Annotated in this window: 46 protein-coding genes and 1 pseudogene; 21 read left to right on the forward strand and 26 right to left on the reverse strand. The window is 58.3% G+C overall.

Going from position 1 to position 48,336, the window contains the following annotated elements:
- The 3 genes and pseudogenes from HMPREF2935_RS06825 to HMPREF2935_RS06835 all read left to right on the forward strand — a co-directional run.
- A pseudogene (locus HMPREF2935_RS06825) lies at positions 1-305 on the forward strand (hypothetical protein); the annotation flags it as partial.
- Positions 306-338: 33 nt separating this feature from the next.
- Positions 339-776, forward strand: a complete 438-nt coding sequence (locus HMPREF2935_RS06830; RefSeq protein ID WP_070518405.1) for a DUF6918 family protein — start codon at positions 339-341, stop codon at positions 774-776.
- 32 nt (positions 777-808) lie between these two features.
- Entirely contained in the window at positions 809-1,495 is a 687-nt protein-coding gene (locus HMPREF2935_RS06835) for a nitroreductase (RefSeq protein WP_083313195.1), read from the forward strand.
- An 85-nt stretch (positions 1,496-1,580) separates the two neighbouring features.
- Here the strand turns inward: HMPREF2935_RS06835 and gyrB are convergent, their stop codons facing one another.
- From gyrB to dnaA, 5 genes are all read right to left on the reverse strand, one after another.
- Entirely contained in the window at positions 1,581-3,635 is a 2,055-nt protein-coding gene (gene gyrB, locus HMPREF2935_RS06840) for a DNA topoisomerase (ATP-hydrolyzing) subunit B (protein WP_070432485.1), read from the reverse strand.
- A 143-nt stretch (positions 3,636-3,778) separates the two neighbouring features.
- Positions 3,779-4,300, reverse strand: a complete 522-nt coding sequence (locus HMPREF2935_RS06845) for a DciA family protein (protein WP_061925529.1) — start codon at positions 4,298-4,300, stop codon at positions 3,779-3,781.
- On the reverse strand, positions 4,293-5,459 hold the full coding sequence (gene recF, locus HMPREF2935_RS06850) for a DNA replication/repair protein RecF (RefSeq protein WP_070518408.1): 1,167 nt from the start codon (positions 5,457-5,459) through the stop codon (positions 4,293-4,295). The genes HMPREF2935_RS06845 and recF overlap by 8 nt, the downstream gene beginning before the upstream one ends.
- A complete protein-coding gene (gene dnaN, locus HMPREF2935_RS06855; protein ID WP_082778674.1) occupies positions 5,459-6,640 on the reverse strand; it encodes a DNA polymerase III subunit beta in 1,182 nt (393 codons plus the stop codon). The genes recF and dnaN overlap by 1 nt, the downstream gene beginning before the upstream one ends.
- 545 nt (positions 6,641-7,185) lie before the next feature.
- On the reverse strand, positions 7,186-8,730 hold the full coding sequence (gene dnaA / locus HMPREF2935_RS06860; RefSeq protein WP_070518409.1) for a chromosomal replication initiator protein DnaA: 1,545 nt from the start codon (positions 8,728-8,730) through the stop codon (positions 7,186-7,188).
- Positions 8,731-9,348: 618 nt separating this feature from the next.
- Between dnaA and rpmH the strand changes: the two genes are divergently transcribed.
- From rpmH to HMPREF2935_RS06895, 8 genes are read left to right on the forward strand one after another with little or no spacing between them, the layout of a single operon-like run.
- Positions 9,349-9,492 carry a 50S ribosomal protein L34 gene (gene rpmH, locus HMPREF2935_RS06865; RefSeq protein WP_005530694.1) on the forward strand — a complete coding sequence of 48 codons (144 nt, stop codon included), beginning with the start codon at positions 9,349-9,351 and terminating at the stop codon, positions 9,490-9,492.
- A gap of 2 nt (positions 9,493-9,494) precedes the next feature.
- Positions 9,495-9,854 (forward strand): ribonuclease P protein component, encoded by a 360-nt coding sequence (gene rnpA, locus HMPREF2935_RS06870; RefSeq protein WP_062042802.1) that lies wholly within the window; start codon positions 9,495-9,497, stop codon positions 9,852-9,854.
- Positions 9,842-10,117 (forward strand): membrane protein insertion efficiency factor YidD, encoded by a 276-nt coding sequence (gene yidD / locus HMPREF2935_RS12715; protein WP_235591096.1) that lies wholly within the window; start codon positions 9,842-9,844, stop codon positions 10,115-10,117. Before rnpA ends, yidD begins: the two co-directional genes overlap by 13 nt.
- 9 nt (positions 10,118-10,126) lie before the next feature.
- Entirely contained in the window at positions 10,127-11,113 is a 987-nt protein-coding gene (gene yidC / locus HMPREF2935_RS06875) for a membrane protein insertase YidC (RefSeq protein ID WP_083313196.1), read from the forward strand.
- A gap of 15 nt (positions 11,114-11,128) precedes the next feature.
- The gene (gene rsmG / locus HMPREF2935_RS06880; protein WP_061925517.1) at positions 11,129-11,737 is read left to right on the forward strand and encodes a 16S rRNA (guanine(527)-N(7))-methyltransferase RsmG; all 609 of its coding nucleotides are present in this window, start codon (positions 11,129-11,131) and stop codon (positions 11,735-11,737) included.
- 10 nt (positions 11,738-11,747) lie between these two features.
- The gene (locus HMPREF2935_RS06885; RefSeq protein ID WP_070732516.1) at positions 11,748-12,596 is read left to right on the forward strand and encodes a ParA family protein; all 849 of its coding nucleotides are present in this window, start codon (positions 11,748-11,750) and stop codon (positions 12,594-12,596) included.
- An 8-nt stretch (positions 12,597-12,604) separates the two neighbouring features.
- Positions 12,605-13,615 carry a ParB/RepB/Spo0J family partition protein gene (locus HMPREF2935_RS06890; RefSeq protein ID WP_061925510.1) on the forward strand — a complete coding sequence of 337 codons (1,011 nt, stop codon included), beginning with the start codon at positions 12,605-12,607 and terminating at the stop codon, positions 13,613-13,615.
- Positions 13,615-14,190 (forward strand): hypothetical protein, encoded by a 576-nt coding sequence (locus tag HMPREF2935_RS06895; protein ID WP_070732518.1) that lies wholly within the window; start codon positions 13,615-13,617, stop codon positions 14,188-14,190. Before HMPREF2935_RS06890 ends, HMPREF2935_RS06895 begins: the two co-directional genes overlap by 1 nt.
- On the opposite strand, the gene HMPREF2935_RS06900 is transcribed toward HMPREF2935_RS06895, so the two are convergent.
- From HMPREF2935_RS06900 to HMPREF2935_RS06940, 9 genes are all read right to left on the reverse strand, one after another.
- Complete coding sequence (locus HMPREF2935_RS06900; protein WP_061925505.1) at positions 14,187-15,368, reverse strand: N-acetylmuramoyl-L-alanine amidase; 1,182 nt, start codon at positions 15,366-15,368, stop codon at positions 14,187-14,189. The two genes, HMPREF2935_RS06895 and HMPREF2935_RS06900, sit on opposite strands and share 4 nt — an antisense overlap.
- A gap of 62 nt (positions 15,369-15,430) precedes the next feature.
- Positions 15,431-15,760, reverse strand: coding sequence for a thioredoxin (gene trxA, locus HMPREF2935_RS06905; protein WP_062036519.1), 330 nt, complete (start codon positions 15,758-15,760; stop codon positions 15,431-15,433).
- A gap of 5 nt (positions 15,761-15,765) precedes the next feature.
- Positions 15,766-16,692 carry a thioredoxin-disulfide reductase gene (trxB, locus tag HMPREF2935_RS06910; protein ID WP_061925499.1) on the reverse strand — a complete coding sequence of 309 codons (927 nt, stop codon included), beginning with the start codon at positions 16,690-16,692 and terminating at the stop codon, positions 15,766-15,768.
- A 142-nt stretch (positions 16,693-16,834) separates the two neighbouring features.
- A complete protein-coding gene (locus tag HMPREF2935_RS06915) occupies positions 16,835-17,374 on the reverse strand; it encodes a sigma-70 family RNA polymerase sigma factor (RefSeq protein WP_062036523.1) in 540 nt (179 codons plus the stop codon).
- 81 nt (positions 17,375-17,455) lie between these two features.
- On the reverse strand, positions 17,456-19,939 hold the full coding sequence (pepN, locus tag HMPREF2935_RS06920; RefSeq protein ID WP_061925492.1) for an aminopeptidase N: 2,484 nt from the start codon (positions 19,937-19,939) through the stop codon (positions 17,456-17,458).
- Between the two features lie 227 nt (positions 19,940-20,166).
- Positions 20,167-20,694, reverse strand: a complete 528-nt coding sequence (locus HMPREF2935_RS06925; protein ID WP_070732520.1) for a YceI family protein — start codon at positions 20,692-20,694, stop codon at positions 20,167-20,169.
- 157 nt (positions 20,695-20,851) lie between these two features.
- Positions 20,852-24,028 carry a murein biosynthesis integral membrane protein MurJ gene (murJ, locus tag HMPREF2935_RS06930; RefSeq protein ID WP_070732522.1) on the reverse strand — a complete coding sequence of 1,059 codons (3,177 nt, stop codon included), beginning with the start codon at positions 24,026-24,028 and terminating at the stop codon, positions 20,852-20,854.
- 8 nt (positions 24,029-24,036) lie between these two features.
- Positions 24,037-26,046: a DUF6049 family protein gene (locus HMPREF2935_RS06935; protein ID WP_070732524.1), complete on the reverse strand. Its 2,010-nt coding sequence runs from the start codon at positions 26,044-26,046 to the stop codon at positions 24,037-24,039.
- The gene (locus HMPREF2935_RS06940) at positions 26,043-26,627 is read right to left on the reverse strand and encodes an NUDIX hydrolase (protein WP_061925480.1); all 585 of its coding nucleotides are present in this window, start codon (positions 26,625-26,627) and stop codon (positions 26,043-26,045) included. The genes HMPREF2935_RS06935 and HMPREF2935_RS06940 overlap by 4 nt, the downstream gene beginning before the upstream one ends.
- Positions 26,628-26,655: 28 nt before the next feature.
- Between HMPREF2935_RS06940 and HMPREF2935_RS06945 the strand changes: the two genes are divergently transcribed.
- The 4 genes from HMPREF2935_RS06945 to HMPREF2935_RS06960 are packed head-to-tail and all read left to right on the forward strand — an operon-like array spanning position 26,656 to position 29,713.
- Entirely contained in the window at positions 26,656-28,059 is a 1,404-nt protein-coding gene (locus HMPREF2935_RS06945; RefSeq protein WP_070732526.1) for a CCA tRNA nucleotidyltransferase, read from the forward strand.
- 3 nt (positions 28,060-28,062) lie between these two features.
- Positions 28,063-28,659, forward strand: a complete 597-nt coding sequence (locus HMPREF2935_RS06950; protein WP_070732529.1) for a YqgE/AlgH family protein — start codon at positions 28,063-28,065, stop codon at positions 28,657-28,659.
- A gap of 17 nt (positions 28,660-28,676) precedes the next feature.
- Positions 28,677-29,381 carry an AzlC family ABC transporter permease gene (locus tag HMPREF2935_RS06955; RefSeq protein ID WP_061925471.1) on the forward strand — a complete coding sequence of 235 codons (705 nt, stop codon included), beginning with the start codon at positions 28,677-28,679 and terminating at the stop codon, positions 29,379-29,381.
- On the forward strand, positions 29,381-29,713 hold the full coding sequence (locus tag HMPREF2935_RS06960; RefSeq protein WP_061925468.1) for a branched-chain amino acid transporter permease: 333 nt from the start codon (positions 29,381-29,383) through the stop codon (positions 29,711-29,713). Before HMPREF2935_RS06955 ends, HMPREF2935_RS06960 begins: the two co-directional genes overlap by 1 nt.
- Positions 29,714-29,733: 20 nt before the next feature.
- Here the strand turns inward: HMPREF2935_RS06960 and HMPREF2935_RS06965 are convergent, their stop codons facing one another.
- On the reverse strand, positions 29,734-30,045 hold the full coding sequence (locus tag HMPREF2935_RS06965; RefSeq protein ID WP_061925465.1) for a hypothetical protein: 312 nt from the start codon (positions 30,043-30,045) through the stop codon (positions 29,734-29,736).
- Positions 30,042-31,001: a bile acid:sodium symporter family protein gene (locus HMPREF2935_RS06970; RefSeq protein ID WP_070732532.1), complete on the reverse strand. Its 960-nt coding sequence runs from the start codon at positions 30,999-31,001 to the stop codon at positions 30,042-30,044. The genes HMPREF2935_RS06965 and HMPREF2935_RS06970 overlap by 4 nt, the downstream gene beginning before the upstream one ends.
- Before the next feature lie 28 nt (positions 31,002-31,029).
- Here HMPREF2935_RS06970 and HMPREF2935_RS06975 point away from each other — a divergent pair, with 28 nt between their 5' ends.
- Positions 31,030-32,094, forward strand: coding sequence for an NADH:flavin oxidoreductase/NADH oxidase (locus HMPREF2935_RS06975; protein ID WP_070732534.1), 1,065 nt, complete (start codon positions 31,030-31,032; stop codon positions 32,092-32,094).
- A gap of 73 nt (positions 32,095-32,167) precedes the next feature.
- Here HMPREF2935_RS06975 and HMPREF2935_RS06980 read toward each other — a convergent pair whose 3' ends face one another.
- Positions 32,168-32,539 (reverse strand): Rieske (2Fe-2S) protein, encoded by a 372-nt coding sequence (locus HMPREF2935_RS06980; RefSeq protein ID WP_070732536.1) that lies wholly within the window; start codon positions 32,537-32,539, stop codon positions 32,168-32,170.
- A 236-nt stretch (positions 32,540-32,775) separates the two neighbouring features.
- Positions 32,776-33,231: an SdpI family protein gene (locus tag HMPREF2935_RS06985; RefSeq protein WP_070732538.1), complete on the reverse strand. Its 456-nt coding sequence runs from the start codon at positions 33,229-33,231 to the stop codon at positions 32,776-32,778.
- A 167-nt stretch (positions 33,232-33,398) separates the two neighbouring features.
- Here HMPREF2935_RS06985 and HMPREF2935_RS06990 point away from each other — a divergent pair, with 167 nt between their 5' ends.
- Complete coding sequence (locus tag HMPREF2935_RS06990) at positions 33,399-34,616, forward strand: dicarboxylate/amino acid:cation symporter (RefSeq protein WP_061925454.1); 1,218 nt, start codon at positions 33,399-33,401, stop codon at positions 34,614-34,616.
- Positions 34,617-34,727: 111 nt separating this feature from the next.
- Here the strand turns inward: HMPREF2935_RS06990 and trpA are convergent, their stop codons facing one another.
- From trpA to HMPREF2935_RS07020, 6 genes are read right to left on the reverse strand one after another with little or no spacing between them, the layout of a single operon-like run.
- Entirely contained in the window at positions 34,728-35,546 is an 819-nt protein-coding gene (gene trpA / locus HMPREF2935_RS06995; RefSeq protein ID WP_070732540.1) for a tryptophan synthase subunit alpha, read from the reverse strand.
- Positions 35,546-36,760: a tryptophan synthase subunit beta gene (trpB, locus tag HMPREF2935_RS07000; RefSeq protein ID WP_070732542.1), complete on the reverse strand. Its 1,215-nt coding sequence runs from the start codon at positions 36,758-36,760 to the stop codon at positions 35,546-35,548. Before trpB ends, trpA begins: the two co-directional genes overlap by 1 nt.
- A 37-nt stretch (positions 36,761-36,797) precedes the next feature.
- Complete coding sequence (gene trpCF / locus HMPREF2935_RS07005) at positions 36,798-38,174, reverse strand: bifunctional indole-3-glycerol-phosphate synthase TrpC/phosphoribosylanthranilate isomerase TrpF (protein ID WP_070732544.1); 1,377 nt, start codon at positions 38,172-38,174, stop codon at positions 36,798-36,800.
- Positions 38,167-39,189, reverse strand: coding sequence for an anthranilate phosphoribosyltransferase (gene trpD, locus HMPREF2935_RS07010; protein ID WP_070732546.1), 1,023 nt, complete (start codon positions 39,187-39,189; stop codon positions 38,167-38,169). Before trpD ends, trpCF begins: the two co-directional genes overlap by 8 nt.
- On the reverse strand, positions 39,190-39,855 hold the full coding sequence (locus HMPREF2935_RS07015; protein ID WP_070732548.1) for an anthranilate synthase component II: 666 nt from the start codon (positions 39,853-39,855) through the stop codon (positions 39,190-39,192).
- Complete coding sequence (locus HMPREF2935_RS07020) at positions 39,852-41,387, reverse strand: anthranilate synthase component 1 (protein WP_070732550.1); 1,536 nt, start codon at positions 41,385-41,387, stop codon at positions 39,852-39,854. Before HMPREF2935_RS07020 ends, HMPREF2935_RS07015 begins: the two co-directional genes overlap by 4 nt.
- A 296-nt stretch (positions 41,388-41,683) precedes the next feature.
- Here HMPREF2935_RS07020 and HMPREF2935_RS07025 point away from each other — a divergent pair, with 296 nt between their 5' ends.
- Positions 41,684-42,325 (forward strand): hypothetical protein, encoded by a 642-nt coding sequence (locus tag HMPREF2935_RS07025; RefSeq protein WP_070732552.1) that lies wholly within the window; start codon positions 41,684-41,686, stop codon positions 42,323-42,325.
- An 86-nt stretch (positions 42,326-42,411) separates the two neighbouring features.
- Here the strand turns inward: HMPREF2935_RS07025 and HMPREF2935_RS07030 are convergent, their stop codons facing one another.
- Positions 42,412-44,262 carry an FAD-dependent monooxygenase gene (locus tag HMPREF2935_RS07030; protein WP_070732554.1) on the reverse strand — a complete coding sequence of 617 codons (1,851 nt, stop codon included), beginning with the start codon at positions 44,260-44,262 and terminating at the stop codon, positions 42,412-42,414.
- 156 nt (positions 44,263-44,418) lie between these two features.
- Positions 44,419-45,780 carry an MFS transporter gene (locus tag HMPREF2935_RS07035; protein WP_070518284.1) on the reverse strand — a complete coding sequence of 454 codons (1,362 nt, stop codon included), beginning with the start codon at positions 45,778-45,780 and terminating at the stop codon, positions 44,419-44,421.
- A gap of 124 nt (positions 45,781-45,904) precedes the next feature.
- On the opposite strand from HMPREF2935_RS07035, the gene HMPREF2935_RS07040 reads away from it, so the two are divergent.
- From HMPREF2935_RS07040 to HMPREF2935_RS07050, 3 genes are all read left to right on the forward strand, one after another.
- Positions 45,905-47,383, forward strand: a complete 1,479-nt coding sequence (locus tag HMPREF2935_RS07040; RefSeq protein WP_062042838.1) for a fumarylacetoacetate hydrolase family protein — start codon at positions 45,905-45,907, stop codon at positions 47,381-47,383.
- Positions 47,380-48,051, forward strand: coding sequence for a GntR family transcriptional regulator (locus HMPREF2935_RS07045; protein ID WP_070732556.1), 672 nt, complete (start codon positions 47,380-47,382; stop codon positions 48,049-48,051). Before HMPREF2935_RS07040 ends, HMPREF2935_RS07045 begins: the two co-directional genes overlap by 4 nt.
- Before the next feature lie 31 nt (positions 48,052-48,082).
- A partial coding sequence (locus HMPREF2935_RS07050) for an aldehyde dehydrogenase family protein (protein WP_141756031.1) occupies positions 48,083-48,336 on the forward strand: 254 nt, incomplete at its 3' end.

The raw sequence follows: 48,336 nt of genomic DNA on the forward strand, positions 1-48,336 counted from the left end.
CCGCTGTCACCCCAGCCGCAACCGCCGCCTCCAGCACCCCTGAGACCACCAACACCTGGGAAAACCAGGTCAATCCTAATTTCAAGCAAGGCGAGGAAACTTCCTCTCTCACCGGCTCTTCCCCACTCGATTTGGGCATCATCATCGGCGGTTCCGTCGCTGGCGCCGCGCTTATTTTCAAGCTGGTGACCGATTTCGCTCCGGCACTTCTCACCCAGGGCGTCCCGAACCTCGACCTCGAGCGTCTTGCTCGCGACAATGGCTTAACCCAACTTGCAGATCAGATTGCTGCTCTGAAGGGCTAATTGCCGCATTCGGGTTTCAGTAAGATTACTGCCATGTCTAATCTTTCCCAGCTCCTGGAAGAGCCAACCCGCACCAGCGTTGTCACCGCGCTTGTTTCCTTGGTCGATAACACTGTCTCCGAACAATCCGGCATCACCGGCATGGCCATCAAGGGCGCGGTGGCCGCGGCGAAGAAGGTCGACGCCGACATCGTCTCAAAAGGTATCAACCGCGCCCTGCCGGATCTCCTCGGCGAGATGGAATCCTACTGGCAGGAGTTCGAGACCTCCCCGCAGGAGAATTTCGGCACCTACCTGGCCGGAAACGACAAAGAGGTGGCAGATTCCATCTTGGGTGTGGCTGATCGTAATGCAGACCAGGTAAATAATCCGGCGCTGGTAAAGACCTATAACTCCCTACGCAGCAAGATCGCTAAAATTATTGAGCCCCAGATTCCGGAGCTCGCGCGCATTTTGCAAAAGCATATGTAACCCCATATGTAAGAAGGTGTAGTCTGGCGCGCATGACTTCAAGCAATAACTATTCTGAATTCATCCGCAGCCGCCACTCCGCCCGCGCCTACCTACCAGAACCAGTTCCGGCAGAGGTTATTAAGCAGGTGCTTATCGACGCCCAGTCTGCACCGTCTAATTCCAATACGCAGCCATGGGACGTGCACGTGGTTAGCGGTGAGAAGCTCCGCGAGCTTTCTGATGCGCTCATCTCCGAGTTCAATGAAAACGGCATCAACCCGGATTTCACCTTGGACTACGGCGAGGGCGTGCACCCTTCCCGTTCCATTGAGCTGGCAAAGAAAATGTACGGCATCCTAGGAATCGCCCGTGAGGATAAGGAGGGCCGCACCGAGTTCGTGCGCGAAAACCTCCGCTTCTTTGGCGCCCCGCACGCAGCACTTCTTTATATCCCACCAATGGGCGATCGCATTCGTGCTGCCTTCGATCAGGGCACTTATGCAGAAAACTTCTTGCTTTCCCTGCGTGCCCACGGTTATTACGGAACCCCTTTGGGCATGATTTCGCTCATGGCACCGACCACCCGCGAGTTCCTCGGCATTGATGAGGAGCAGAAGATGGTCGTCGCCATCGCCTTCGGTAAGGCGGACGAAGACAGCCCCGTGTTCAACGTAGAGCCGGGCCGCGCCGATGTTTCTGAGACGGTCACCCTGCACGGCATCGATTTGGACATCTAAGGCCAAATTACAGAAAGCGCCCTGCTCTCCCATTCGAGGAAGTGCAGGGCGCAAGTTTTTTCTGGCTCGTGTAAAGCCTTTGGCTTTACACGTCCAGGAAGCGAACGTCCTTCGCGCGGCGGGTAATGAAGGAGCGGCGAGCCGAGACATCGTCACCCATCAGGATGGAGAAGAGCTCGTCGGCGCGCTGTGCGTCTTCCAGATCTACGCGGCGCAAGATACGGGTGGTTGGGTCGAGTGTGGTCTCCCACAGCTCGGATGCGTTCATCTCGCCCAGGCCCTTGTAGCGCTGGATGCCGTCGTCCTTGTTGATCTTGCGATTAGCTTCGAGGCCTTCTGCCAGCAGCTTGTCACGCTCAGCATCGGAGAAGGCATAGCCCGGCTGGCCCTTTGCCCACTTGAGCTTGTACAGCGGCGGATTAGCCAGGTAGACGTGACCATCCTCAACCAGCTGCGGCATGAAGCGGAAGAGCAGGGTCAACAGCAAGGTCGCGATGTGCTGGCCGTCAACGTCAGCGTCGGCCATCAGCACGATCTTGTTGTAGCGCAGCTTGGAGATGTCGAATTCTTCGTGGATACCGGTGCCCAAAGCGGTGATGATCGCCTGGACCTCGGCGTTTTTTAGAACCTTATCCATGCGTGCCTTCTCCACGTTCAGGATCTTGCCGCGCAGCGGCAGGATTGCCTGGAACATGGAGTCACGGCCGGCCTTTGCGGAGCCGCCTGCGGAGTCACCCTCCACGATGTAAAGCTCGGAGATCTTCGGATCCTTAGAACGGCAATCGGCAAGCTTGCCGGGCAGGCCGCCCAAGTCGGTGGCGGACTTACGGCGCACCATCTCGCGGGCCTTACGCGCTGCGACGCGTGCGTGCGCGGAGGAAACGGCCTTGTTGATAATCGCTTTTGCCTCTGCCGGGTTGGCATCGAACCAGTCGTTGACGTGCTCGTTGACGGCGCGCTGGACGAAGCCCTTAATCTCAGAGTTGCCGAGCTTGGTCTTGGTCTGGCCCTCGAACTGTGGGTCACTGACCTTGACGGAAATGACGGCAGAAAGACCCTCACGGCAGTCATCGCCGGAGAGGTTGCCGTCCTTCTCCTTGACCAGCTTGTGCTCCTTGGCGTAGCGGTTCATCAAGGAGGTCAGCGCTGCACGGAAGCCCTCTTCGTGGGTACCACCCTCATGGGTGTTGATGGTGTTGGCGAAGGTGTGGACGGACTCCTTATAGCCCTGGTTCCACTGCAGAGCGACCTCGACCTCGTGATCCTCGCCCTTGACGTCGAAAGCAACGATGGTGGGGTGGATGGCGGTCTTGGTCTTGTTGAGGTGCTTGACGTAGTCAATCAGGCCGTCTGGGTAGTGGTAGACAACCTTCTTCTGCAGTTTCTTTGCCGGCTTATCCTCACTCGGACCGTCTGCTTCGGAATCGACGTCGACGTCGTCAAAGGACTCAGCGTCCAGGGCGGTCTCGCCGGATTCGGCGTCGGCAATTGCCTCGAGCTCGAGCTGCTCCTCGGTAACGCGCTCGTCGATAAGCTCGATGGTCAGGCCCTTGTTCAGGAAGGCCATCTCCTGCAAGCGGCGTGCGATGGTCTGGTAGTCATAATCCGTGGTCTCGAAGATCTCTGGATCGGCCCAGAAACGGATCGTAGTACCGGTACCGCGCGCATTGCCGCCTTCCACCAACTCATCTGGGATGGCGTTAGAGAAGTTCTGATACCAGTGCTTGCCGTTGCGCTTGATCTCTGCCTCAACGCGAGTAGACAAAGCATTCACAACGGAGATGCCGACGCCGTGCAGACCACCGGAGACTGCGTAGGAATCGGAATCGAACTTACCACCGGCGTGCAGCTGGGTCATGACGACTTGGACGGTCGGCGCACCGGAGGCGTGCATCTCCACAGGGATGCCGCGGCCATCATCGATGACCTCAACGCCGCCGTCGGCGAGTAGCTTGACGACGACCTTGGAGGCATAACCAGCCATGGCCTCATCGACCGAGTTATCCACGACCTCCCAAATCAGGTGGTGGAGACCGCGTACGCCGGTGGAACCGATGTACATACCCGGACGCTTGCGGACGGCCTCAAGGCCCTCCAGGATGGTAATGGAACTAGCACCATATGCGTGTTCTTCAGCCACGGAAACGTGTACTCCTTTTGGCTATAGCAAAATCTAAGACTTTAGCTATTCTACACGGTGTCCCCCTACTAGAGAGCACTCCACACCAGTGAGAGGGCGGAATTTAGCCCGATTTTTCGATCCAGATTTTTGTCCCGAAGCGGCTATCCGTAGGTATCTTGCGAGCCTTGCGGCTTCACCCACTGCCGGCCCTGATAATTGCGATGTTGCTTGGGGCCTTGAATACGCAGTTCAACGATGACGTCGGGCCCGAGGCGGTCCGCGATCTTGCGCAAGATCTGGCGTTGCAGATAACGCAGCTCGGTGGCCCACACGGAGGCGTCGCAAGAAATATAGACGACCTTGTCCTTAATTCGCTCGGGCTTCGTGTGCGCGGCGATGCGCTCGCCCACCAGGTTGGTCCAATTGCCCATGACCCAACCATCAGCAAGCTCGTTTTCCCAACCGCGGCGGACAATCTCCTTGTTCAGCGTGGCACCGAGACTGGGGATATCCAGGCTGCGACGCTGCCTCCTGCCATCGGGGCCGGTGGGTCTGCCTACGCGGTATTTCTTCGCCGGTGCATCGTGACTAATTTTCATCTTCGGCGCTGGCTTATCCAGTTTGGGAGCGTTCTTGGAATTTGAACGCACACGATCAAAGAAATCCTGAATAGGATCAGTCATCGTCGCTCACCTTTGCAATTTCAGAAATTCGCCCCTGTTGAGTATCCCGGACGGAGACTTCATAGCGAACGATGGGCTCTAAGTTGCCGGGCAGGTCCTTGTCCACGGCGGCGGTGATCAGCACTTGCTCGGCTTCGGTAGCCAGGTGCACGAGCTTCTCCCGGCGCTTGGCGTCGAGTTCGGCGAAAACATCGTCGAGAATCAAAATCGGATCAGTGCCTTCCTCGCGCAAGAGGTTGAACTCGGCAAGGCGCAAAGAAATGGCATATGACCAGGTCTCACCGTGACTAGCAAAGCCTTTTGCCGGCTGCGTTCCGAGGTTGAGCACGAGATCATCGCGGTGCGGGCCCACCAGGGAGATGCCGCGCTCGATCTCGCGCTGCCGCTTAGCGGCAAGCTCGGTGAGCATCACGGCTTCCAGTACGTCGCGGTCAGAGACGTCGATCGTAGATTTGTACTCGATGTGGGCTGGCCGCGATTCCGGGGCCAGGCCTGAATAGGCGGATGGGATCAACTCGCTTAAGGCGTCGACAAGCGCGAGGCGTGCCTGAATCACCTGCGCGCCTAGATGTGCCAGCTGAGCGTCCCATACATCCAACGTGGCCAAAGCCGAGGCACCATCGGCGTCATCGTAGCCGCGGCGCAGGCTTGACGACGCCGACTTTAAAAGCGCATTGCGTTGCTTTAAGACCTTGTCATAATCCGCCTTTACCCCAGCTAAGCGCGGGGTACGTGAGGCGATGATGGCATCCATGTAGGTGCGCCGCTCAGCCGGCTCACCACGCACGAGCGCGAGATCCTCAGGCGAGAACAACACGCTTTTGACCACGCCCAATAACTCACGCGGGCTTTTCAGCCGCGTGCGATTTATCTGGGCCTGGTTAGCCGCGTGCGGTTTGATGAGCAGATGCGCGGTAAGCTCGCGGCCCTGGTTGACGGCAGTGGTGGAGATTCTGGCATTAGCGGCGCTTTGACGTACCAAAGGGGCGTCGTGGCTAACACGGTGCGAGGACAGGTGGGCTACGTACCCGATCGCCTCGACGATGTTGGTCTTGCCAAAACCGTTGCGTCCGACGAACAAAGTGATCCCCGGGCCGAGCTCAATATGCAGCTCAGGCCACGAGCGAAAATCCCGGACGTCGAGTTCGCGAATGAACATTAACCTGGCAGACGGACCGGCATCAGAAGGTAGGTGAAATTGGTCTCGGGGGTTGGGAAGACTCCATCCTCATCTGCCATCGGCATCTCCTCTGGCTCCGGAATCATAATTGCTGGGCGGGAAGGCTCAGTGAATCCGAAGACCACGCGGTCAGTGTGGACCACTGCCAGGCCATCCTTGAGGTAGCCCGGGTTAAAGGCGATGGTGAATTCATCGCGGCCGGTAAATGCACAAGGCAAAGTCTCGTCTGCCTTACCGGAATCCGCGCCAGCGGCCAGGGTGACCTGACCTTCAGAAAAGTCCATGCGGATCTGGGCGTTGCGATCAGTCAGCAGGGAAACGCGGCGGATGGCTTCCTGCAGCGGAGCAACTTCGATGCTGGCCATCGCGGTATGCGTCTTAGGCAGCAGCGGAGAGACGTTTGGGAAGTCTGCATCCAGCATGCGGGTGGTGGTCTCACGGTTATCCGCGTGCAGACCAAACAGGCCCTCTGCGCCAATGTTTTCGCCGGTGCCTACCGCGATCTCCACTGGGATGTTGAGGTGAGTATCAAGGGAGCGGCCGGTGTCTTGCAAGGTCTTCGCAGGAACTAGCAGCTTTGCCTTTACGTCAGGGGATACCGGATCCCACTCGAAGGTGCGCATAGCCAAGCGGAAACGGTCGGTAGCAGTCATTTCAACGTGGGAACCGTTGATTTCCATATGCACGCCGGTCAGCATCGGCAGAGTGTCATCCTTGCCGGCAGCGGATGCGACCTGGCTGATGGCCTCAACGAAAAGCTGTGGGTTGATGGTGCCGGTGACCTCCGGCAGAACCGGCAGCTGCGGGTAATCATCGAGTGGAATGATGGGCAGCTCGAAGCGGGAGGAACCGCAGGTGAGCAGGACCTTGGAATCCTGCTGGGTCATCTCAACTTCCTTGTTCGGAAGGGTAGCAACGATGTCTGCGAGCAGCTTACCGGCGACGGCGATGCGGCCTGGTTCGTCGATCATTGCCGCGATGCGTACGCGAGTAGAAACTTCGTAGTCGAAGCCGGTGAATTCCAAACCATTGTCATCGGCGGTGATAAGCATCGCGCGAAGAACAGGCTGCGTCACCTTGGAAGGCAAACTACGGGCTACCCAAGCAACTGCGTTGGCCAGATCATCTTTGGCAACACGAAATGACACAGATTGGTCCATGGTCTCGATGAGCTCCTTGCTGGGTTCTAGCTGGGTTGATTTTTGTAAGTAACAAAAGCTGTTTCCAACTTACCGCATAGGCGCCGTGCGACAGACTTTTGTAATTCACTCGCGGCCTGGCGCCTCGGGCCGAGGCGAGGGCGAGAATTACACACATCCCCTTTTTACTTAAGGGATCAGGAAAATTAGTTAGTAGTAGTAATAACCGTTGTGGGATCTGTGGATAACGTCCTAAACGACAAGGTGGTGGGCCCGATCCGCGCTGTGATCGTGGCTGTGGGATCAGTGTGATCAAATTACATAAATTGTGAGTAACTAGAGGGGTGCCGGTTTTATCCACAATCTATCCCCAGGATTGTGGAATTTGATCACAGCGTTGATCACAAGCTCCTGATCAGGGCGAATGCTTTGTGGAAAACAAAAATGTGTCGAAGATCTATGAATTACAACAATGAAATTACACAGATGTGAATAACGCTGTGGATAAATATAACCCGCCACCTAAGTGCAGGTGGCGGGTTACATTTCTAGCTGCAGAAAGCGTTTTAAGAACGGCTGTGGTTTTTGATCCTTTGGGTCAGCGCCTGGATCTCATCGTAGGTATTGCGGTTTTCTGTCATTTCCTTACGGATCTTGCGGTCGGCATAAATGACAGTCGTATGATCCTTGCCTCCGAACTGATCACCAATCTTCGGCAAAGAAAGCTCAGTCAGCTCGCGGCAGAGATACATAGCCAACTGGCGGGCATGAGCGACGGCGCGCTTCTTGCCCGCACCGCGCAGGGTCTCAACGTCGATGTCGAAGAACTCTGCTGTTACTTCTATGATCGCGGTTGCCGTAATTTCACGTCCCGCTGCATCGGGCGCGAGATCGTGCAATGCGATCTCCGCCATCTCCAAGCTGATCGGCTCGTTAACCAAAGAGGAATAAGCGGAAACGCGAATCAGCGCGCCTTCAAGCTCGCGAATAGAAGACTCGAAGCGCGAAGCGATGAGCTCGAGAACAGATCGATCTACTTCGGTGCCGTCCGCAGCTGCCTTCTTCATCAAGATGGCTATGCGGGTCTCAAGGTCTGGCGGCTGAATATCCGTGATCAAACCACCTTCGAAGCGAGTGCGCAGGCGATCCTCCAGGGTGGTCAGCTGCTTCGGCGGACGGTCAGAAGATAAGATGATCTGCTTATTGGCTTGATGCAGCGCATTAAAGGTATGGAAGAACTCCTCCTGAGTCGATTCCTTACCCTCCAAGAACTGAATGTCATCAACCATCAAGATGTCCAGATTGCGATAACGCCGCTTGAAGGACTCCTGCCGGTCATCGCGCAAAGAATTGATGTAGTCGTTAGTAAATTCCTCGGATGAAACGTACTTCACGCGCAGCCCCGGATGCAGAACCTGCGCGTAATTGCCTGCGGCGTGCAACAGGTGGGTTTTGCCCAGACCGGAGCCGCCCCAAATAAACAGTGGGTTATAAGCACGCGCTGGATTTTCCGCTACGGCCACCGCCGCGCCGTTGGCAAAGCGGTTGGAGGAACCGATAACGAAGTTTTCAAACGTGTGCTTTGGGTTCAGCGACTCTTCCCTATTGGGATCGTGCGCCGGCTGCTCACGCGGAATGCGGGCATCTGCATTGTGCTGCGGCTGGTACTGCTGCTGTTGCTGGTTGTAGTGATCGGCCAGTTCATCCAAGCTCGCCGGGGCATGGCTGGTCTGCCAAGCCTGCTGTGGCGGCTGGTACTGCTGCGGTGAAGGCGCCTGCGGTGCTTGAGCCGGGGCGTCGTTAAGCGGCGCTTCTTCCTCCACCGGATTGGCCAGAGTTACAGCAAGCGTGCACGGCCTGCCCAGGTGCCGGGTAAGGGCACGCGAGATGTGTGGGCCGAGATCGGTTTCGATGACTGCCTTGGCCTTTTCATTGTGTGCTGCCAGCAGTGCGTAGCCATCCATCATCATGATGGGTCGCGCGAGCTGCAGATACAGTCGCTGCGTGTGGTTGAAGTTGGGTACCTCTGAGTTGGGTTTCTCAGATTGGGCGAGCAGATCTTCTACTACTGCTCGCCAGTTGGCGTTAAGTACCGCTTGTTGATCAGTCAACGCGCCTACCTTGTGCGGCCTTCCCAGAAGAAGGCCATAGTTCGGACGGAGAAAAATTTACAGTGAATTTCACGGACGTATCCACATCGAAAATTGCGGCACGACCTTGATCTCCACAGAGTTATCCACAGATGTGGAACAAATGTTTATCCACAGCCTAGTCGATGGCTGTGGATAACTATCAATCGGGTACTTTAGGCCATTTACCTGCTGGAATACAAAAAGTCTAAAGCTGAGATTTAGAGTTATTCACACCTTGTGGACGGCTGTGGAATTCGATTCTTTAGTTTTACCGTCGAGTTAGCGGGGCTGTCTAACGCTTTTCGGCACATGCATGGCGTGAACTTAAAATGCAAGCCGCCACATGTGCTCTGACCCCGCAAAGTAGCCTTTTAGCTGCAGATAAAAACATCTTTGTAATTTTGGGTACACCCGGGTGTCGATTTGTTCAAGGCTGCATTCGTCACGTAATCTGTCATGGTCTATCGCAACAGAAGACGTTGCGCGTGAGTGCGAACCCACTCCCAAGGGTTGCTAACTACTCACATATCCATTCATCAGTGGAGCTGGGGGGAATGACTTTCCCTGGGCTCCGCGCACAACTTCAAGGAGATAATCGTGGCAAAGGGTAAGCGTACCTTCCAGCCCAACAACCGTCGTCGCGCTCGTAAGCACGGCTTCCGCACCCGCATGAGCACCCGTGCAGGTCGCGCTATCGTCGCAGCTCGTCGTAAGAAGGGCCGCGCAAAGCTGTCGGCATAATCGTGCTTCCAGCCCAGCATAAGCTCACCTCGCCAGCGGAATTCCGCAGGACGATCAAGGGTGGCAAGCGGGCCGGTACACGTACGGTTGTTGTGCACTTTCGTAACAACACCAGCCAAGACACCAAATTCGATATTGCGGCCGCCGGCCCAAGGTTCGGATTGGTTGTTTCAAAAGCCGTCGGGAATGCAGTGGTTCGCCACCGCACCTCCCGGCGGCTTCGGCATGTGTGCAGGTCCCTCTTTCCGGATCTTCCACCGACCGCAGATCTGGTTATACGCGCGCTTCCCGCGAGCGCCACAGCGAGCAGTGAGCAATTAGAAAAAGACATCCGCAAGGCTCTGCGTAAATGCGGTATGTAAATTCTTCCGGTGCCGAAATCCCGGAAGCTAAGGGTGTGGCAAAACCGATGGTAAAAGCGGTGCGCTTCTACCAAAAGTATTTCTCACCCCTTAAGATGGTTTCTACCTGTCGTTTTGAACCGACTTGCAGTGCCTACGCCCTCGAAGCACTCTCCGTTCATGGAGCTTTCAAAGGCGCCGGCATGGCCATCGCTAGGGTTTGCAAATGCGGCCCTTGGCATCCGGGCGGGTTTGATCCCGTACCCGGCACGAACAACAACTGAGGACTATCCTTGCTTAATATCATTTATTGGCCGATCTCGGCCGTCTTGTGGTTCTGGCACTGGCTTTTGAGCTTCGTGATGGATCCTTCTTTGGGCATCACGTGGATTCTCTCGATTGTCCTGCTGACGTGGACGCTCAAGGCCATCATGGTCAAGCCGACCATCACCCAGCTGCGCTCATCCCGCAAGATGCAGGAGATCCAGCCGCAAATCCAGGAGCTGCGTACCAAGTACGCGAATGACCAAACCAAGGCTGCGCAAGAGATGCAACGCATCTACAAGGAATCTGGCGTTCGCCCGATGGCAGGCTGCCTGCCGATTTTCGCTCAGATTCCAATGTTTATTGGTCTGTTCCATGTTCTGCGCGCCTTCGACCGCACCATTCACACTGCGGGTGGCTTCGGTCACCCAGCTGATGAGCCAATGTCGGTGGAGGCTAACGCGAACACTGCGAACTACATCTTCAAGCCGGAATTGGTGCAGCAGTTCCTGGACGCCAAGATCTTTGGCGTTCCGCTGATTACCAACTTGCGCGTGAACTCGCCGATTCTGGATCAGCAGGGCATCACGACGTCGCAGGCAGCGGTCATCATCGTTCCGTTGATTGCCATCATTGCGGTTTTGACCCACTTCAATGCCCGTATGTCGCTCAACCGCCAGGAGGCACGCCGTGCTTCCGGTAAGACTCCGACCCCGCAAGGCCAGAACGCTGAGATGATGCAGCAGCAGATGGCAATCATGAACAAGATGATGCTGTGGGTCATGCCAGGCATGCTGGTCTTCTCCGGTGCTATTTGGCCTATTGGCTTGCTGTTCTACATGTTGGCCAACACCGTCTGGACCTTCTTCCAGACTCGCATCGTGTACAAGAAGATGGACGAGGAAGAGGAGCGAGAGGCAGCCGCCAAGGCAGAACTCAAGCGCACTTCCGCACCGAAACCAGGTGTGCGCAAGAAGGACAACCGCACCAAGAAACAGCGCAAAAACAACAAATAAAAACAGGAGTTTCTAGTGTCCGATTTGGACCCGTCTGAAGTATTTGGCTCCCGCCTGCCACTCGCGCAGGCTTACCACGATTCGCTCGCTACAGACGGGTCCATTCGTGGTTTTATAGGCCCGCGCGAAGTCCCGCGCCTGTGGGAGCGCCATCTTCTCAACTGTGCCGTGATCGGCGATGTCATGCCGGAAGGCGCCCGTGTAATCGACGTCGGCAGTGGCGCAGGCCTCCCAGGCATCCCGCTGGCCATTGCGCGCCCAGATCTTGATATCACCCTGATCGAGCCGCTCCTAAAGCGCTCTAATTACCTGTCTGAGGTCAAGGAGCTGCTGGGCCTAGATAACGTCACCGTCATCCGCGGCCGCGCCGAAGAAGGCCCCGTGAAAAAGGCCGTGAAGGGTGCAGACATCGTGACCTCTCGCGCCGTCGCGCCTTTGGGCAAGCTTGCCAAGTGGTCGCTGCCATTGGTCAAGGTCGGCGGCGAGATGATCGCTTTGAAGGGCGAGTCCGTGCATGAGGAGCTGGAGCGCGACGCAGCTGAGCTAAAGCGTGCTGGCGCAGGTAAAGCCGAGGTCACCACCATCAAGGGCACGACTATCATCCGTGTCCCCCGCGTGAACTAAAGTAGACGGCATGACTAATCCACGTCTTATCACCATCGCGAACCAGAAAGGCGGCGTCGGCAAGACCACGTCGGCTGTTAATCTAGCCGCGGCGCTCGCTGAGGCCGGCAAAAAAGTGTTGGTGATCGACCTGGACCCGCAGGGCAATGCCTCAACTGCGGTGGGCGCTGCCCATACCTCGGGCACTGATTCGAGCTACGAGGTCTTGCTGGGAGACCGCACTGCGGAGCAAGCAATGCAGCCGTCTCCTTCTAGCGCCAATCTCTTCTGTATTCCCGCCACCATTGATCTGGCTGGCGCGGAGATCGAAATGGTCTCGCTGGTACGCCGTGAGTTTCGCCTTTATGACGCACTCCATAACGGCTTCCTTGAAGAGCACGGCTTCGAGTACGTCTTCATTGATTGCCCGCCTTCGCTGGGCCTTTTGACCATTAATGCCATGACCTGTGCCGAAGAGGTCATCATTCCTATCCAGTGCGAGTACTACGCACTGGAGGGCGTGGGCCAGCTGCTTGGCAACATCTCCATGATTCGTGAGCACCTCAACGAGGAACTACATATTTCCGCCGTTTTGCTCACCATGTATGACGCCCGCACCAAATTGGCAGAGCAAGTTGCCCATGAAGTGCGCGAACAATTCGGCGCCGTAGTTCTTGGTAATGTAATTCCGCGTTCGGTGCGCGTGTCTGAGGCGCCGGGTTACGGCAAGACTGTTATCTCCTATGATCCTTCTTCCACCGGTGCTAGGGCTCATTCGGCGGCGGCCCGCGAGCTCGATTCGCGCGGTGACTACCGCCCGCACCCCACCACTGGCGCCATCGGCGTTAGCCCAGAGATTTTCGCTGAATTGGAAGGATAAGTTTTAGCATGACGGAACAAAAGCAAGGTGGCCTCGGCAAGGGTCTTGCAGCACTTATCCCTTCTGGCCCCGATGCCCCATCCCGCAAGCCGCGCCTTGGTAACGATGCAGCAGATATCATCCTTGGCGCTGCTACCGGCGGTCCAACTGGTGATAAGCCCCGCGTGAAGGGCGCGCCAACCATTCCACAGGGCGCTAATAAGAAGCGTCAGGCAAAGCCTTCCGTGATCGGCGCTACCTACCGTGAGATCGCGGTCGGTGACATCATCCCTAACCCAAAGCAGCCGCGTACCGTCTTCGACGAAGAAGGCCTCGCAGAACTCGTTCACTCCATCAAGGAGTTCGGCCTGCTCCAGCCGGTCGTCGTGCGCCCGGCAGATGAGGGCGGCTTTGAGCTCATCATGGGTGAACGTCGTTGGCGAGCTTCCTCCAAGGCGGGGCTTGCCACCATTCCGGCCATCGTCCGCGATACCAAGGATGACAACCTCCTGCGCGATGCCTTGCTGGAGAACATCCACCGCGTGCAGCTTAATCCATTGGAAGAGGCACACGCCTACCAGCAGTTGCTGGAGGAATTCGGCGTCACCCAGAACGAGCTGGCTGACCGCCTCGGCCGTTCCCGCCCGCAGGTGACCAACATGATTCGCCTACTCAAGCTCCCGGTGAACGTGCAAAAGCGCGTCGCTGCTGGCACCTTATCCGGCGGCCATGCGCGTGCCCTGCTGGGCCTGCCCGATGCTGAGGCCATGGAGCTCATCGCCAACCGCATCATCGCAGAAGGCCTGTCCGTCCGTGCCACCGAGGAAGCGGTTACGCTGTACAAGAGGGGCGATAAGCCACAGGAGAAGAAGCCTGCTGCCCCGCAGCCACAGTACTTCACCGATTCCGCAGAGCGCCTGTCTGACCGCTTCGACACCAAGGTCACCGTCACCATGGGCAAGCGCAAGGGCAAGATGGTCGTCGAATTTGGCGATCAGGAAGATTTCGAGCGCATCCTTGGTCTCATCGAGGGCAAGTAATGCTCGTCGAGTCAGTCAAGGAAGGGGTAGAAATCAACCCCTTGGCGGCTCGTTCCATCTTTTGGGAGCTTGATACTGAGGTAACTGATCCCGCCTTCGAGAAAGAGGCGTGGATTTCCGCTGTGCTCCTAAGCGCCGGCGACTGTGGCCTAACGGTGGGCAACGAGGCTACGGTCTTCTTCTGCCCCGCTGATTATGCCCCTGGGGCGTCCAAGCTGCCTACCGCTCCCGTGAGCCAGGACGCAGCTTTGCTGTCCTCATTGTTTGTGAAATCCCATCGCGCGGCACGTGGCTTGGAAGCGGTGCTTCTCGACGCCGCGATTATGAACCTTTCCTCGCGTGAGTTCAGCGCGGTAGAAGCCTTTGGCTACCGCGACGCAAAAGAGGCAGAGTTTCTATTACGCGAAAAACCCGCCTTCATCGGGATTCTGTCAGTAGAAACCTTAGAATCGGCGGGTTTTATGGTGGTCCAAGACCACCCCGTTACTCCACGGCTGCGCCTGGATCTCCCACCAGCCTTCGACCTACTCTCGGCCGCTGCGGTAGAAGATCTGCTAGCAAAAGCTTTGGCTTAAGCCTCCTCGGCGCGCAGCAGCTCCGAGAACTTATAGGTGCCGGTGACAGCATCGTCATCATCGAGCAGGTAGAGGCGCTTTACAGAAACCACGATTGCTTCTGCAATATCATCGCGCTTGGCCGACGTAGTAAGCACTTCTACGTCACCAGGGTTGGTGAGATAGCCCAAGACAACCTGGACTACTGGCATCTGCGTCAGACGCAAAAGATCCCAGGTGCGGCCGTGGTTCCAGCAGTTCTGCAGTGGCGTGCGAGCCACGATCTCGCGCTGGATGAAACCAGAAAGAGTCTCACCAATGAGCGAGGAGCTGCCGATCTCCGAACCAAAGTAGAAGGTGGCAATGCCATTGGCCTTCTCGTTTGGATAGCGGTCACAAGCCAAAGAGATAACCAGATCGGCGTCGAAGGCGTTTGCCAGATCCGCACGGTCCTTGACAGAAGGATTATCGGTACGTGGACGCGAGATGATGGTTTCCATGCCCGCTGCAATCATGCGTCCGGCCACGCGCTCTGCCAAGTCCCACAGAAGCTCTTCTTCGGTGACGTCACCAAAGCGGCCCTTGACCTTGATGCCCTTCTCGGCACCGCCTAAGGCAGGGTCGATGACCACGCGCTTGCCTGCAAGCTGTGGGCCGGCGTTGCGGACACGCTCGCGCTCTTGGATGTTGTGTGCGGAACCGCCGGTGATGCGGCGGCCCAGCAGATTAAGAGCGTTGATCGTGGTCGGACCACACACACCGTCTTTCTGGAGACCGCTGTTGAGCTGGTATTCCATGAGTGCGGCGTGAGTATCGGGACCGAAGTGGCCATCCACTCGGTTCTGGTAGAAACCGAGTTCTTGAAGTTGCTGCTGAAGTTGTGCGACATCGTCGCCAACTAAAACGTTGCCCGGCTCGTACGTGAGTACGCGCGCGCCCAAGCTATAAGAAGCCTGGCGCAGCTCACGAAGGGTAAGGTCATCGATTACGCCGGTGGGCACAATGCCGCGGGACTGCTGAAAGGCCTTGATGACCTCAGAGAGTTCGGCGTCGAATACTTTTTCCGTCTCGGAATACTTTTGTTGCTTCCAATCGGACAGTGCGCCCCGGTAATCCTTCATGAGGCCGAGACGGGCGAGGGTTGCACGTGCTTCGGCGACGCGGACACTTTGGTCACCGACCTGCAAAACGCGATTCACACCTACCCCTTTTCTCGTGTTAAAACTGTGCGCCCTGTGACGCATGTGAATAAGGCTACCAGTTAGAGCTGCTTTTGAATTTGTGCCACGATGTCCGGCTTGGAACGCAGGCCGACAAATTCGTCGACCTTCTCGCCGTTGCGGAAAATCAGCACAGAAGGAATCGACATGATCTGGAACATGCCGCCCAGAGTGCGCTCCTCGTCGACATTAACCTTTACGACGGAAACATCCTCGCCCAACTCGCTGGCGACCTCATCCAAAATTGGGGAAAGCTTCTTGCATGGACCACACCATTCAGCCCAGAAGTCCACGACGACAGGCTTGGATGCCGAAGCCTCAACGACGTCAGTACGGAAGGTATCCGTGGTTACGCTTTTTACGTTGCTCATGATTATTAAACGCTTTCTGCGAGGAAGTGTTCCGCATCGATTGCTGCGCGGCAGCCGGAGCCTGCCGCGGTAATAGCCTGCTGGTAATGGTCATCAACCAAGTCGCCGCAGGCGAAGACGCCCGGCAGGTTGGTCTTGGTGGAAGGCTGCTCAACGACGACGTAGCCGCCCTCGTTGAGCTCAACCTGGCCTTCCAGGAAGGCGGAGCGTGGATCGTGGCCGATGGCAACGAACATCGCGGTGACGTCCAGTGTGGAGACCTCACCGGTGATGGCGTCCTTGATCTCCAGGCCGGCAACCTTGCCCTCACCCTCGAGAACGCGCTCTACGGTCTTGTTGGTAGCCCACTTGATCTGTGGATTGGCCTTTGCACGCTCCAGCATGATCTTGGAAGCTCGGAAGTTCTCGGAGCGGTGAATGATGGTTACGGTCTCTGCGAACTTGGTGAGGAAGGTTGCCTCTTCCATTGCAGAGTCACCACCGCCAACGACGGCGATGTTGTGGCCCTTGAAGAAGAAGCCGTCACAGGTAGCGCAGGCAGAAACGCCGCGGCCAGCCAGCTCGGCCTCACCCGGGATGCCCAGGTAACGCGGTGCTGCGCCGGTGGCAAGAATGACGGTTCGAGCTTCGAAGACCTCGTCTCCAACGTGCAGCTTCTTGATATCCCCTGCCAGCTCGACAGAGTCAACAACTTCCATGCGCAGGTCCGCGCCGAAGCGGATGGCCTGGGAACGCATTTCTTCCATGAGCTCTGGGCCCATGATGCCCTTCTGGAAGCCTGGGTAGTTCTCCACCTCGGTGGTGTTCATGAGTTCGCCGCCGTACTCGAAGCCCTCGAAGACGATCGGCTTCAGTTCAGCGCGTGCGGCGTAAAGCGCCGCGGTGTAACCGGCAGGGCCGGAGCCTACGATGGCGACATCGTGGACGGTCATTAAAAACTCCCTTGCAATGTTTTGCTGGATTAACCCCACAAATCCTACCTGTGCCATGGTTAAATTCGGGTATCAGAAACGGGGTTGATGCTTAAACGTGACCTGTCCTGCAACGCTAAATACCGCAAGCTTATTTCCTTATTTAGGCCATGGCCTTGCGTAATACGCTTCGTGCGCGGGCTCTACGGGATTTGATAGTACCTGGCGCTACTCCCTGTGCTGCGGCGACTTCGGCGATGCCATAGCCTTCAATGTCGGTCCAATACAGGGCGTCGCGTTGGTCTTGGCGCAGCAGCTCTAGGGCTTCGCGGACTGCCAGTTTGTCATCCAAGAACTCGTTCGGGTTATGCGCAAGCAGGTGGTTGCGGTCATCATCGATGAAGTCCACATCGAGAGAAGAATTTTGCTGGTTGGAGCGATGCTTAACGTAGTCATAACCACAATTCATGACTAGCCGATGCAGCCAAGTAGAAAGCGCTGACTTGCGCCGGTACTTGTGCAGATTGCAGCTGGCGCGAAGCAGGGCTTCCTGGACGACGTCCTGCGCATCGGTGTCGTTGTGCGTATAACGGCGCGCCACAGTTGTAAGGCGGGCGCGGTGCCTTTCTACTATGACGGAAAAGGCTTTGTTATCCCCCTCGATGAAAGCCTCAACCAATTCATGATCACTGCGTTCAGACATGTAGATTCCCCCCGGATCAACAAGTATGTGAACCTGTTTTAACCGAGGGGAATCTAGTCGCGCTAGCGAACTGTGTCTTTCCTATTGACCACTTTTGACCCGCAGCGTGCGGCGTAGGTGATCCTGGCATTCGAGTAGCACGCGGCGCAGGGCACGTGGGCGCTCAATGCGCAGGAACTCGTCCGTCGCGCCGTCTGCCATAGGCAGCTCTGGGTAGAGCCCACGGACGAGACGGTTGGCGATTTCGATCGGATGCTCCTGCCAGATCTTGTCCAAGACCGTGAAGAACTCTTCGGCGAAAGGCTCAGTGAGCTGCTTCGAACGTGGCGCGTTGAAAGCGGCCAGCAGGGAATCGACCTCGGCATTCGAGTAAGCGCCAGGTTGCAGGACCATATCAAAGACCTCGCGCTTGTGCCCTGGGAAGGAACGGGATACGCCGAGGTACGCCGCTGCACCGGTCAGCGTATTATCGCGCTGCTTTTCTGCTTCCAGCTCCTCCTTCGTCACTGCCTCACGGGCTGCGAGTGCACGCAGCGCGGCCCAGCGAATATCGGGATCCGTGGCGTCGTCAAGCACTGCACGTAGGCGCTCGTTGGTGTCCTCCGGGCTGTCACCGAGCGCCGCGATGGCCGCGCGCGTGAGCAGCAGGTGGGTATCGGTACCTTTCTCTGCGTCCTGCAGCAGCTGCCAAATGTGGTTGGCAAAGTCGGGTGATTCCGGCAGATAATGGCTAACGGCATACTGCGCATTGTTCAGGGCCGTGGCCAGCAGTGACGGCGACTCCCCTACTGCGTGCCGCAGTACGGTATCGACGTAGTTTTGAGCCGGCCATTCGCCATCGCGCGTGAGGTTCCACAGGGAGGTCCAGATGACGGCGCGGGAAAGCTCATCCTCAATCGCAGAGAGCTTGTCTTGGATGGTGGCAAGCGAGGTTTCGTCGAAGCGCACCTTGGCATAGGTGTGGTCGCCATCGTTAAGCAGCAGCAATGCGGGTGCTGCCAGGCCAGAGGCGGCATCGACAATGGTGCGCGGGCCGGCGACATCGACGTCGAGGACCGCGTACTTGTTGAGATCGGCGTCGAAAAGCGCGGCGTTGAGGCGGTGCGGGCGTGTCTCATCCTCGGCCTCGGCGAGCACGGCCAACTCCGTGATTTTTTCTCCTTCTACGTGCAGCTGCGGGGTCAGGGTATCTGGACCCCAGGTCTTGAGCCATGCTGCAGACCACGCGTCGAGATCGCGCTCGGTGTGGTTTTTCAGCGCATCCAGGAGATCAGCGAAGGTCGCAGCGCCGAAAGCATGGGCCTGGAAGTAGTCCTGCGCGCCCGCATAGAAGTTCTCACGGCCGACGTAGTGCACCAATTGCTTGAGTACGGAAGCGCCCTTGGCATAGGTGATGCCGTCGAAGTTCTGGCGCGCGGCATCCACGTCTGGGATATCGGCCTTGATGGGGTGCGTGGTGGGCAGCTGATCCTGCAGGTAAGCCCAGTTCTTGCGCTGGCCTGCGAAGTTCGCCCACGCCTCGGTGTACTCGGTGGCCTCGACGGAGGAATCCGCGCCCATGAATTCCGCGAATGACTCTTTGAGCCAGAGATCATCCCACCACTTCGGTGTCACGAGATCGCCGAACCACATGTGCGACATCTCGTGCAGGATCGTGTTGGTGCGACCCGCTTGCTGGGCACGGGTGGCCTGGGAGCGGAAGAGGTAGGTCTCGGTGAAGGTCACCAGGCCCGGGTTCTCCATCGCACCCAGGTTGTACTCCGGCACAAAGATGGAATCGTACTTGCCCCACGGATACGGGAACTTGTACGCCTGGTGGAAGAAATCCATGCCTTGCGCAGTGATTTCTAGGATCTCATCGTCGAGGTACTGTTCCATCGACGCACGTGCGAAGGCGCGCAGCTGCGCACTTAGGGTGCCATCCGGCGCGTTCCAGGTGCGCTGCTTGGACACGTAGGGCCCAGCGGCAAAAGAGGTCAGGTAGGTAGAAAGCAGCGGAGTGGATGCGAAGGTGACGCTCACGGAATCGCCGGACTCGCTGCGGTTTTCCTCCGGCTGGTTCGAAAGCAGCTGCCAGCCTGTTGGGCCGCTCAACGTTACCGTGAAATTCGCCTTGAGATCCGGCTGATCGAAGCATGGGAAGATGCGGCGGGCGTCGGAAGGCTCAAGGTGCGAGTAAAGGTAGGTATTCCCATCGGCCTGATCCTGCATGCGGTGCAGGCCCTGTCCGGTGCGCGAATAGCGTGAGGAGCCCGCGATCTCCACGTTGATCTCCTCGCCTACCGGAAGATCGCGCAGGTAGATGCGCCCACCATCAAAGGTATTTTCCACCTCCGTGCCGTTTAGCCGCACGGAATGGACCTTTTCGCCTAAGTAGTCCACGAAGGTCTCAGGTGCGTTAGTAGTAAAGGTGATGCGGGAAGTTACCTCAAATGTCTCCGCCGAGGTAGGCGCGCTGTTGACATCAAGGTGCAAGTGATAAGCGGAAATCTGCAGCGCCGCACTGCGGGCCTGTGCTTCAGCCTGTGTGAGGTTCGCGGTTTTGCGGGAAGTCGTGTTAGCCATGTCGCTTATTTTAGGGATTGCTGTGCCCCGCGACGCCGTTTTTATCTGCTTGGTCTGATTGTTTCGGCTTGGCGGGTGCAAGGACCTTGTGGGAGAACTTTGTGGGAGAACCTTGCGGGAGAGCATTGTGGGCGCATGACTAAACCCCAACATCGACCGCACTTTGGGTGCGTTATCGGTGATGGGGTTTATGGCTGCTAGCCGGGCCAAATCTGGCCGCAAATTTCTTACTGCTTGATAGCGGAGATCTCGAGCTCGATCTTGATTTCCTCGGAGACCAGCACGCCGCCGGTCTTTAGCGGTGCGTTGAAGTCGATGCCGAAGTCGGTGCGGTTAATCTTGGTGGTTGCCTCGAAACCGAAGCGGGTGTTGCCGAATGGATCCTCTGCCAGGCCCTCTGCCTCGACGTTCAGGGTGACCGGCTTGGTGGTGCCCTTGATGGTGAGGTCACCGGTAACGGTGCCGTTGCCAGTTTCGTCAACGTCAAAGGAGGTAGCGCTAAAGGTCAGCTCTGGGTACTGCTCGACGCTAAAGAAGTCATCACCCTTAACGTGTGCGTCGCGGTCCTCGTTGCCGGTGTTGATGGAAGCGGCCTTGATGGTGGCCTCCGCCTTGGAGTCGGCGATGTTCTCAGCGACGGTGATGGTGCCCTCGAACTCGTCGAACTTGCCGCGGGTCTTGGTGACCATTGCGTGGCGAGCTACGAAGCCGATGGTTGAGTGTGCTGGGTCGATTGCGTAAGTGCCTGCGAACATGGTGTTCTCCTAAAAAGTTTCGCTTTTGTTGATGTAACAACATTGATTCTAGTTGCCGTCTTGAAATAGTCAACGCTTTAAGTAAAACTACTATTTCTAAAGACAAAAGCCACCATGCCTAAGCAGGCATGATGGCGCTATTTAGAAATGAATAAAATTATGGCAATCCAACGACTTGCATCTCTGAGACGGCCGTCTTGCCGTCAAACATGATGAGCACGCCGTCGAAGCCCTCCTGGACCTTCTCTAATTCGATGTCCTGCTTGGAAGAGCTCAGCTTACCTTCGGCCAGCTCGGTGCCCTCCGGGTCCTGCGGATCGAAGTCGGCCATGTCGACGCCATAAACCGTGAACTTGTTTCCCGTGGCGCCGTACTGGCTCAGCTGCAGCACGTGCAACTGCGTTTTCTTCTCAAGGGTGACCAGCGCGCCTTCCTCCACGTTGACGCGGTCAGCTGTCTTGCCATCAATGAGCGCCTTCTGCGGCTTATTATCCGGAACCGTGAAGGCTTCCTTTTCCTTCAGCAACACGGGCGGCGTATTCGGGAAGCTCGTTACCGAAGTCGAAGGCTTCGACACTGGCGAGTCATCGCCCACTAGGGACATGATCCACGCCGTCAGCGCCGCCATCAACACCACGAAGACCGTGGCAAAGACGCCCAGCACAATCGCGCCCGATCCCGAGTAGCCGCGGCCGCCGAAGCCTGGGATGGCCTCTGGTTGTTCAACCTTTTCTTCCGGAACGTCGAGCTTGTGGACCTCAGGTGCTTCGCCCTCGCCTTCGAGCTCCGCGTCCTCCTTGGCGAACTCCTCAAGCTTCTGCGCACGCTCGGCCAGTCCGTCTTCGGAATCGGCAATTTCTTGCAGCTCGCTGGAACCCGCGGCCTCGGTCAACAACGTGATCGTGGAGTTGATTCCATCGAGGTCGGTTTCTTCCGTGTTGCGCTCCAGCACAGCGGGGAAAGCCAGCTTTGCGACGCCGTCGGTACCGATCTGCACGCGGCTGCGGTTATCCAGACCCAACACCAAGCCGTTTTCGTGGGCCGTAGCGATATCCGCAACCAGCGGAGCCAGAGCACGTGCGACGGCCTTTGGATCCAGGTTGTGGTCTTCTGCAACCGTCTTCAACGGCGTGCCCTCAATCCAGTCAGCCACTACGAGGCAGCCCTGACGATAGGACAGGATCTTGATGTTTGATGCAATCGCTGAAAGATGAAGCTCGCTGAGCTTGCGGGTATTGCGGGAGATCTCAGCCGAGCGGCGGGCAGCTACCGCCGGGGTGGCCGGTGCCAGCGGAGCCTCACCAGTGGTGTCTACGAAAGTCAGAGAGACGAGCCTGCCAGAGGACTGTTCGCGGGCCTTCCAGAAGCGGGCACCGGGGACGGAGCCGTAGTCTTTCAGCAAGCGGAAGCGGCCATCAGAGACCGGAGCGCCCGGCACCAGGCTCGGGCCGCGGACAATGCCAGCAGACATCGGTGGCGGAACCGGCGAGGAGTTGAATGCGTCTGCCGTGTAGACCGGCTGAATCTCTCGCACCTCCGGTTCTTCGATCTCGATGGCTTCGGCGTGCTCGATCTTGATGATCTTCGACATGCCCGGAATGCGCTGCAGCTGGCGGCCCAAGTTGATGACTTCTGGCAAGCCGGAACGCGAAAGCACGATGCCGGCCACGACCACGAATACAACGCCCAGAAACGCTACTTCGAGCAAGTAGACGATGGAAGGAATGCTGTCCGGCAAGACGCGGTTGAAGCACCAGTGGAGGGCGGTTGCTGCGAGCAAGCCAATGCCACCAGCCAGGGTGGACCAGATGACGGTGGTGCGCAGTTCGCGGCCGCCCAGGCTGCCGAGCTTGCGCTTAAGCAGGAAGCCGCCGATAACCGCACCGGAGAGGAAGCCGAAGCCGTTCGCGGTACCCAGCAGGATGACCACGCGGTCGGTGGAGTCAGCGACCATCGGAGCAAGCAGGGTCAGCGCAATCTTGGTGGCCGTAATGCCGGCGATGATGAAGGTCGGCGTCCAGGTTTCCTCCCGGGCGTAGAAGACGCGCAGGTGCAACAGCACGAGCGCATAAGGAATGAGCGTGAACGCGGAGAAGCTAATAGTCAGGCCGAGCTGCTCTGCGCTCGATGCGCCATAAGCGCCGTATTGGAACAGCGCGCGGGCGATTGGAATACCGAAGCCGGTCATGAAGATGACGATCGGAATAAGAGCGATAAGCGTCAGCTTCGAACCCAGCGTGAGATCGCGCACCACGGCTTCGACATCGCCGTTCGCTGCGTTGCGCGAAAGCCGCGGCATGATGGCGGTCAGCAGCGTGACGCCGATGACGCCATAAGGCACCTGCAGCATTAGCCATGCGTTCTGATAGACCAACATCGCGCCGTGGTCGGCGTAGGAAGCCACCTGGGAAGTGACAATGTAGCCGGCCTGGGAAATGGCAACGTAGACAATAATCGCCAACGCCATTCCGCCGAACTGCTTGATGCGATGATCGATTCCCCACTTCGGGCGCAGATCGATCTTGGCCTTAACCAGATAGGGAACCAAGATGAGGCACTGGACTACCACGCCCAACGTGGTGCCCAAGCCAAGCAAGATGACGTGCTTATCTGTCACGGGGGAAGCTGCCGTCGGATCCAGCTCGCCCGGCAGCAAGCGGTACATCAACAGCACCGTAATGGAAATGACGTTGTTGATAACCGGCGCCCAAGCGCCCGGCCCGAATACATTCTTCGTATTCAGGATCGCCTGGAAGAGCGCGAATAGACCATAGAAGAGGATCTGTGGAAGCAACAGATACGCCATCGACGTGGCCTGGAAGGCATTAACTTTACTGTCTTCCGGGACCATCAATCTGGTAATCAGTGGCGCGAAAACGATCGACAAAATCGTCACCACCGCAAGTAGCGACATCGCCAGGGTAAACAGCCTTCTCACGAAGGTTCTGCCGTTATCCGAGTCTTCCTTTTCGGCTCGAACCAAAACTGGAACCACCAAAGAAGTCAGCACGGCGCCCAGGACAATCTCAGTAATGAGGTTAGGGATCTGGTTTGCCGTACCGAAGGCAGTTCCGACTACTTCGCCGAGGGTTGCGCCAATGAGCATCTGACGCAGGAAGCCAGTGATGCGCGAAAATAGCGTGGCAATCGCCATGGTGCCTGTCGCGCGGACAATCGAGCTATTGGAGTCTGCCTCCTGCTCGTGGTGAGAGCCACGCAGCGTCGACTTGTCTTCTTCCGGAACGACCTGGACGGGTTCGATCCGTTTCTCCGGCACAGGTGCCGGTGGCGTCGGCGTCACGATGCGACGGCGGGAGCCATATTCATTAGTCATAAAAGGAACTAACTATCTCTTTTTCGAACTTTTCTTTTTCTACGGCCCAGCCGGAAGAGCAGGGTCAAAATGAGAGCAAGAGCGGCAATGGCGCCGACTCCGTACACGCTTACGATACCGGCACGAGTCTGAACAGCGATATTTATCGGCTCGGAGATGGTCTGCTGGTTAGGCGTGGCCAACCACAAGCTGATGTCTGTTCGGTCGACGTCCGGCATATCTGCGGTCATGGTTACCGTAATGGAACCCTTTGCTGGGATGCGCACGCGCGACGGAGTGTTGAGAGATGCGTCGTCGGACTCATAGATAAGCGAGGCGTCGACAGGCAGCGGCAGTCCATTTTCCGCCACGATGAGCAGCGGCGATGAATCCGAGACGCGGGTATAGACGTTGCCCGGTGGGATCAGCGACACCGAAGAACGCAGAGTGCGCAGCATCTCAGATTGCTTGGACAGGCGGTAATCAAAGTCCCGGGACAGCGCCAACAGCAGGTCGCGGCGCAGCGGCAGCGTAAACTCATAGCGCGTCATCGCAATCGCCGGGTCGTTGACCATGATGTTGGTCAGCGCATCCGTATAACGCGCCTGCTGCTCCACGCGCACGATATCCGTGTCGCTGTAGGCATTTTCATCCTCATAAGGCGAGCCCGACGGGCGTTCAGTCTCCTCCAACGGCAGCTGCGTCACTGGGCGCGGCTGCACCTTGTCATGCTCGATGAGCCGCGCCGCGGTCTCGAGCACCTTCTGGCCTTTTTCCGGGCTCAGGTTATTGGGCAGCTTGGCCACCACATCTTCTTCACTTGCCGCAATGCTTAGCGATGCCGCGCTGCTCAGCGCCTCAGCCAGCGCAGAGTTCTCTGCCTCATCGTGGCGCAGATACGGGTTGCCGTAGCCCGCCTTCGGATCCAGAAGCGCTCCCAGCGAGGCGTTGAAAGTTGCAGCTTTACCAGACCAGCCGGTGTTATCGGCCACCAGAGCCGGGCGTGAAAACTCCTGGGTGACATACCCGGCGTCGGGAAGCAGCAGCGTCGACGTCGGCTTGCCCAGCAGATCATCGAAGTGGCGGTCGATCGCCTCATTAGTCAAGAACTGATTATTAATGTGGGCTACCGCATTGATATCGGTGTTGCCCCACGGCAGCGCCATCGTGCAATCGATCTGCTTGAGGCGCTCAATCCACGCCTTTGCATCCGCGGAACCGCTGCCCTTCTCGCCGCGCTCTTCGGATTTATCCCTAAACCAAGAGTCGCGCAGGCGTTTGGGGCGCTCCGCAATTGAAGGACGCGTGGAATTGACCGTATAACCATCGGCCATGCGGTTCACCGTATCCACCAGCGCAGGATCCAAAGCCACGCAGCCCGCACCCTTTAAATCATGATCCAGGTAGGAGTCCAGCAACTTATCCAGCCGGCCGCCCTCACGCAGCTCTTCGGCCAGATGATCATCGCTCAAGATGAGGGACTCTCCCCCGGTCTCACCAGGCACGATGTTTATGTCCGCGGTGATCGGGTAGATCAGCGTCAGGGCGTGACGATTTTCCACCGGCGCATTGAAATCAAAGATCATGCGCTCCTCGGCAAAGCTATTGGCCTGCCCATTCTGGGTACCCGTCAGCGTGAAAAGCAGCGGGTAATTGCCCGGCTCCGTCATTGCGAGCGTGGGCTCCTGCCCCAAAGAAAGCGGCGCTTTGATCGTCACTTCCTTGGTATCCCCTGGGCCAATGCTGCCTGCGCTTGTCGACGCCCCGTAGTACGGGTAGGTGCCCGCCGCCAGCTCTTCCTGGGCCTGCGCAGTGGTCGAAATGGCATCGCTGCGCCGACTCGTAATCTGCAGATCCTCGATCTCTTCTTCCGTCGGATTATGGATCCGGAAGGTCGCGGACATGACGCCGTCTTCGGTTGACTCGGTGAGCATGTCGAAGTCGAGCGTGCCCGACGACGTGGTCTGCGTGGTCTGCGCCTGCGCAGGAATCGGGGCAGCCAATGCTCCCGCGAGGATCAGTGCTGCCAGCCGCTTCACCGTGGGGTCGCCTTTCCTGCGGCGGCTTCCTTTCGGGCCAGATCCGGCAGCAGATCGTGCGCGATGCGCGCCAGCTTGCGTTCATCGGCATAAGCCAGGTGCTCGATGAGCTCCGAGACCGGGATCCAGGAGACCTCGGTGACTTCTGGGTCCTCGTCGTTCAAGACGCCGTCGACGAAGCGCAGCAGGTGGTGATGCACCGTCTTGTGGATGCGCACGCCCTCAGAGACGAACCAGTAATCAATCATTCCAAGATCCGCGAAGACCTTGCCGTGAATACCCGTTTCTTCCCAGACCTCACGCTCAGCGGTGACGTTTTTGTCCTCACCGTTTTCCACGTGCCCTTTCGGCATGGACCACAGCAGGCGGCCGCGGCGGTCGAGGCGCCCGATGAGCGCTACATAGATACGGGACAGATCTACCTGGTCCCCATCGACGGCTTCGGCGAGTCCGGACACGACAAGTCCGCCTGCGGAAGTCTCGTCACGCGTGGTCATGTGCGTGGCGGAGCTGCGCTGGGGGCGTCTTTCCGGACGGCGGCGGCGACGCCGTCTGCCGGAACCTTGTTCGTGCTTAGTCATCCTGGTTAATCGTAGTAGACTCACATCCGTGAATTTTCAGGACACTCAGCTAAACGGCGTTGAAAAGACTCTAGCCTCGCTCAGTGGCCTCGCAGAGCAATTTCGTGCTCGCGGAAACCGGCTCTATCTAGTCGGCGGCTCTGTGCGTGACGCGTTGTTGTCGCGCCTCGGCCACGATCTTGACTTCACCACGGATGCGCGTCCCGAGGTGGTCCAGGAGATCTTGGAAGGCTGGGCCGAAAAGGTCTGGGATACCGGCATCGACTTCGGCACTGTATCGGCCGTCTATAAAGGCCAGCAGATCGAGATCACCACTTTCCGCTCCGATTCCTATGATGGGGATTCCCGTAACCCCGAGGTAGTCTTCGGCGACACCCTCGAAGGCGATCTGGTCCGCCGCGACTTCAAGGTCAACGCTATGGCCATCGAGCTCAAGGAAGATGGATTTGAGTTCCACGACCCGATGGGTGGCCTAAGCGATCTGCAAAACAAGATCCTCGATACTCCTGATAAAACGGAGATCTCTTTCCACGATGACCCGCTGCGGATGCTGCGTGCTGCGCGCTTTGCCTCGCAGCTGGAATTCCAGGTGGCAGATCGCGTCAAGGCCGCGATGGAAGAAATGGCCGGCGAGATCCGCCGTATCACCGTCGAACGCGTGCAGGTAGAGCTGGATAAGCTGATCCTGGGCAAGCGCCCGGAAACGGGCATTGACCTGCTCGTTGATACCGGAATCCTAGATCATGTTTTCCCCGAGATCCCAGCGTTGCGTATGGCGCCCGATGAGCATGCACAGCACAAGGACGTCTATGTCCACTCGCTGACCGTGCTGCGGCAGGCCATCGATCAGGAGGAAGAGCCGGACCTTATCCTGCGCTGGGCAGCCTTGCTTCACGACGTCGGCAAGCCCGACACCCGCGATACCACCAACGGCAAGGTGACCTTCCATCACCACGAGGTCGTCGGCGCGAAGCTGGTGCGCAAGCGCCTGCGCAAGTTGAAGTACCCCAAGGCCACCACCGAGGCCATCGGCCAGCTGGTCTACCTGCACATGCGCTTCCATGGCTTTGGTGAAGGCCAATGGACCGACTCCGCCGTGCGCCGCTACGTCACCGACGCGGGCGATCTCCTTCCTCGCCTGCACAAGATCGTGCGCGCCGATTGCACTACCCGCAACGAAAAGAAGGCTCGCCGCCTGCAGCGCACTTACGATCACTTGGAAGAACGCATCGCGGAGATCGCTAAGAAGGAAGATTTGGCCAAGGTGCGTCCGGATCTCGACGGCAACGAGATCATGGAGATCCTCGGCCTGCAGCCCGGGCCGGAGGTTGGCCAAGCTTGGTCTTATCTTAAGGAATTGCGCTTGGAGGAAGGCCCGCTGGGGCGCGAGGTTGCTATTGCGAAGCTGCGTCAGTGGTGGGAGTCTAGGTAAGTAATGTATGCCGATAGACTTTTCAACGCCCTAGAGCGCAACGAGCCCGCCCCCGGCCAGCTTTTGATCGCTGCACCGGGCATGCTTTCTCCTGAATTCGCTCGCTCGGTGATCTTGGTGATCGAGCACAACGACGTGATGACCTTCGGCGTCGATCTGACCAAGCGCTCCGAAGTGGCCGTGTTCAACGTGCTTCCTGAGTGGCTGCCCCTCGTGGCTAAGCCGCAGGCGCTCTACATCGGTGGCCCGATGAATCAGCAATCCGTCATAGCGCTTGGCATGACTAAGCAGGGCGTGCGCATCGAGCAGGAGCCACAGCTCAATAAGCTTGCCCCGCGCCTGGTGCACGTGGATCTGCGTGCCGAGCCCGAGGAGATCGCTGAGCTTGTCGACGGCGCGCGTTTCTTCGCCGGCTACGCGGAGTGGGGCCCTGGCCAATTATCGGAAGAAATTGATCGCGGCGACTGGTATGTTGCTCCGGCGCTTGCGCAAGACGTGCTCACTTCCGGTGCCGCTGACCTGTGGGGCGATGTTATGAAGCGTCAGCCTATGCCGCTGCCTTTGTATTCCACATACCCGGCGAATATTAATGACAACTAATGATCTAGTATTTGCGCATGCGTGAGGAGATTCTTAAAGGTCTGAAAGATACTGCGCCGGTAGCCTTAGGACTCGTACCGCTTGGACTCGCGTTCGGAATCCTGATTGTGCAAACCGGCTACGACTGGTGGTGGGCTCCCATCTTTTCCACCGTTATTTATGCGGGTTCGATGGAGTTCCTCGCCATCAATATGGTTACGGCAGGCACTAGTGCAATTGCCTCGTTGGTCACTGGTTTCATGGTTAACTTCCGCCATATTTTCTACGGGCTTACATTCCCACGAGATAACATCCACAGTCGTCTGGGCCGCGCCTATGCCACTTATGCGCTAACCGACGAAGCCTATGCCATCGTTTCCTCCAAGCCCAAGGATGAGGAAGTTAGCGGCCCACACATCCTTACTATTCAGGGCCTGATTCAGTCCTCCTGGGTGTGCAGCGGAATCGTTGGCGCTCTTGCCGGCCAGGTTATCCCCGCGGATATCAAGGGCCTCGAATTCGCCCTCGTGGCGCTCTTCGTCGTCCTGACCATGGATGCCTTCCAAAACAACAAGGATTACTCTCTGCCGCTTTCCGCAGCAGTGTGTGGCATTCTTTCCGCGGTGCTGTTTCCTGGGCAGGTTCTCATGGTCGCACTGGCAGCCTATTTCTTGCTGCTGTTGATGCGTCACTTCTCTCCGCGTCTGGATACCGCAATGATTCTGCGAAGGGGTGAGCGTTAATGCCAGCAGGCGTAAGTCTGTCCATGGTAGCGGCGGTGTTGTTGCCAATCTGCGTCGTTACTCTGCTGTTGCGTGAGCTGCCCTTTTCCTTCATCAAGGCGCTGAAAGGCAGCCAGTTCATCGGCCTACTCGGTATGACCATGCCGGTGGGCGTTATGACCGTGCTGGTGGTTTATACCGTCTACGGACAAAAAGAAGCGCCCGGCGGAATCCTCGCCGCCTTGATTGGTGTGGCGATTACTGCCGGGCTGCACTGGTGGCGAAAGAGCTCCGCTTTCTCGATCTTCGGCGGAACTGCCGCTTACGTGCTTTTAGTTAACTTCGTCTTCTAACGCTTCCACGCCGAAGCGTCCTATAGGTCTCCGTAGAGCGCCAAAGCCTCGGTCCACAGTGCCGTGAAATCCTCTTCGGAGACATGCTCCGCGCTGATATTCGGGTAATTGTCGTAGGTGTTTGGGTGCGGCACCGTGGATTGCGGGATGTCGGCGTTTCCCACCGATTTATTTGGGGTGGCGGCGCCTGCCACGGCGTCGTTTGGCGCGAGCGCAATCATGCGCAGCATGGTGCAGGTCTCGGCGTCTACTTCTTCCATTTCCGCTACGTGAATGGCGGAACCGACGCCCGGGACCTCCATGGTGGTGCGGATGTACATCAGGGTGCTCATGACTGCCCAGCATACCGGGCAGCCAGCCAGGAGCAGATCATCAGCTGAACCTGGTGGTAGATCATCAGCGGCAGGATCAAAAGCCCCAGTGAGGTCCCACCTGCCGCGAAGATAACTGACGCCATGGGCAGCCCGGTGGCGAGAGACTTCTTGGAACCACAGAATTCGATGGCGATGACGTCCTCGCGCCCGAACCCGATGTGGGAGCTAATGATGCGCGTTAGCCACAGCATGAAGGCCACCATAGCGATGGAAAGCGCCACGAGGGACACCAGCTCCCAGATCTTGATTGAGCCCCAGATGCCGTCGACCACTCCCTTGGAGAAGGCGCCATAAACCACCATCGCGATCGAACCACGGTCGACGATCTTTGTGCCTTTGTTAGCGGCAAAGTCCTTTACCCAGCGACGCGTGAGTTGACCTAAAACGAAAGGTGCAAGCAGAAGCAGACTGATCTCCAGGAAGACTCCCCCGTCTACCGATATGCCATCTCCCGCGCCCATCAGCGCCATGACTAACAAAGGAGTTAGGACGACTCCGACTAGGTTTGAGGCCGAGGCAGACACGATGGCTCCCGCGACATTTCCTTTCGCCACCGAGGTAAAGGCCACCGAGGATTGCACTGTTGATGGCACCAGCGTCAGGAACAGGATTCCCAGATACATGTCCTGTGAAATGAATGCCGTAAGTGGGCGAAGTGCTAATCCCAGCAACGGATAGGCCATGAAAGTAAAAGCCAAGATCGTTAAATGTAAGCGCCAATTCTTCAGGCCTGCCAGTGCCTCCGCAGTAGAAAGACGAGCACCGTAGAGGAAGAACAGCAGTGCAATAACGATGTTCGTTAACGAGTCGAAGACTGCGGCAAATTCTCCTCTGGCCGGGAAAACAATAGCGACTATTACCGCGGAGATGATGAGCAATATGAGCGGATCTATCTTCTTGAGGCGCGAAGTCATGAGCAAATCTTATCGGTAGCATGTGAGCATGACTAAGTTATTTACTCCGCTAACCTTGCGCGGCGTCGAGTTTCCCAACCGCGTGTGGATGCCGCCGATGTGTCAGTATCAGGCAGTAGAAGGCGTACCTCAGCCCTGGCATATGGTTCACTATGGCTCACATGCTGCCGGCGGCTTTGGCCTCAGCATCGTAGAGGCCACCGCCGTCGCCCCAGAAGGCCGCATCTCCCCGCAGTGCGCCGGTATCTGGACCGACGAGCAGCGCGATAAGTGGAAGGAAATCGTCGACTTCGCGCATAGCGTTAATGCTCGCATCGGCATTCAGCTGGGCCATGCCGGGCGCAAGGCTTCTACCTATCCGATGCTGCCCAGCTACGCGCGCGGCTCCGTCCCCGTCTCCGAAGGTGGCTGGGAAACTCTAGGTCCCTCGCCCATCGCTTATCCCAACTATGCGGTTCCACGGGAGATGGCTCCTGCCGACATCGCACGCGTGGTGGAAGACTTTGCCTCCGCAGCAAAGCGCAGTGTTGGGGCCGGCTTTGACGCAATCGAGCTCCATATGGCGCATGGCTACTTGCTGCACAACTTCTTGAGCCCGCTGAGCAACCAGCGCAACGATGAGTATGGCGGCAGCCTGGAAAACCGTTTGCGCCTTCCCCTTGAGGTTGTCGACGCAGTGCGTGCGGTAATCCCCGAGGAGATGCCGCTTATCGCGCGTGTCTCTGCCACCGATTGGATCTTTGATCGTCCAGCTTGGGATGTCGAGGACACCGTCACCCTTGCCGTGCAGCTGCGTGAACGTGGGGTCGACTTGATTGACGTATCTACCGGCGGCAACGTGCATGCCGACATTCCGGTTGGACCTGAATATCAGGTGGACTGTGCCACTAAGGTCCGTGAAGCGGGCCTGCCGGTTTCGGCGGTTGGCCTCATTACTGAGCCGCAGCACGCCGAAGAAATTCTTGCTGCCGATCGAGCCGATGTCATTGAGGTTGGCCGTGCCGCTCTGAAGGATCCCTATTGGCCGCGACGCGCTGCTGAAGAACTCGGTTCACCGTTGGAGGCGCTCCCCTCCTATAGCCGCGCCCGGTGATTGGGGCTTAATGTTTCGGCGTTATTAATCAAAAGAGGGAGCGTTTCACGTGAAACACTCCCCCTTTTTGGTCTTAAGCCGAGACGTTTTTAACCTTGTCGCCCTCGGTCTCGACGTCATATTCGGTTAGCGGTTTGGTTCCAGGGCCGTCGATGACGGAGCCGTCTTCCAAGTTGTAGGAAGTAAAATGCGTGGTGCAGGTTGCCGTCATCTCGTCGATCTGGGTGATTAGGCTGCCCTGGTGTGGGCAAGTCTGCGAGTATGCTTTAAACTCACCCTTCTTGGGTTGCGCGAAGATGACCTTGTCTACAATGACGGCCGAGCCGACCGGAACCTCGGTGGCTGCGATTTCTGCGCTTGGTTCCTTACCGCATGCGGCAAGGTAGGCGCCCGCGAAGGTGGTTGCGGAGCCGAGAAGGAAGATGCGACGTGAACACTGAGTCATGTGTCTACCCTATCGCATTCTTTCGGAAAATCGGCTCAGTTTCCTTTCGGTCGGTGAGGCCAAGTCTTGGAATAAACAAATTCTTTATACTCCCCATTTTCGGCTGACATTAGTTGCCAATCTTAAAGTCACTCATGACGATAAGTCCTTAGACTATCTGATTTGTTAATTAACGTCACTGTGTCTTTATGAAACTCTATGAAAATAGCCCCCGCAGCGCGAGGGCTGAAGGCTTGCTAGGCGTGATCTGCTTGCTCGGCTGCCTTGCGGAGCGCCCCGAGATCTACCTCGGGTTCGGTGGAGCCGCATCCATCGTCGCCACAGTTGCAGCTGTCACCGCAGCCCTCTTCTGCCTTGTGGGCTTCATCCCACAGGAAGGCTGCGCGAGAACCCATGTTAGATCCGATGGACAGCGCCAGGATGGAAATCACAAAAGTCAGGGCCGGGATGGTCCACATCCAGCCGCGTGCGGAGATCGCCACGACTCCGCCGAAGAGCAAAGAGACACCAGCGAGCATCCAGAATGGGCCGGCGATTCCATGAGCATTGTCCCAAGCTTCCTTAGTCTTGCGGATTTCTACCAGGCGGAGGCCCACGACACTATTACCGGGGAGCTTACGCGCGGTGGCGAGGCCGCCCACGATGAGGAAGATGGCGGCGAGGGTAAAGAAGATGATGGCTATCGCGAGCATGTCCCCTAGTTTATCCCTGAATTTGCCAGAAGAAAATCCAGCTCTTCGTGGGTTCGCGGTGATTTTACGATGAGTGTGAAAAGCTGCTCGTTTGGTAACATTCTGCTCGTGTTGTGCCAAAGAAAACAGTGGTCACACGCACCACATAACAATGAAAAGATAGCTAAATGAACCTCAAGAGTATTACTAGCTCTTTGCTCTTTAAGATCGTCGCTGCGATCATATTGGGCATTGCTGCTAGCTTCATTCTGCCGGAATGGGCCGCGCGCATCTTCGCCACGTTCAATGGGCTCTTCGGAAACTTTCTGGGCTTCTTCATCCCAGTTCTGATTTTCGCCCTCGTGGCGCCTGCGATTGCGGGGCTTGGTCGCGGCGCTGGCAAATGGCTCGGAATGACGGTCGCACTCGCGTATGGCTCCACGATTCTCGCGGGCTTCATTGCCTATGGATTGTCAGTCGCGCTTTATCCAACGATGCTTGCGGGCCAGACCATCGATACCAACGTTTCCGATATTGAGGAAGGTGCGCTGCAGCCCTACTTCACCGTGGATATGCCGCCACCTTTCGAAGTAATGTCGGCGTTGCTTTTGTCCTTCTGTATCGGCGTTGCGATGACTGCGGTGAAGTCCGACACTCTCTACGCGGTGACCAAAGAGCTGGAAGCCGTCGTAGTCAAGATCATCTGGGGATTCGTCGTTCCGCTTCTGCCGATCTACATCTTCGGCATGTTCTTGTCGCTGGGAATGAATGGCAATCTTGGCGACGTCCTCGTTGCCTTCTCTAAGGTGCTTATCCTCGCCGTCGTCATGACCATCGTGTACCTCCTCTTCCAGTACCTGGTTGCTGGCGCAATCGCGCGCAAGAATCCCTTCGTCGCGCTAAAGAATATGGCGCCGGCCTATTTCACCGCGCTGGGTACCTCATCCTCAGCTGCCACGATTCCGGTCTCCCTAGAGTCCACGCTCAAGAATGGCATCTCTCGTCCCGTGGCTGGTTTCGTCATTCCACTCGGCGCAACCATCCACATCTCGGGCTCGATGATCAAGCTGACCCTGTACGCTTTCGCCATCGTCACGATGACGGGCATGGATGTTTCCTTCGGCGAGGCGGCAGGGTTCATCTTCCTTCTGGCCATCATGATGGTTGCTGCGCCTGGCGTCCCAGGCGGTGCGGTGATGGTTGCGGTGGGTCTTCTGCAGGCACACATGGGCTTCGATGATTCCCTCGTGGCGCTCATGATTGCGGCATACATTGCCATCGACTCGGTCGGTACCGCAGCGAATGTCACCGGCGACGGCGCAATCGCGATGATTGTGGATCGCTTCGCACGCGGCAAGATTGAGGGCCTTGACGAGGAGACCACTACCCCAGCCGAGCAACAATAAAGCTGGCTTTATAGGCGCTAAATCCAAAATAAAGACCCGAGGAAAGTTCATGCGAGAACTTCCTCGGGTCTTTTTATATGCGTTTTGATGCGCTCAGTTTTTTAAGTGCCGCTACTTCTTGGTCGCCGCCTTCATGGATGCGACGAAGTCGGTGATGTCTTGCTTAAGGGCATCGACATCAATGTCGGTTTCACGTGAAACGTGCTTCTCAATGATCTTGGTGATTGCGGAGCCGGTGATCGCGCCCGCTGCGCCGGCAGCGATGGCATCGGCAACGTGTTCTGGGGTGGAGATGCCGAAGCCGAGGAGAACCGGAGCGCCTTCGAAGCGCTTTACGTTGGCAACCACCTCGTCGAGGCCGCGGGTCTCCGAGGCTTTCTCCGTACCAGTCACGCCGTCGCGGGAGATGGCATAAATGTAACCCTTGGAGTACTTAGCCACGCCTGCCAAGGTCTTCTCGCTCGCCTGTGCCGGGGCGATGAAGATTGGGTCGACACCAGCCTTTTCCGCGGCCGCGACGAATGGGGCGCCTTCGCGCACCGGGACGTCGGGAAGCAGGATGCTATCTGCACCCGCATCGCGGAACTCCTGATAGAAGTTCTCGATGCCGCGGGTGAATGGGACGTTGCCGTAGATCAGCATGCCGATGGGAAGCTTCGGAAACTCGGAGCGAATCTGCTTGATCTGCTCAATTGCGGCATCGACGGTCGCGCCGTTGGCCAGCGCGCGGATGTGCGAGGCCTGAATCGTCGGGCCATCGGCAACTGGGTCAGAGAAAGGAACGCCCAACTCGAGGGCGTCGGCACCGCCGGCGACGGCCGCGCGGACGATCTCCAGAGCTACTTCCGGAGAGGGATCGCTCAGCATGATGAAAGGAACGAATGCTCCCTCGTCCTTGAGGGTGGCAAACAGGGTGTCGTAGCGGCTCATTAGTTTTCCTCCTTGAGGCGCAGCTGTGGGTTCTGCTCGAGGGTGCGACGGACATGGTCGATGTCTTTATCGCCGCGGCCAGAAAGGGATACGAGGATGGTGATGTCTTCTTCTTTACGCTTCAACGCATAGGCGAGGGCGTGGGAAGATTCGAGGGCCGGGATGATGCCCTCCTTCTTGCTCAGTAGCTGAAAGGCTTCGAGTGCCTCGGCATCGGTGATGCCGACGTACTTAGCGCGGCCGGTCTTAGACAGGTGTGCGTGTTGTGGGCCGACACCCGGGTAATCCAGGCCGGCGGAGATGGAGTAAGACTCCTCTACTTGGCCGTCAGCATTGCGCATCAGATAGGAGCGCGCGCCGTGGAGGATGCCCACCGTTCCGTTGTTGATGGTGGCACCGTGCTTACCGGAGTCGAGGCTCTCGCCTCCTGGCTCAGCGCCAACTAGCTCGACTCCCTCGTCCTCGATGAAATCGGCGAACATGCCGATGGCGTTGGAGCCGCCGCCGACACAGGCGACGACGAGGTCCGGCAGTTCGCCGGTTTGTTCAATCATCTGCGCCTTTGCCTCTTCGGAAATCACCTTGTGGAACTCGCGCACGATGGTTGGGAACGGGTGTGGGCCGGCTGCAGTACCGAGGAGATAGTGGGACTCGTGGAAGGTTGCGGTCCAATCGCGCAGTGCTTCGTTAACGGCGTCCTTGAGGGTGCCGGAACCGGTGTCGACGGGGACGACCTTGGCGCCCATGAGTTCCATGCGGTAGACGTTGGGCTGCTGGCGCTCGACGTCCTTGGCTCCCATGTAGACCACGCACTCAAGGTCGAGCAGCGCGCAAGCCAGTGCGGTGGCGGTGCCATGCTGGCCGGCGCCGGTCTCTGCGATGATGCGGGTCTTGCCCATGCGCTTGGCCAGCAGGGCCTGGCCGATTACCTGGTTCGTCTTGTGTGCGCCGCCGTGCACCAAGTCCTCGCGCTTGAGGAAGATGCGGGCCTTGCCGCCGAGCTTGGTCGCTTTGGTCAGCGGAGTCGGGCGGCCGAGGTAATCCTTCAGGTAGCCGGCGAGCTCCTCACGGAAGGAGGGATCGTTTTGGGCATCGACGAAGGCTTGCTCAAGCTGATCGAGAGCTGGGATGAGGGATTCTGGCACGAATTGCCCGCCGAATTCACCGAAGTAGGCCGGGAGCAAGGTTTCCCTGGTTTCTTGTGTTTCAGTCATGTTCTTTCCTGTGTCGGGGTGTTGTGAAGAAGTCAATTTAAGGATTTGTGTAGTTGCGGATGGTTTGGAAGGCGCGGGCGATGAGGCCAGAGTCCTTGCCGCGGGAGGTCTCCATTCCGGAGTTGAGGTCGAGGCCGGCGGTGCCGACGGCGAGCGCTTCCTCCAGATTCTCGAGGTTGAGTCCTCCAGCGAGGAGGGCCGGGATATCACGTGGAACCGTGGACCAATCGAAGGTCTGCCCCGTGCCGCCGCGGCCGGTGTCGAGAACGAGGAGATCCGCGTCTCCGGCAAGCGCCCGCGCCAAGTCCGGGGCATCCGGCGCCGTCATGTCGATGGCACGCCAGACAAAGTTCGAATGCTTGCGGGCCTCCGCGATGAGCGCGCGCTCGGCTTCGACGCTCCCCTGATACGGGGCATGCAGCTGGATTGCGTGGATGCCCTCGAAGGCAATCTCCGCGAAGTTGGATGTGCGGCGCGAGACCGCAACGTAACGCAGCCCCGGCTCGTGGCTGATGATCTGTTCCGCAGTTTCACGTGAAACATTGCGCGGAGAGTCCTCCTCGAAGATGAGTCCGCCGTAGATGGCACCGGCCGCACGAGCCGCCTGCGCCGCGGAAGGAGTGCTGAGTCCGCAGACCTTATTGTCGCCGTAGACGAGGCGGCGCGCGGCCAGGTCAATGTCCGGCTGGCTCGTCAGTTGAGAGCCGACGAGGAAAGCGTTGGCGTGGCCGCCGATGCGACGCACCGTCTGGTTATCGCGGATTCCTGACTCGGAGACAATGATCTTGCCTTGCGGAACATATTCCGCGAGCTTTTCCGAACGCGTCAGGTCGATGCTCAGATCGTGGAGGTTCCGATTATTGATGCCGATGATGTCGACGCCGAAGGCAACGGCGCGGTCGACTTCCTCCTTGGTAATCGCCTCCGTCAGTACGTCCAGTCCTAAGGAATCGGCAAGGGCTTTGAGCTCGGCGTAGGTCTCGTCGTCGACGATGGACATCATCAACAAGATGGCGTCAGCACCGTAGTAGCGCGCGGCATAAACCTGAATCGGGTCGATGATGAAGTCCTTGCACAGCACCGGCAGATGTGTGGACATCGCGACGGTTTGCAGATGATCATAATCGCCGCCGAACTTATCGGGCTCGCACAGTACCGAAATTGCCGAGGCATAGCGGGAGTAGATGCGCGCGATGGCACCCGGCTCGTAGTGCTCGCGGATGAGCCCGAGCGAAGGCGAAGAAGACTTGCATTCCATGATGAAGCGGTTGGTGCCATTCAGGGCGTCGTAAAGCGAACGCTCCGACTTCGGCAGGTTCGCCAGATCCACGTGGGCGATGCGCTCACGGATCTCCGCGAGGTGGGTGCGACGCCCCGCGACGATCCCTTCCAACACCGTTGGCAGCTTAGGCATAGTTGGCCTCCTCGTGGGTGCGCAACCACCCGGCCACCTGGCCGGAGTCGATGATTTCCTTCGCGTGGGCGACGCCCTCGGCAATGGTGGAGGTCTTGTCGTAGAGATAGAACATCGCGCCCGCCGCGGCGACGATGGCATCGCGGTGTGCGGGCTTGCCCTCCCCCGCGAAGACGTCGCGAAGCAGCTGCGAATTCTCCGCGCCGTCGCCGCCGACTAGGTCTGCGAGCTCGTGGCGTTCAATGCCGAGGCTTTCTGGCGTGACGTCATATTCGCTGATCTCGCCATCCTTTAGCTCCCACACGGGGGTGTTTCCGTGGACGGCAATCTCATCGGTGCCAGCACCGTGGACCACCAACGCGCGGGTGCGGCCTAGCTCCTTGAAGACTTCCGCGATGAGGCGTCCCTGCGCGGGGTTGGCGATGCCCATAATCTGAAACTCTGGGCGGCCCGGAGAAAGCAGCGGACCGAGGGTGTTGAAGATGGTGGAGATGCCGAGTGCTTTGCGCACCGGCTGCACGTGTGCCACCGCCGGGTTATAGGCCGGGGCGAAGAGGAAGGTGAAGTTGGACTCCTCAAATTGGCGCACGGCGCGCTCTGGGTTGAGGTCTAGCGGAATGTTCAGTGCCTCGAGGACGTCGGCCGAACCCGACTTGGAAGAAACCGAGCGGTTGCCGTGCTTGATCATCTTCACCCCGTCGGAGGCTGCGACTAGCGACGCCGCGGTGGTGATGTTGATGGTATTCGCGCCGTCACCACCGGTGCCCGCGGTGTCCATCAGGCCCTCGCCGGTGATCGGGAAAGGGCGGCCGGCCTTCAGGAAGGCATGGGCGGCACCGGCGACGTCGGCAAGCGTCTCGCCCCTGGTGCGGATGTGGATGAGCAAAGCGGCGATGTGAATGTCGTCGTACTCGCCGACGGTCAGCGAAGTAAAGACCTTCCCGGCCTGTTCGAGGGTGGGTTCGGCGGTGTTCAAGTACTCCTGGAGTAGCTTCAGTGCGTTCTCGTCTTCCATTTAGTTGGCCTTTCCAAATATGTATTTCGCGGACAAATACTCGATGCAGCGTTCCAGCATGATGGGCCCGGTGGGACTAAGTACGGACTCTGGGTGGAACTGGACCCCGAAGGCCATCTGGTCCTCGGTCTCGGCCGCCATGACGACGTCTCCGATGGCGGTCGCGGTGGTAGCCAGCGCCCGCATTTCTGTAGGGATTTGCTTGCAGCCCAGGGAGTGATAGCGCGCCACTGGGACTTGGGTGCCGACGTAATCCGGATTGTCCGGCTCGGAGTCGACGGCGAGCCCGGTGAAGATGGGATGTTTCGCGCCAGCTTTAGTGAGGGTCATCCGGACCGACTTGCCGTGAACCGGGCCGCAGGGCTCGACGGTGCCGCCGTGGTGATCCAGCAGCGCTTGGAAGCCGAGGCAGATGCCAAACAACGGGATCTTCCCCAGCACCTTATCGATGAGTTCCGCCATGCAGCCGGCCTCGCGCGGGTGGCCCGGGCCTGGGGAGAGACAGATGATGTCGGGTTCCGCAGCCAGGATTTCTTCAACCGAGACGGTATTGCGGAAGATGGTCGTGCGGTAGCCGGCGAGTGCGTCGACCAAGTTGTAGACGAAGGAATCGTGGTTATCGATGAGCACCACGTGCGGGGAATGACTCTGCGTGGAATAAGTCACCGGACAACCTCCAGTTTTGCGTTATGAGCGAGTGCGATGGCGTGCAGCACGGCATAGGCCTTGTGCAAGGTTTCATCGGCTTCGGCCTGCGGCACGGAATCGCGGACAACGCCGGCGCCAGCCTGAACCACCGCTACCCCGCCTTTCACGTAGGCGGAGCGGATGACGATGCAGTTATCCATGGAGCCATCGCCCTTCAGGTATCCCACTGCCCCGCCGTAGGAACCGCGGCGGGCTTTCTCGGTTTCGCGGATGAGTTCCATTGCGCGAAGCTTCGGGGCGCCGGTGAGGGTGCCCATGTTCATGCATGCGCGATAGGCGTCGAGGGCGTCGTAGTCCTCGTGGAGGGTGGCGGTTACACGTGAAACCAAGTGCATCACGCGGGAGTAGCGATCCACCTGGAGCAGCTCGGCGACCTTGCGAGTCTGTGGGACGGCCACGCGCGCGAGGTCGTTGCGGGCCAGATCCACAAGCATCGTGTGCTCGGCAACTTCCTTGTTATCCGTGCGCATCTCGAGCTCGTTGCGGATGTCGAGTTCGTGGTTGATGCTGCCATCCTTGTTGAGCCCGCGCGGCCGTGTGCCGGCGATGGGATAAAGCTGAACCTCGCGGCTTGGGGCGTCGAACTTTAGGTTGGATTCTGGTGAGGCGCCGAAGAGCTCATAGTCCGCGCCGCGCACGTAGAACATATACGGCGAAGGGTTCGTCTCGCGCAGTTGGCGGTAGGCGGCGAAGGCGTCGGGGCAATCGAGGGAAAATGCGCGGGATGGCACCACTTGGTAGATGTCCCCCGCAGTCACGTTATTTTGTAACTGTGACACAATGGCGCGGAACTTGGAGTCGGTCATCGAAGCTTCCGCAGCGAGGCGATCTCGGTTCGGTGCGGGTTCTAGACTTTGCGGCTTGATGGATGCGAGCTCTGCCAAGCTTGCCGACGCCGCTTCCTCGCTCAGGTCGACCGCATGCAACGCGGCGGTCTCTGCGGCGTGGTCGATGGTGAGGAGAGTCTGTGCGACGACGAACTCATAATCCGGATAATCGTTCGGCCCCTCCCCTACGGCGGGCAGTTTCTCGAAGGTCTCGAGATAGTCATAAGCAAAGCCGCCGCCGACGAATGGAAGGGCGCCATCCGGCGTGGAGTATCTGGCATCTAATTGAAGGGCACGAAGTACGGCGGCGGTCGAAACGTCGCGGAGGCGCTCGCGCTCGTCGCTCTTCGCGGAAAGGCTAAAGGCGAACGCCTCGCCATCGAAGTACTCGCCAAGCTGATCCTTGAGGCGCTCCATCATTGCCTCGCCCACTTTAGTTAGTGGCGTGGCTGTGACACGCTGTCCCCGGCAGGTAACTTTCAATGCGGCCTGGAGAACTGCGATGCAATTGAGGTTCTTTTTCGACTCGATGTCGGCGGCTTCAAGGAGGAGGCTATCCTTCGGCTGCGCGAGCCGTTGGAAAAGCAGGGATGCATCCTGCTCATAAGGTATCGCTCGGGAGGCGGTATGGAAGACCGTTCTGGAGGTAGGGGTTGGTGGCATTCGTGGTGGCCTTTCGCGGCTAAATGTTGTCTGTAGCTTTTAAAGTTTTGAAGCTTTAGATTTCGCGCCGCGTGCGCCGTGGTGGTTATAAAACCACGAAAGGCCCGCATAGCGCGAGCCTAAATCTTCTGGGTTCGAGTGAACCGGCCCGCAGTTACGCGAGCCACCACCAGTTCTGGGTCTTGTTGGTCAGAAGTTGCATGAGACACACCATAGCATGAGTGTGTGCTACGTGTGTGGTTTCGCGCACATTTTATGCACGAACAAAATGAATGCTCCGATGTATGGTTGTGAGCATGAGCACACTTGAATCCAAACTCGCACCACTTCAGGAACAGTACTCGGAACAACTAACCAAGCGTCGTGAGGAAGCGGCCGAGACCTTCAAGCGTTTCATGGAAGTTCACGGCGACGATGAGAAGCTGAAGAAGCACAAGACATGGCAAGCGCCATATGTCGACGCCTTCGCCCGTGAGGTCGCTCCGAAGCTCAGTTTCGATGAGGTTGAGCTCGTGCTCGGCCAATCGCTGGTGGAATACCACGGCAGCGATTGGCTCGTGGTTGGCGAGAACGATGGGGAGCCAGTCCTCGCTATCTTCGATCCGGGCCGCCGTAGCGCTGCCGTTCCCCGCAACTACGCCCGCGAAATCGTGGAAGGAAATTGTCCCAAGTTCTTCGGCCTCGACTGGGTCCAGGTCTGGGACTTTGAGCCGGATGCTCCGGAATATGCTCCGGGCAAGCCCATAGCGGTGATAGAACAAATCGTATTGAGTGCCGCTTTCTATCGCGCGTTGAAGCACCCAGAAGAATCTTCTAACGAGGTCTTGGATAAGGTCCTTCCAGAATTTGAAGCTGCCGATCTCCGCGAGAAGGGAGCGGAGCTGAACCGCCAGCCGCTCGCGGAGCGTCTGGAAGCGCTCCTGGCTAAGCACTCCTAGGCGCTGCTAACGCTAAACGCCCCGCGTAGTGTTTCACGTGAAACACTACGCGGGGCGTTGTTTGTGGCTGCTTTTTGAGCCGTTGCTTACTTGGTTGGCAACAGCGCCTTGTCGAAGTAAGCCTCGACCGCCGCGACGTTATCAAGCGGCAGTACCGCACCGACGTATTGGTCTGGACGGACGATGATAACGGCGCCCTCGCGGGAGATTCCGCGGGCGTCGAAGATGTCGCGCTCGCCAGGCAGGGCGTTGAATACGTTCTCCCAATTGGGGATATGGAACTTGCCGTTAAGGGGGCGGAAGAGACGCGGGGCGTCCAAGATCTCGTAATCGTGGTGGTTGGTCTGCTGGTAGATGGCCTTGACGTCGAAGTAGGTGTTCTCGTCGGCGTCAGCGGGAGTGAACTTGGCCAGAACCTCTTTCATCCGCTCGGCCCAGGCGCTGAACTTGGATTCCTCGCCGGCCTTCGGGGCGTCGGCAAAAGCGTAGATGCGGTAGCGGCCGTCTGCGAAATGCTGGTGGCCCAGGTGCTGCTGAACTGCGTCGCAGCGGCGGAGAACCTCAAAGGACTTAAAACGCTTGCCCACCGGGAAGCCAGTGGCCAGTTCTTGATGCTGGGTGTCGCCGACGATGATGTTCTCCTCGTACTGGGTCATCATGCCGGCAGCGAATTCCTCGGCGGCGACGTAGTACTTCTCCACCGCGCATGGATCCTCGAGTTCCTCCGGCGGGGTGGCCATAAGGGTGGACCATTCCTTATCGAAGTTGATGAGGTTCTGTGCGGCTGGCTGGCGCTCGCCATGGTAGGTGCTCAGCAGCTCCTCCGGCGCGCGGCCATCCAAGACGTGACCAAGCTTCCAGCCGATGTTGAAACCATCCTGCATGGAAACGTTCATACCCTGGCCCGCCTTCGCGGAGTGGGTGTGGCAAGCATCGCCGGTGAGGAAGACGCGCGGGGAATCGTTGTTGTCATCAAAGGCATCGACTAGGCGGTGGCCTACTTCGTAGACGGAGTGCCAAGCCACCATCTTCACATCGATGAAGTAAGGAGAGTAGATCTCGTTGGCCTTCTCAATGATCTTCTCGATTGGCGTCTCGCGGATCTTGCCGTTGTCACCTTCTGGGACGACGCCCAAGTCGACGTAGATGCGGCAGAGGTAGCCGCCCTCGCGCGGGATGTGGAGGATCGAGCCAGCCTTGGAGTGGATGGCACACTTGGTGCGCCAATCCGGGAAGTCGGTATCGACCACGACGTCCATGACACCCCACGCGTGGTTGGCCTGATCGCCGTTTAAGCAACGGCCAATAGACTTGCGCACGCGGGACTTGGCGCCGTCCGAGCCAACGACGTACTTGGCGTGGACCGTGCGGGGATTGCCGTTCTCATCTTCGAGCTTGACGGCAACGGGGTATTCGCCCTCCCCTACCTCGAGCTCGATGAACTTCCAGCCATAGTCCGGTTCGATGCGGCCCGGGGCGCGGTGGGCAAAGCGGGCGAAGTAATCCAGAACGCGGGCCTGGTTAACGATGAGGTGTGGGAACTCGGAGATGCCACCCTCGTCATCGACGGGGCGGGCGCCGCGGATAATGTTCTCGCGGTTTTCTGGATCCGGGTTCCAGAAGGACATCTCGGTGATCTCGTAGGCTTCTTCGGTGATTTCCTTGGCTAAGCCGAAGGCCTGGAAAGTCTCCACGGAACGGGACTGGATGCCGTCTGCCTGGCCCAGGATGAGGCGGTGCGGGCGGCGCTCGATGATGCGAGTGTTGACGCTCGGGAACATTGCCAGCTGTGCAGCCGTGATCATGCCCGCCGGCCCGGAGCCTACGATGAGGACGTCCATGGTGTCTGGCAGTTCGCTGGCGCGGTCGACGCCGTAACCTGCGGGCTCGAGGACGCGGGGGTCTTGGGAAACATAACCATTGTGGTGGAACTGCACTGTGATCTCCTTGTTGGCCAAGATGAAGTGGATGGGATGCGGGTGACTTAACTCAATGCATTTAGGGAGTGTGATCTAAGTCCTATGTGCGGAATCATATATGATGCCGCAGTTTTCTACAATGAGCATTCAGATTTGCGTGGAAACGCTGGGGATTTACTTGCTGAAGATGAAGTGCCCGCGCGCTTGCGCGGCTTCGTGCTCTGGGCCAAGAGGGATTCCCTTGCGCTCACGGAGGATGAAGGTGCACACGAGGCCAACCAGCGAAGCCGTGACTAGATAGCCGGATACCGCGAAGGTGGTGCCCGTTGCTTCGACCAGGGAAGCCGCAATCATCGGGGCGAAAGCTCCGCCTAGGACCGAGCCGAGGGCGTAGGTGATGGAAACGCCCGTGGCGCGAATGGATGCCGGGAAAAGCTCGGCATACATGGCGGACTGGGCGCCGTAGGTCAGGCCCAGGCCAAAGGTTAGCGAGGTCAGTGCCAGATAGAGCAGCTTGAGATCGCCAGTGTTGACCAGAGGGAAAAGCGCTGCGGCGCCGAGCGCCTGAGCGATAAAGCCGATGAGATAAGTCGCGCGGCGACCAATTCGATCGGAGATGGCACCGGCAAACAACGTAAAAAGTGCCCAGGTAAACGCGGAAAGCGTGACGGCATTCAGGACGTCGCCGCGCGCGAGCGCAACCGGACCGTCCGGGTCGGTCGCGTACTTCTGGATGTAGCCGCCCGTGGTCATGTAGCCCACGGTGCCATTGCCTGCGAAAACCAGTGCTGCGGTGAAGACTAGTGGGAAAAACTTCTTGAACAGAACGGCGAAAGGATGTGGCGTTTCTTCCTCTTGGCGCTCGGCGATTTCCTCGAAGACTGGGGATTCGTCAACGCCCATGCGGATTAGGTAACCCACCAAAACCAGCACGAAGGAAAGCAGGAACGGTACACGCCAGCCCCAGGCCATGAAGGCATCGCCAGGCGCGATGGTGTTCATGATTGAAAGAACTCCGGAAGAAAGCAGCAGGCCAGCCGGCACGCCCACCTGGGGTCCGGCGCCATAGAGCCCGCGCTTATCGACGGGCGCGTGCTCCACCGCCATCAGCACCGCACTGCCCCACTCGCCGCCGGCAGAAATTCCTTGGATGATGCGCAGGGCAATGAGGAGGATCGGCGCCCAAACGCCAGCGCTATCGAAGGTGGGCAGGATGCCGATTAGCGTGGTGGCGCCGCCCATGGCGAAGAGGGTGACCATGAGAACCACGCGACGGCCAAGGCGGTCGGCGAAGTGGCCGGCGAGGAAAGCGCCGATTGGGCGGAAGAGGAAGGAAAGGCCAACCGTAAGGAAGGAGATGATGGTGGCCAGGCCGCCTTCCAGCGGGCCGAACATGAGCTTGTTGAATACGAGGCCAGCTACTGCGGCGTAGAGGAAGTAGTCGTACCACTCGATGGCGGTACCGATGGTGGTCGCGGCGACAACCCGGCGGCGTTCGGCCGTCGTGATTGTCGGGGCGGCAGTTGCTTGCGACATGTTTTCCCTTTCTAGTTGTGGCTTGTCGTATACCTAACCACTTATTGTGAGTTGAACCACTTGCGGCGTTGGTAGGGATAATATACGATTTGGGCAAACATTTGAGAGAAAAGAAGGATTTTTCATGGCTGTACCCCAATTTCTGCCTGAGAAACCGGGCAAGATTATTGCCGTGCACGTGGCTTTTGAGTCCCGTGCCGCTCAACGTGGTCGCTGGCCCAAGACCCCGAGTTACTTCCTGAAGGCGACCAGTACCCTGGCGGAATCCGGCGGCGTCGTCGAGCGTCCGGCGGGCACTGAGCTGTTGGCATTTGAAGGCGAGATTGCGCTCATCATTGGCAAGCCGGCTCGCAATGTCACCTTGGATGAGGCTTGGGGTCATGTTGCCTATGTAACTGCGTCCAATGACCTGGGGCTTTATGATTATCGCGCGCAGGATAAGGGATCTAATACCCGTTCCAAGTCCCGCGATGGTTATACGCCGATTGGGCCCATGCTTATCGACGCCCAGAAGATCGACCCCGCCTCGTTGCGCCTGCGCACCTGGGTTAATGGCGAGCTGGCGCAGGAGGGTACCTCGTCTGAGAAGGACCTCATCTTCCCTCTCGCGCAATTTGTCGCGGACCTCTCCCAGCACATGACTTTGGAGACTGGCGATATCATCCTGACGGGCACCCCGGCGGGCTCCACCGTGATCAAGCCCGGCGATGTCGTCGAGGTCGAGGTTGACGTACCGGGTGGCGAGACCTCCGGACGTCTTAAGACGGCAGTCGTAGAAATCCCGGCTTCCTTCGATTCGGCTCTGGGCAACCTGCCGAATGTCGATGACAAGCAGCGCGAGGATGCCTACGGCGACCGTGAGTCCGCTGGGCTTCCGCCGCTTGCCTCTTCCTCCTCTTCCGAACTTTCCGCGGAATTGAAGCGGAAATTGGAGGAGGCGCCCACCGCCGGACTTTCGGCACAGTTACGAAATCGCGGCATCAACCAATCCGTCATCGAAGGTGTCTATCCACAGACTCCGGGCACCAAAATGGTGGGCGTCGCCCGCACCCTGCGCTTCGTTGCCGGGCGCGAAGATCTCTTCAAGAGCCACGGCGGCGGCTTCAACGAGCAGAAGAAAGTCTTCGACACCGTGAAGGAAGGCGAAGTAATCGTCATCGAGGCTCGCCAAGAGCCGGGGTCTGGCACCCTGGGCGACATTCTTGCACTGCGCGCGAAGACCCGCGGCGCGGCCGGTGTTGTCACCGATGGCGGTGTGCGCGACTACGAGGCGGTCCGTGAGATCGGCTTGCCCGTCTTCACCCAAGGCGCGCACCCATGCGTGCTCGGCCGCAAGCATGTTCCGTGGGATAGCGACATTGCTGTTTCCTGTGGCAACGCCACCGTTATCCCGGGAGACATCATCGTCGGCGATGACGACGGCGTCATCGTCATCCCGCGCGAGTTGGCTGAGGAGGTAGCAGACGCTGCGCTTGCCAAGGAGCATGAGGATGACTGGGTGGCTGGGCAGGTCAAGGCCGGCGCAAGCCTCGACGGGATGTTCCCGCCAAAGGGCGCCAACAAGGAGGCCTACCTCGCCTTTAAGAATGGGGGTGGTCAATGAGCCTCGCGGAAAGCAAATCCCAACAGGCCTATAACTGGATAAGCCAGCAGATCCGCACCCGCGGATACGAGCCAGGCCACCGCTTGGTTCTTACAAAAATTGCAGAAGAACTCGATGTCAGCGTCGTGCCAGTGCGCGAGGCGATCAGGCAGCTCGAAGCCGAAGGGCTGGTTACCTACGAGCGCAATGTGGGCGCGCGAGTAACCACCCACAACCGCGAGGCTTACTACGAGTCCATGGAGATCGTGGCCACGCTTGAGGCCCGGGCAACCGCCCAGTCCGCTCCTTTCCTCGAAGCCGCGGACGTCGCTAAGGCGCGGGAGCTTAATCAGCAGATGCGGGAGCTTGATGTCACCCACGACCCAGACGAGTTCACCAAGCTCAACAAAGAATTTCATAGCGTGCTCTTTGCCAAGTGTCCCAACGAAAGGCTTGTAAAGCTGGTTTACGAGCAATGGGACCAACTGGAATATCACCGCGTTTCGACCTTCCGCTACATCCCGGAGCGGGCGTTGGACTCGGTGGAAGAACACGAAAAGCTAATCACCCTCATAGAGATCGGCGCCGAGGAAGCATACGTGGAAAAGGTTGCACGGGAACACCGCTTGCAAACCTCTCGGAGCTATCGGGCAAAAAACGCCGAAACAGACACTGCAAACGCAACCTAGATACCCAGACTTAAAGGAGAACCCTAAAGCCATGAGCATCAACAACGACGCCGCGAAGCCAAACGACCTGCCAGAGAAGATCCTCCACTACATCGATGGTGAGTTCGTTTCCTCCATCGACGGCGATGAATTCGACGTACTGGATCCGGTAACCAACCAGAACTACATCAAGGCCGCCTCCGGCAAGCCGGCCGACATCGACAAGGCCGTTGCTGCCGCCAAGGCTGCCTTTGAGCGCGGCGAGTGGTCCAAGGCTCTCCCCCGCGAGCGTGCTCGCGTCCTCAA

It is taken from the genome of Corynebacterium sp. HMSC076D02, from assembly GCF_001813815.1.
In the GTDB taxonomy this organism is placed as follows: Bacteria; Actinomycetota; Actinomycetes; order Mycobacteriales; family Mycobacteriaceae; genus Corynebacterium; species Corynebacterium simulans.

What these genes read in the sequence shown, in the direction of transcription:
- HMPREF2935_RS06830 (WP_070518405.1), top strand. Translation starts at nt 339, where the DNA reads ATGTCTAATCTTTCCCAGCTCCTGGAAGAGCCAACCCGCACCAGCGTT.
- HMPREF2935_RS06835 (WP_083313195.1), top strand. Translation starts at nt 809, where the DNA reads ATGACTTCAAGCAATAACTATTCTGAATTCATCCGCAGCCGCCACTCC.
- HMPREF2935_RS06845 (WP_061925529.1), bottom strand. Translation starts at nt 4,300, where the DNA reads ATGACTGATCCTATTCAGGATTTCTTTGATCGTGTGCGTTCAAATTCC.
- recF (WP_070518408.1), bottom strand. Translation starts at nt 5,459, where the DNA reads ATGTTCATTCGCGAACTCGACGTCCGGGATTTTCGCTCGTGGCCTGAG.
- dnaN (WP_082778674.1), bottom strand. Translation starts at nt 6,640, where the DNA reads ATGGACCAATCTGTGTCATTTCGTGTTGCCAAAGATGATCTGGCCAAC.
- yidD (WP_235591096.1), top strand. Translation starts at nt 9,842, where the DNA reads ATGCGGTATGTAAATTCTTCCGGTGCCGAAATCCCGGAAGCTAAGGGT.
- HMPREF2935_RS06885 (WP_070732516.1), top strand. Translation starts at nt 11,748, where the DNA reads ATGACTAATCCACGTCTTATCACCATCGCGAACCAGAAAGGCGGCGTC.
- HMPREF2935_RS06890 (WP_061925510.1), top strand. Translation starts at nt 12,605, where the DNA reads ATGACGGAACAAAAGCAAGGTGGCCTCGGCAAGGGTCTTGCAGCACTT.
- HMPREF2935_RS06895 (WP_070732518.1), top strand. Translation starts at nt 13,615, where the DNA reads ATGCTCGTCGAGTCAGTCAAGGAAGGGGTAGAAATCAACCCCTTGGCG.
- trxA (WP_062036519.1), bottom strand. Translation starts at nt 15,760, where the DNA reads ATGAGCAACGTAAAAAGCGTAACCACGGATACCTTCCGTACTGACGTC.
- trxB (WP_061925499.1), bottom strand. Translation starts at nt 16,692, where the DNA reads ATGACCGTCCACGATGTCGCCATCGTAGGCTCCGGCCCTGCCGGTTAC.
- HMPREF2935_RS06915 (WP_062036523.1), bottom strand. Translation starts at nt 17,374, where the DNA reads ATGTCTGAACGCAGTGATCATGAATTGGTTGAGGCTTTCATCGAGGGG.
- pepN (WP_061925492.1), bottom strand. Translation starts at nt 19,939, where the DNA reads ATGGCTAACACGACTTCCCGCAAAACCGCGAACCTCACACAGGCTGAA.
- HMPREF2935_RS06925 (WP_070732520.1), bottom strand. Translation starts at nt 20,694, where the DNA reads ATGTTCGCAGGCACTTACGCAATCGACCCAGCACACTCAACCATCGGC.
- murJ (WP_070732522.1), bottom strand. Translation starts at nt 24,028, where the DNA reads ATGACTAATGAATATGGCTCCCGCCGTCGCATCGTGACGCCGACGCCA.
- HMPREF2935_RS06940 (WP_061925480.1), bottom strand. Translation starts at nt 26,627, where the DNA reads ATGACTAAGCACGAACAAGGTTCCGGCAGACGGCGTCGCCGCCGCCGT.
- HMPREF2935_RS06950 (WP_070732529.1), top strand. Translation starts at nt 28,063, where the DNA reads ATGTATGCCGATAGACTTTTCAACGCCCTAGAGCGCAACGAGCCCGCC.
- HMPREF2935_RS06955 (WP_061925471.1), top strand. Translation starts at nt 28,677, where the DNA reads ATGCGTGAGGAGATTCTTAAAGGTCTGAAAGATACTGCGCCGGTAGCC.
- HMPREF2935_RS06960 (WP_061925468.1), top strand. Translation starts at nt 29,381, where the DNA reads ATGCCAGCAGGCGTAAGTCTGTCCATGGTAGCGGCGGTGTTGTTGCCA.
- HMPREF2935_RS06965 (WP_061925465.1), bottom strand. Translation starts at nt 30,045, where the DNA reads ATGAGCACCCTGATGTACATCCGCACCACCATGGAGGTCCCGGGCGTC.
- HMPREF2935_RS06970 (WP_070732532.1), bottom strand. Translation starts at nt 31,001, where the DNA reads ATGACTTCGCGCCTCAAGAAGATAGATCCGCTCATATTGCTCATCATC.
- HMPREF2935_RS06975 (WP_070732534.1), top strand. Translation starts at nt 31,030, where the DNA reads ATGACTAAGTTATTTACTCCGCTAACCTTGCGCGGCGTCGAGTTTCCC.
- HMPREF2935_RS06980 (WP_070732536.1), bottom strand. Translation starts at nt 32,539, where the DNA reads ATGACTCAGTGTTCACGTCGCATCTTCCTTCTCGGCTCCGCAACCACC.
- HMPREF2935_RS06985 (WP_070732538.1), bottom strand. Translation starts at nt 33,231, where the DNA reads ATGCTCGCGATAGCCATCATCTTCTTTACCCTCGCCGCCATCTTCCTC.
- HMPREF2935_RS06990 (WP_061925454.1), top strand. Translation starts at nt 33,399, where the DNA reads ATGAACCTCAAGAGTATTACTAGCTCTTTGCTCTTTAAGATCGTCGCT.
- trpA (WP_070732540.1), bottom strand. Translation starts at nt 35,546, where the DNA reads ATGAGCCGCTACGACACCCTGTTTGCCACCCTCAAGGACGAGGGAGCA.
- trpB (WP_070732542.1), bottom strand. Translation starts at nt 36,760, where the DNA reads ATGACTGAAACACAAGAAACCAGGGAAACCTTGCTCCCGGCCTACTTC.
- trpCF (WP_070732544.1), bottom strand. Translation starts at nt 38,174, where the DNA reads ATGCCTAAGCTGCCAACGGTGTTGGAAGGGATCGTCGCGGGGCGTCGC.
- trpD (WP_070732546.1), bottom strand. Translation starts at nt 39,189, where the DNA reads ATGGAAGACGAGAACGCACTGAAGCTACTCCAGGAGTACTTGAACACC.
- HMPREF2935_RS07020 (WP_070732550.1), bottom strand. Translation starts at nt 41,387, where the DNA reads ATGCCACCAACCCCTACCTCCAGAACGGTCTTCCATACCGCCTCCCGA.
- HMPREF2935_RS07025 (WP_070732552.1), top strand. Translation starts at nt 41,684, where the DNA reads ATGAGCACACTTGAATCCAAACTCGCACCACTTCAGGAACAGTACTCG.
- HMPREF2935_RS07035 (WP_070518284.1), bottom strand. Translation starts at nt 45,780, where the DNA reads ATGTCGCAAGCAACTGCCGCCCCGACAATCACGACGGCCGAACGCCGC.
- HMPREF2935_RS07040 (WP_062042838.1), top strand. Translation starts at nt 45,905, where the DNA reads ATGGCTGTACCCCAATTTCTGCCTGAGAAACCGGGCAAGATTATTGCC.
- HMPREF2935_RS07045 (WP_070732556.1), top strand. Translation starts at nt 47,380, where the DNA reads ATGAGCCTCGCGGAAAGCAAATCCCAACAGGCCTATAACTGGATAAGC.